The following is a 55,706-nucleotide window of genomic DNA, read 5'->3' as shown; positions in this document are numbered from 1 at the left end:
GCCGTCGCGGCTGAGCCGGGCCACCCCGCCGGACACGGTGACCGCCTGGCCACCGAGCTCGTACTCGCCGTCGGGCATGCCGGCGGCGGCCATCGCGTCGGTGATCAGCGCGGCCCGCTCCGGGCCGGCCACCGAGGTGGCGAAGCCGAGCATGCCGTCGTGCAGGTGCACGCCGTCGGCGACCAGCTCGCACACCACGTTCGGGGCCTCCAGCAGCGCCACCACCGGGCCGGGCTCGCGGTGGTGCACCGGGCGCATCCCGTTGAACAGGTGGGTGCCGACGCTCGCGCCCGCGGCCACCGCCGCCCGGGTCTGCTCCCAGGTGGCGTCGGTGTGCCCGACCGCCGCGACCACGCCGTGCGACACCAGCAGCTCGACCGCCTTGGTGGCGCCGTCGCGCTCGGGAGCGATGGTGACCATGCGGACGGCGCCGCCGCCCAGCTCGATCAGCTCGGTCAGCTCGCCGGTCGACGGGTCGCGCAGGAACTCCGGATTCTGCGCGCCGCAGCGGTCGGCGGACAGGTACGGGCCCTCGAAGTGGACGCCCGCGAGCACGCCGGACTCCACCAGTGGGCGGTAGGCGGCGGTCGCGTCGCGCATCAGCTCGAACGGGGAACTGACCAGGCTCGCCAGCAGCGTGGTGGTGCCGTGCCCGAGGTGGAACGCGGCGGCCTGCCGCGCCGACTCCGGGTCGCCGGTGGTGAACGTGTGGCCGCCGCCGCCGTGGGTGTGCATGTCCACGAAACCCGGCACGATCCAGTGCCCGTCGCGCACCGACGGATACTCGGCCACAGCGGTGATCCGCCCGTCCGCGATCTCCACGCAACCCTGCCGGATGACGCCGGTCGGGGTCACCACCTTGCCGGTCACGCGCCGGGTCATCGACTCTCCTTCGCCAGGGTGTCCAGGGCCAGCAGGGCGGCGCCCAGGCAGCCGGCCTCGTCACCGAGGCCGGCCGCGACCAGGCGCGGCTCGCGGTGGAACGTCAGCCGCTCACGTAACGCCGTCCGCAGCGGGTCGAACAGCCGGGGACCGGCCTGCGCCAGCCCGCCGCCGAGCACCACCGTCGAGACATCGTAGAGCGCCTGCCCGGTGGCGAGTCCGTCGGCGAGCGCCTCGACCGCCTCCTGCCACACCTCCACGGCGAGCGGCTCACCGGCCGCCGCGCGGTCGGCCACCTGGGCGGCGGTGGTGGGCGCACCGGACAGCTCGGCGTACCGGCGCCCGATCGCCGACGCCGACGACACCGCCTCCAGGCAGCCGGTCCGCCCGCATCCGCAGCGCGGGCCGCCGGGGCGGACCAGGATGTGGCCGATCTCCCCGGCGGCGCCGTGCGCGCCGGTGGTGGCCGACCCGTCGACCACGTGGGCGGCGGCGATGCCGGTGCCGATCGCGACGAACAGCACGTGGCCGCCGTCCCGCCCGGCGCCGAGCCGGGCCTCGGCCAGGCCGCCCGCGCGCACGTCGTGGCCGAGCGCCGCCGGCAGTCCCAGCCGCGTGCCCGCCAGTTCCCGCAGGGGTACGTCCCGGAAGCCCACGTTCGCCGACCAGACCGCGACGCCGCGCGCCTCGTCGACCACCCCGGGTACGGCGATGCCGCAGGCCACCGGCGTACGGCCGTCGGCGCGGGCCTTGCCGGCCAGCCCCTCGGCCACGTCGAGGATCGTGCCGACCACCGCCTCCGGGCCGCGCTGGGCGCCGGTGGCGTGCCGTTCGGTGTGCACAGTCGTGCCGTCCGGCCGGACCAGGGCGCACTTCATCCCGGTGCCGCCCACGTCCAGCGCGACGACGACCTCGTCGCCTGTGCTCACGCCGTGGGCTCGCTTCGCTCGCTCACGCTGTGCCGGCTGGGCATGCGCTCACGGCCCTCGCTTCGCTCGGTGCGTTCGCTCATGCTGTGCTGGCTGGGCATGCGCTCACGGCCCTCGCTTCGCTCGGTGCGTTCGCTCATGCTGTGCTGGCTGGGCATGCGCTCACGGCCCTCGCTTCGCTCGGTGCGTTCGCTCATGCCAGGACCACGGACCGAGTCAGGTGACGCGGCGCGTCCGGGTCGAGACCGCGGCTGGTGGCGAGCGCGACCGCGAAGCGCTGGGCCAGGATCAGGTCGGCCATCGGGTCGACCGGGTTGCGGCCAGCCGACCAGCTCGTCAGCACCGTGCGCCAGCCGTGCGTGCGGCTGTGCACGAACGCGGCGCCGGTCGCGGCCACGTCCTCGGACAGGCCGTCCGGGATCTCGCCGAGCGCCCAGACCAGCCGGCCGGGCGCGGCGACCGAGATCGGGCCGTGCCGGTAGTCCATCGCCGGGTACGCCTCGGCCCAGAACGTGGCCGCCTCGCGGCACTTCAGCGCGGCCTCCTGGGCCAGCCCGACGGTCCAGCCGCGACCGAGGAAGGTGACCTGCTCGATGCCGGCCGGGTCGATCGGCAGCGGGGCGCGTACGGCGACCTCGGCGTCGGCGGCCAGCCGTCCGAGGTCCTCGCCGAGGTGGGCGCGCAGCAGCGCGAGCGCGGTGGTGGCGAAGCGGGTCTGCACCACCGACCGCTCGTCGGCGAAGGGCAGCGCGACTGTGGCGTCGGCGAGCGTGACGGCGGCCGAGTCCGGGTCGCCGACCAGGACCGTGGTGGGGATCCGTCCGCGCAGCGCGGTGAGCAGGTCGAGCACCTCGGTGGTGGTGCCGGAGCGGGTGATCGCGATGAGCCGGTCGTACCGGCGGCCGGCCGGGAACTCGCTGGCCTGGAAGGCGTCGGTCTCGCCCTGGCCGACGGACTCGCGCAGCCCGGCGTACGCCATCGCCATGAACCACGACGTGCCGCAACCGACCACGGCGACCCGCTCGCCGGGGCGCGGCAGGTGCTCGGCGACGGTCGGGGCGAGCCGCGCCGCCTCCCGCCAGCAGTCGGGCTGGCTCGCGATCTCCGCGTGCACGTACGCCATGACAACTCCTCCCCAGGGGAGACCTTGCGCAATACGGCGCGATACGGCCGCCTTTCGCGCGTCATTCTGCGCGAAACCTGGTGGTCGTGGCAACCGTCTCCCCGTTCGCGCAGCGCAGGGTTTTGCGCGGACCCAGTTTCGCGCACTAGTGTGCACGCAACCGATCACCGTTCACGCACAGTCTGGGGAGGGCCCCGCGGTGGACCGCTACGCGCGCTGGAACGCGCTGCTGGAGATGCTGACCGACAGCGGCCGGGTCAGCGTCGAGGAGGCGGCCGGGCGGCTCGACGTCTCCCAGGCCACCATCCGGCGCGACTTCGACCAGCTCGCCCAGCAGCAGATGATCACCCGTACCCGGGGTGGCGCGGTCGCCAACGGTGTCTCCTACGACCTGCCGCTGCGCTACAAGACCGCGAAGCACTCGGCCGAGAAGCAGCGGATCGGCACCGCCGCCGCCGCACTCGTGTCGCCGGGCACCGTGGTCGGTCTCAACGGCGGCACCACGAGCACCGAGGTGGCGCGGGCGCTGGCGGTCCGCCCTGATCTCAACACCAGCGCCGAGGGCGCCCAGCTCACAGTGGTCACGAACGCGCTGAACATCGCCAACGAACTGCTGGTGCGCTCGCGGATGAAGGTGGTGGTGGCCGGCGGCGTGGTCCGGCCGAAGTCGTTCGAGCTGGTCGGCCCGCTCGGCGGGGCGCTGCTGCGCGAGGTCACGCTGGACGTGGCGCTGCTCGGCGTGGACGCGATCGACCCGCAGCTCGGCGCCGCCGCGCACCACGAGGGCGAGGCGGCCATGAACAGCCTCATGGTGGCCCGGGCCAAGCGGGTCGTCGTGATAGCCGACTCGTCGAAGCTGGGTGGGCACGCGTTCGCCCGGATCTGCCCGGTGGACCGGATCGAGACGCTGGTGACCGACTCCGGCGCGGCCCCCGATGTGGTGGCGGCGTTCCGCGACGCGGGCGTGCACGTCGTCTGCGCCTGACCTCTCCCGACACACCGACACTGCATACCGGGTATTGCCTTCGGGTGCATACCGCGTATGGTGTCGCTGACGCCTACTTATCGGGGGAGGTCAGCTGTGTCGGCTGTCCTGGAGATCGAAGGTCTCCGCAAGACGTACCGGAGCCGGAAACGCGGGGTTCGCCACGCGCTCGACGGCTTCGACATGCGAGTGGAAGCCGGCCAGGTGCACGGCTTCCTCGGCCCGAACGGTTCGGGCAAGACCACCACGCTGCGGACGCTGCTCGGCCTGATCAAGCCGAACGGCGGCCGGATGGCCATCCTCGGCCAGGAGCTGCCGCACGCGCTGCCGGCGGTCGCCGGGCAGGTCGGCGCCATCGTGGAGAGTCCGCAGTTCTTCCCGCACTTCACCGCGCGGGACACGCTCGGCCTGCTCGCCCAGGCCGGTGAGCTGCCCAAGCAGCGCGTGGACGAGGTGCTGGAGCTGGTCGGGCTGCGCGACCGGGCCGGCGAGCGGGTCAAGACCTACTCGCTCGGCATGAAGCAGCGCCTTGCTGTCGCCTCCGCGCTGCTCAAGAACCCCAAGCTGCTGATCCTCGACGAGCCGGCGAACGGCCTCGACCCGGGCGGCATCCGGGAGATGCGCGGGCTGATGCGGGAGCTGTCCGAGGCCGGGATGACAGTGGTGCTCTCCAGCCACATCCTGGGCGAGATCCAGCTCATCTGCGACTCGGTCACCATCATCTCGCTCGGCCGCCGGGTCGCGTTCGGGCCGGTCGACCAGGTGCTCGCGGCCCACTCCCAGGGCGCCGTGCGGGTACGCCTGGAGGCGGTCGACGACCTGCCCCAGGCCGCCGACGCGCTCACCCGGGCCGGGGTCCAGGTGGCCGCCGAGCCGGACCACCTGATGCTGTCCGGCGTGGACAAGCCGGCCACCGTCAGCCGCCTGCTCGCCGAGCAGGGCCTGTACGTCAGCGAGCTCACCCCGGTCGCTGTCGACCTGGAGAGCGTCTTCCTCGAACTGACCGCCACCGCGCCGGTCCCCGGCCAGCACCGTCAGGTCGATCAGTCCGCCAAGGTCGACCAGACCGGCACCGCAGGAGGTTGGGGCGCATGAGCCTGTTCGTCACCGAGCTGCGCCGGCTCGGCAAGCGCCGGGTGACCCGGCTGATGCTCGTGCTGCTGGTGCTCGGCCTGGCCACCGTCGCGACCGCGTTCAGCTTCTCCAGCGAGAAGCTCTCGCCCGCCGCCGTGGCCGAGGCCGAGGCCAAGGCGAACAACGACTACCAGTCCGCGATGACGGACTGGAAGCGCACCGTCGCGGAGTGCGAGGCGGCCCAGGCGCGCGGCGAGAAGACCGAGGAGCGGTACGGCCCGAACTGCGGCAAGGACTACCAGCCGCAGCCCGACATGTTCGAGGCGAAGTGGTACCTGCCGTACCAGTTCGACTTCCGGGCCGAGTTCCCCCTGTTCATCGCCGTGTTCGCCGCCTCCGTGGCGCTGTTCGGCTTCATCGTCGGTGCCTCCTTCGTGGGTGCCGAGTGGAACACCGGCGGAATGATGAACCTGCTGCTCTGGCGGCCGAAGCGGCTGACCGTGCTGGGCACGAAGCTGGCCGCCCTGCTCACCACCGTCTTCGGCCTGACCGTGGTGCTCGGCGCGCTCTGGACGGCGGCGTTCTGGCTGATCGCCGGCCAGCGCGGCAGCACCGCGAAGATGACCGCCGGAGTGTGGCAGTCGATCGGCCTGGACGGGCTGCGGGCGCTGGGGATGACGCTGCTCGTGGCGGCGGTCGGGTTCGCGCTGGCCTCGCTCGGCCGGCACACGGCGATGGCGCTCGGCGCGGCGGTGGGCATCTTCGCGGTGAGCGAGATCGGCATCCGGATCGCGGTGGCGGTGCTCGGCGTCCAGTTCGGTGACCGGTACGTGCTGTCCACGTATGCCCAGTCGTGGTTCCTGAAGCAGGCGGAACTGTTCGACTACGACACCTGCCAGTTCTCCCAGGGCGCCTGCGAGCCTGCGACGTACGTGGTCACCTGGCAGCAGTCGGCCCTGGTGTTCGGCGTGGCCCTGGTGGGTGCGCTCGTGGCCGCGTTCTGGACGATGCGACGGCGGGACATCGCCTGACCTGGTCCGCGCCGCCGGCTCCCCCCGGCGGCGCGGACCCCGCGTCCGATGCGGCCGAGGGCGGCCCTGGTTACGCTGGGGCTTCCCCGGCCGGCGCGCTCCGCGTGCCGGTCACCCGCCGTCGGAGAGGAGCGTCATGTCCGCCGACGCCTCGCAGCGGGCTGCCGTCGACCGGTCCGGCCCGGCAGCGGGTACGCGCCACGCGGGCGGGACCGTTCCGCCGCCGCGCACCGCTCCGCCCGTCGAATCCACGGCACCCTCGGAGCCGTCGGAGTCCGCTCGGCCCGCCGAGCCCGCCGCCGCCGGGCCCGCCTCGCCGCCCGTCGAGTCCGCCGCGCCGGTCGAGCAGGCCGGTCCGGATGCGGCAGATGCGACCGGTGCGGGCACGACGCCCGCCGGCCTCACCGAGCGGGAGCAGCGGATCCTTGCCTTCGAGGCGCAGTGGTGGAAGCACGCCGGCGCCAAGGAGCAGGCCATCCGGGACACCTTCGGGCTCTCCGCGACCCGCTACTACCAACTCCTCAACGCCCTGCTCGACCACCCGGCCGCGCTCGCCGCCGAGCCGCTGCTGATCGGCCGGCTGCGCCGGCTGCGGTCGTCGCGCGCCCGCAACCGGCGTCGCTGACCGGCGTCACTTCTCGTACGTGCGCAGCCCGTTGCCGATGGCGAAGAACGTCGGCGCCCACTCGCCGATGAAGATGCCCCAGCGGTCCGCTCGCGCCACCCCGGCGCGCTCCATGTGCTTCGAGAGGAACCAGCTGGTGACCGAGAGGCCGATGCTGACGAATCCGGCGAGGTAGGCGTGCTCCGCCCGGATGCCACCTTCGTGCAACCGCTCCAACATGTCGTACCCCCTGTCACCGGGACCGACCCGGTCGCGTCCGACGCTACCGAAGGTCCGGAGAAGATGACGCACGGTTACCACGATCGGGGTCGGCGGCGGATGACCGGGCGCGGTCCGGGTAGGCGGTCGGCGACGACGAACGGAGGCCGACGATGGGGGCACCAGACCGCCGGTACGCGATCGGCAGCAGCCCGGCCCGTCCGGCCGCGCAGGCGCCGGTGATGCGGGTGCGTTCCGCCTCCGACCCGGCTCTCGGCCGGCCGGAGAACGAGGACGTGGTCTTCCGGTTCGGCCCGCTCGTCGGCGTCCTCGACGGGGCCACGGTGCCCGAGGGATTCGACACCGGCTGCGCGCACGGTCCCGCCTGGTACGTCCGGCACCTGGCCGCCCGGATCGGCCTGGCGGTCGCGGCCCGTCCCGCCGCCACGCTGATGAGCAGCCTCGCGGCGGCGATCCTCGCGGTACGGGCCGACCACGGCGGGATGTGCGACCTCGACCATCCGGGCACCCCGTCGTCCACCGTCTGCCTGCTCCGGCACAGCGGCGACCGGGTCGACCACCTGGTGCTCTGCGACAGCCCGCTGGTGCTCGACACCGACCGGGGGATCGAGGTGGTCACCGACGACCGGCTCGCGGACGCGGTGGCGGACCTGCGTCGCAGCGCCGCCGAGCTGCCCGACGGCGACACCGACCCGGCCACCCGGTTCCGGCGCGCCACGACCGTGCAGCGGGCCCGGATGAACCGCACCCACGGCTACTGGGCGGCGGCGAGCGACCCGGACGCCGCGTACCACGCGCTCACCGGGACGCTTCCGCTGCGCGGTCCGGGTGCGCTGCGGCGGGCCGCGCTGCTCAGCGACGGCGCCTCCTGCGCTGTCGACCAGTTCGGCCTGTTCGACTGGGCCGGGCTGCTGGAGGTGCTGACGGTGGAGGGCCCGGACGGGCTGATCGACCGGGTCCGGGTGGCCGAGCGGGACCATCCGGACCGGCTGCGGCGACGCAAGCGCACCGACGACGCGTCGGCGGTGCTCTGCGAGTTCGACAGTCGGCCGTGACCACGCTCACGCCGGAAGAACCGGTCGGATGACAACGCAGCGTGAGGCGGGAACACCCCGGGGGTACGACCGGACGAGGCGGTCGGCCATAGCGGCAATCCCTCCCCAAAGGGGTGGACGACCCGGACCACGCGCGGCAGACTGCGCGACGTGACGGGTGCTGTACGGCTGGAGCCGGTGGACGAACGGAACCTGGAACCGTTGCTCTCCGTAGCGGCGGCTGAGGCGGAACCGGAGGACGTCATGCCTCCGGTGGACGCCCCGGCGGGCTGGTCGCTGGCCCGCCGTGACGCGTTCCGCGAGTTCCACCGCGCCAGCCTCGGCGGGCTGAACGGCCCGACCGGCACCGCCATGTACGCGATCGTCTCCGGCGGTGAGGTGGTCGGCATGGTGCGGATGACCCGCCGGGACGAGCCGGGCACCGTGGAGACCGGGATGTGGCTCGGCCGGTCCGCACGGGGCCGGGGCCTGGGTGCGGCCGCGCTGCGGCAGCTGCTGCACGCCGCCGCGGCGGCCGGGATGCACACGGTGGTCGCGGACACCACGCCGGACAACGCGGGCGCGATCTCGGTGCTGCGCAAATGCGGCGCGGAATTGCGTGAGGAAGACGGAAAACTGCACGCCCGAATGTCGCTGGATTCCGCCCTGCCGATCCGCTGACCCGCTTCTCCCCGCATTCACCCCGGCCGCGTTTCTCCTGCTCAGCTCTGCCTAGCTGGGCGATTTTGCGCTCCTGCGGAAATGTTTTGCCAATGGGATGACGGGTACTGCCCGCCTCTCCGGGAGCGCGACGTCCGCCTCCCGGGGAGCGCGAAGGAGTGCGGATGAAAAGCGGAGCACGAGTGGCGTTGGCGGTGGGATTCGGCTACCTGCTGGGTCGCCGCAAGAAGATGCGTACCGCGCTGACGCTCGCCGCGGCGGTCGCCGCCGGGCGGGCCAGCCAGCGCCCGGGGGGCCTCAAGCAGCTCGGCGCGAACCTGGTCGCCGCGAACCCGCAACTGCGTAACCTCGGCGGGCTGGGCCCGCCGCTGGTGGCCGCCGGGCGGGCTGCCGCGACCGCCGCCGCCGGCAACGGCATCGACGCCATCGGCGGACGCCTGCGCGGGGGTGCCGACGCGTTGCGCCGCAGGAGCGGCACGGGCCGGCCGGACGCCGAGCGTTCCGCGCCCGACGAGGAGCCGGAGCTGGACGACCAGCCCGACGCGCCGGTGCCCGCCCGAGCCGATCGGGGGCGGTGAGTCGTGGCGACGAGCAACCTCACCGACCGGGTACGCGACGAGATCGGCGGCGAGCTGCGCAACCTCGCCACGGCCCTCGGTGAACGCGCCGTGCAGGCGGTCACCGATCGGGTCACTGATGCCACCGGGCGGCTCAGCGAGTACGCGAAGCAGGGCGGCGATCCGGGCCTGGTCGCCGCGGCCACCGGCGCGCAGCGGCTCGCCGGTGGCGCCTCCCCGGTGACTGCCATGTTCCATGCCGGCGTGGCCGGCGGTAAGGAGAAGCTGATGGCGGCGTTCGGTCGCAAGGGTGGCCGGGACGGCGGCAAGACGCTCAAGGTCACCAACATCGTCGAGGCCGTCGAGGTCGGCGTGCCGGTCCGGGTCGCCTACAACCAGTGGACGACGTTCGGTGACTTCCCGAGCTTCATGAAGAAGGTCGAGCAGGCCGACTGCGACGCCGACGAGAAGATGACCTGGAAGGCGCAGGTGCTCTGGTCGCACCGGACCTGGGAGTCGACGATCGTCCGGCAGATCCCGGATCGGCTGATCCACTGGCGGTCCAAGGGCGAGAAGGGCTCGGTCGACGGCACGGTGAGCTTCCACGAGGTCGGCCCGGACCTGACCCGGATCCTGGTCGTGCTGGAGTACCACCCGCAGGGCTTCTTCGAGCACACCGGCAACCTGTGGCGCGCCCAGGGCCGCCGGGTCCGGCTGGAGCTGAAGCACTTCGTCCGGCACGTGATGACCCGGACCGTGCTCGACCCGGACGCGGTCGAGGGCTGGCGCGGCGAGATCGAGGACTCCCAGGTCGTCAAGGACCACGAGACCGCGCTGCGGGAGGAGCGGGGAGACAGCGGGCCGTCGGACGACGAGTACGCCGCCTACGACGAGGGCAACGACTTCGACGACGACGAGTACGCCGGCGAGCCGGTCCGGACCGAGCCGGAGCGTGCCCGCAGCCGGACGGCAGGCGGGCAGCGCGAACCCGAGCGCCGCCGCCGTGTCCCGCAGCGGCCCCGCCGCCCGGCCACCCGCCGCCGCGACGAGCGCTGACCGGAGGCGGCCGGTTCGTCAGGACCGGCCGGCGGCGTACGACTCCAGGTGCGCGAGCTGCACCGGGTCCAAGGAGGGGCGGACCCGGTTCCGGGCCGCCTCGACGTGCGCGGCGGTCACCGTGCTCGCCTCCAGCGACTCCCGCATGGCCGCCAGCGCCGCCTCCCGGACCAGCGCGGCGCAGTCGGCGGCGGAGAAGCCGTCCAGCTCGGCGCCGAGCGCGTCGAGGTCCACGTCCGGCGCGAGCGGGACGTCCCGGGCGGACGCGCGGAGGATCTCCGTACGGGCCGGACCGTCCGGCGGCGGCACGTAGACCAGCCGTTCCAGCCGGCCGGGACGCAGCAGCGCCGGGTCGACCAGCTCAGGGCGGTTCGTCGCGCCGACCACGACCACGTTGCGCAGCGCCTCCACCCCGTCCAGTTCGGTCAGCAGCGCCGCCACCACCCGGTCGGTCGTACCGCCGTCGGTGGCCTGCCCGCGTACCGGGGCCAGCGCGTCCACCTCGTCCAGGAACACCAGCGTGGGCGCGGCCTGGCGGGCACGGCGGAAAAGCTCCCGGACCGCCCGCTCGCTCTCACCCACCCACTTCGAGAGCAGCTCCGCGCCCTTCACCGACAGCACGTTCGCCCGCCCGGAGCCGGCCAGCGCGGTCACCAGGTAGGTCTTGCCGCAGCCGGGCGGACCGTAGAGCAGCACCCCGCGCGGCGGCGTCACGCCCAGCCGGGCGAACGTGTCCGGGTAGGTGAGCGGCCACAGCACCGACTCGGTGAGCGTCTGCTTGACCTCGTGCAGCCCGCCCACGTCGTCAAGCGTCACCGACGCCAGCTCCAGCGTGGACGCGGACATCGTGGTCGGCCGGACCACCTCCAGCGCGGCGGTGAAGTCGGCCATCGCCACCGTCGGCGTCTCCGCCGTCTTCTGGCGCAGCGCCGCGCGGACCCCGGCTTCGCGGACCAGCGCCGCCAGGTCCGCCGCGACGAAACCGGGGGTACGGGCGGCCACCTCGTCCAGCCGGACGTCACCGGCGAGCGGCACCTCACGGGTCAGCACAGTCAACTGTTCCCGGCGCAGCGCCACGTCGGGCAGCGGCACGGTGATCCGCAGCGCGAGCAGGTCCGGGCCGCGCAGCGCCGGATCGACCGCCTCGGGGCGTCCGCTGGTGCACACCACTGCGGCACCGGCCCGCAGCGTCTCGGCCACCACCTGCCGGAACACGGTGGCCAGCGGGCCCGGCTCGTCGGCCGGTGCGATCGACTCCACGTCGGTGACCAGCAGCACGGCCGGACCGCCGGCGCGTACCGCCGAGGCCGCCTCGCGCAGCCGGCGGGCCGCCGCGTCGTTGCTGAGCGCGGCCAGCTCGGGCGCCCAGAGCGGCCGTACGCCCGCGCCGACCTTGGCGGCGACGGCACGCACCAGCGCGGACTTGCCCGAGCCCGCCGGGCCCTCGACCAGCACGCCGAGCGAGACGGTGGTGCCGAGCCGGCCCAGCACCTCACGGTGGTGGAAGCCCAGGTCTAGCAGCTCGGTCAGCTCCTCGGCCTGGGCGCGCAGGCCGGGCAGCTCGTCCACGTCGGGCGCGTCCTCCGGGCCGAGCAGGTCGGTGTCGGGTTCCGTCCCGGGCGGCGTGGCGGGGGCGGAGACGCGCACGGTGGAGGCGGCGGACGCCGGGCCGGAACCGCGGGTGGCGGGACCGTGTTCCCAGCCCACCACCGTGTCCATGGTGACGAGCGCGCCGACCGCCGGTTCGGCCGACACGACGGTGAGCAGCGTGCTCGTCCAGGCGTACCCGACGGAACTTGCCAGACTGCGCCGCGCGGCCTCGATCAGGCCGCGCACGGCGGCGTCCGGCAGCACGTCCTGCGGCAGCAGCGAGACGTCGTCCCCGGCGGTGACCACCTTGCCCAGCAGCGCGAGCCGCAGCATCTCCGGCGGCACCGCGGCGACCACAGCGGCCGGGCCGGACAGGGTCAGCCGGCGTGCCGGGGTCGCGGGCAGTGGGCTCACCGTGACCTGGCCGCCGGCCCGCAGGCCGAGGTTGCCCAGCAGCAGGTCGTCGGCGTGCAGCAGGGCGCCGCTGGTGCTCGGCTCGGCGGCGGCCGCGATGCCGGCGGTGACCCGGCGGCCGGTCAGACGGACCGGGTCGCCGGGGCGCAGTGCCAGCGCGGTGAGCACCTCGGGATGCAGGCGCACCACGCCGCGGCGGGCGTCGAGCGCGGCCGGCCGCAGCGTCGCGGTCAGGGTCAGGTCGGGTTCGGCCACCCGCCGACAGTAGCCGCCCCGATCATCGGGTGCCGGTCAGCGCGGGCCCGGATCGTCCAGCAGCGAGGGGTCGCGGCGGATCATCTCGGCCAGCCGGGCCGCCGGGTCGGACTCCAGCGGGTCGTGGCCGGGCGCCGGCACCGTCTTCACCGACATGGGCCACGCCGGCGGTGGCGCGGGCGGCGTGGTCGGCCCCACCGTCACCGCCGTGCCGGACCAGGAGACCCGCAGCGGGTACGCCTGCTCGCCCAGTTCCACCCGCAGCGTCACGGCCAGCCCGGGGTGCTCGGCCACCACCCGGCGGACCGCCTCGGCGACCTCCTCGACCGGGTCACGCCGCGGCGGCGCCTCACCGCCGCGCAGCCGGTACGCGCCGTGCCCCGCCCGCCCGTCGCCGGGCTCGTCCGCCGCCTCCGCGGGTACGTCCCGCTCGGGCGTCCCGGCCGCCTCGCCGGGCGTCGGCGCCCGGCGGCGCAGCGCCTCCTCGCGCCGCGCCATCCGGGCCAGTGTCTCGTCCAGATCACCTCTCATGGCGTCCACCCCTTCGCCAGACAACGGATCGAAACGACTGCCGGTTCAGCCTGCCCGGGATCGGGTGGCCCGGTCCAGCGCGCGGTCCAGGACGACGAGCAGGGCGTCCCGCACCGAGAGGCGGTCCCGGGCGTCGAACTGCACCAGCGGCACGTGCTCACCGATCGCCAGCGCCCAGCGGATCGACGGCAGGTCCAGGGCCAGCCGGCCGTCGAAGGCGTTGACGCCCACCGCGAACGGCAGCCCGGACCGCTCGAAGAAGTCGATCGCCGGGTAGCAGTCGTCGAGCCGGGCGCTGTCCACCACCACGAGCGCGCCGAGTGCGCCCCGGGCCAGGTCGTCCCACATGAACCCGAAGCGCGCCTGTCCGGGCGTACCGAAGAGGTAGAGCTTCAGGCTGCGGTCGATGGTCACGCAGCCGAAGTCCATGGCCACTGTGGTGGTGGTCTTGCCGGCGACCCCGCCCGGGTCGTCGATGCCGATGCCGGCGGTGGTCATCTCCGCCTCGGTGGTCAGCGGTGCGATCTCGGAGATCGCGCCGACTGTGGTGGTCTTGCCGACCCCGAAGCCACCGGCGATGAGGATCTTGACCGGGATCGGCGGCCGGGGCGCCGGCACCCGGCTGACGATCGGGGCCGGTTCGGCCGGCGGCACACCCGGCGGCAGGTACGGCAGCGGCGGCGTGGGCGGGGGCGGCGTGGCCCGGCCGATCAGCGGCGCCGGGCCGCCGTAGCGGCTCGGGGCGCTGTTCGCGGCCGGCCCGCCCGTGGCGGCCGCCGGCCATTCAGGAGATCGCACGAAGTCCATCAATCACTCGCAGGATGATGTCGGGATCGAGGGCGTCGTCGACGTCCGCGACGTGCACGTCGAGATGGCCGGCGGCCCGGAGGTCGCCGACCAGCACCCGGGTCACCCCGAAGTGCATCCGGGTCCGGGCGGAGATCTCGGCCACTGAGACGGGCTCGGCGCAGATCGCGACGATCGCCGCCAGCTCCGGGGCCAACCGGGCGGTCACCGCCCACGAGGTGCTGCCCGGACGAGCGGTGACCTGGGTCTCCAGGCCTATCGCCGGGTCACCGTCCACCCGTCCGGAGGTCAGCACGAAGGGGCGTGGGCCGGTCGGCTCCCCGTCGCCCGCGTCCGGCTCCGGCACCGGAGCGGACGCGTTCAGGAAGGGGCGGATCCGGACGCCGGGCTCCGGCTCCGGGTCCGCGCCGGCGGCCCCTGGGATCATTGCTGTACGGCGTTCTTCAGCTCGGCGATCAGACGCGGACTCAGAGCGCCGCCGGCGCGTCCGGCGAACAGCGTCATCTCGTACGCCACGGTGCCCAGGTTGGCAGTGCGGTCGGCGACGACGCCGAGGACCGAGCCGCTGCTGATCGCGCTGATCAGCAGGTATCCCTCGGCCATGTCGACGATCACCCGGTTGAGCGCGCCGAGCGCGTACCAGCTCGCGGCGCCCCCGGCGAGGCTGGTCATGCCGGACACCACGGCGGCGAGCCGTTCCGCGTTGGACCTGTCCTTGATCGCGGACATGGCCATCAGCAGCCCGTCCGAGGAGACCGCGATCGCCTCCATCACCCCGGCGGTGCTGGAGGTGAACGAGTCGAGCAGCCAGTTGAAGGTGCGTGCCTCGGGACTGAGGTCGCCGGTGGTGCTCTGTTCGACGTTCTCGTGGAGGAAGGGGCTGGTCACCGTGATGGGTCCTCTTCGTAGCGGCGGTCGGTACTGACTTCGCGCAGAGCACGGGCGACGCCCGCCTCGAATTCGCTGATCCGGTTGCGGACCTCGACGGGATCGCCGGGGTCGGAACTGGTGGGAGGCGCGGACTGTGCCGGGGAGACGGACAGGTTCGCGCCGGGCACCCGGCGGCTGAGCCGGGGCCGTTCCGTCGCCGGGGGCGTGGGATCGACCGCGCCCTCGGCCCGCCGTACCCCGTCCTGGAACGCCTCGACCAGGGCCCGGACGCTCGACGGATCCGCCGGGACGCCGATCAGCGGACCGCCGGTGGCCGGTGCGGCCGGTCCGGCGGGCGGGGCGGCCGGCAGGTTCGCGCCGGGCACCCGCTGCCGGATCGGCGACCGGGTACCGGGGCGGCCGGCGGGCGGGCCGACCGGGTTGGGCCCGGTCGGCGCCGGCACGGCCGGGGGTGACCCGGCCGGCGCCGGCGGGCGCGCGCCACCCGGTGGCGGCGCGAGCCCCGGGCGGTGCGGTGGCGCGATCCCGGGACCGTGCGGTGGCGCGAGCGCCGGACGGTGCTGCGGCGCGAGGCCCGGACCGTGCTGCGGCGCGACGGCCGGCCCGGCGGGCGGTGGCGCGAGCGCCGGCCCGGCGGACGGCGCCAGAACCGGGTGGGTGACCGGCGGCGTCACTGTCGGGCCGGTCGCCGGCCCGGCGGCCGGGGGAGCGGCCGGGGCCGGGCCGGCGACCGGTGTCGGTGGGGAGAGATGCCCGGGACGCGCCGGTGGTACGGCCGACGGCGGCCAGACCGGCGGCGGACCGCCGGTGGGCGGGCCCTGGTCCTCGGCCGGCTCCACGCCCTCGGCCTGGTGGCCGAACGCGTTCCACGGGTCGCCGCTGGACATGCTGCGGGTGGCCCGGCTCAGCAGTTCGGCGTCGAAGCCGGCCGGCGCCTCGACGGCCGCCGGCTCCGGCTCGCGGGCGCCGGGTACGGCGGCCCGGCCGGCGCTGACGCCGACCGGTTCGGGACGGCGGATCACGAGCGAGGCGCCCGGGATCTCCAGGGCCGCGGTGACGCCGCCACCGGGGGTGTGGCTCAGCTGGACGCTCCAGCCGTGCCGGCGGGCCAGCCGGCCGACCACGAACAGGCCGAGCACCTCGGTCGGGGCGAGGTCGAGGCGTTCCCGCCGGGTGAACCGGGCGTTCTCCTCGGCCATCCGGTCCCCGGTCAGGCCGATGCCGTGGTCGACCACGACCAGCCGGGCTCCGCCGTCGGTCAGCTCGCCGGTCACCACCACGCGGGTGTGCGGCGGCGAGAACGAGGTGGCGTTCTCCATCAGCTCGGCGAGCGTCAGCACCAGGTCACCGGCGATGGCGGGGGCCGCCGCCACGCCGGGCGGGACCTCCACGTCCACGCGGGTGTAGTCCTCGATCTCACCGAGCGCGAGCCGGACCACGTCGGCCAGCGGCACCGGGGCCACGTGGCCGTCCGAGCCGGTGGCGCCGGAGAGCACCACCAGGCTGCCCGCGTTGCGGCGCAACCGGCTGGAGATGTGGTCGAGCCGGTACAGGTGCTCCAGACGGCCCGGGTCGGTCTCCTGCCGTTCCAGCCGGTCGATGAGCGCGATCTGGCGGCCGACCAGGTTCTGCGTACGGCGGCCGACGTGGCCGAACATCTGCGCCACGTTGCGCCGGCCGGCGACCTGCCGCTCGACCAGCCGGGCGGCGGTGTGCTGCACCCGGTCGAACGCGCGGGCCAGGTCGCCGATCTCGTCCCGGGCGCTTACCTCCACCGGGTCGAGGCGTACCGGGGGGACCGTCTCGGACTCGTCGTCGGCGACGCGGGTCAGTTCGGCCTCGGTGACCCGGGCGACCCGTTCGGCGGAGCGGGTGAGCCGGCTCAGCGGCCGGGCCACCGTCCGCGCCACGGTCATGCTCAGCAGCACCACGACGAGCAGGATCGCCGCCGCCGCGAGGCTGACCAGCCAGGCCGCGGTCAGCGCCTCCCGTTCCCGGGCGCGGGTCTCCGCGATGACGTCCGCGACGACCTTCTTCTCCACGAACTGGCCCAGCGTGATCATCGACCGGGCCGAGGGGAACAGCACGTCCAGCGGCACCGGCGCGATCGCGCCCTCCGGGTCGCGGAGGCTGTCCACCAGGAACGTCGGGCTGGTGCGGGCGGCCACCGCGGCGTCGTCCAGTTGGGCCACCTTGAGCTGCTCGGGCGTGATCAGCTTGCGGAACCGCCGGTTGTCGACGTTGAGCGCCGCCATGCAGGCCACGAACGCCCGGGCGACCTGCGGATCGCCTGTGGCCTTGACCAGCACGATCTGGGTGGTGCACGAGCTGAGGGCCTCGTCGACGCGCAGCAGCGCGTCGAGGGCGAGCACCTGCCGTCCGGCGGCGGTGTCGGTGTCCACCCGGAAGGGCAGCCGCAACGCGTCGATCAGGGCGGTGTCGACCTCGCCGAACACGGTCAGGATCTGCTGCGGCGTGGCCCGGCCGGCGAGCGTGGCGTTGCGGACGTCCTCCAGCCGGCGTACCCCGTCGAGGCTCTCGCGGACGGCCGCGGGGAGCGGCTCGGCGCGCAGGTCGGCGACCCGGTCGTCGACTGTGGCCGACTTCTGGATCAGCTCGGTGCGGCTCACCCGCCGCAGCAGCAGGCCGATCGAGAGCAGGCGTTCCTGCTGGAGGTCCTGGACCAGGCTGCCGACCCGGCTGGCGACGCGGACGGTCTCGGCGGTGTCGGCGGCCTGCCGGGCGGCGGTCACCCGGTCGATGACGACCGGTACGGCCAGGCCGACCATGCTGAGCAGCGGAATGATCACCAGCAGGGCGAGCTTGCCCCGGATGCGTAACCTACCGAGCAGCATCGAACGGCCTCCACCGGTCGGCGTCGCCACCGTGTCCCACGGCGACCGGCTGGCGGTCGTCCTCGGGCACGGCGGGCGGCGGGGCGGGGTGGGCCGCCGGGGCGGCCCCGGCCGGTTCCCGGCGGGACGGGGTGGCCCGGGAGCGGTCCCGGCGCAGCGCGGCCACGTGCAGCGCGACGATGCCGGCGATCAGCAGCACCGCCGCTCCGGCGGCGATCCGGCCCAGCAGCCGGTCCCGCTCCAGGGTGTCGAGCCGCTCCCGCAGCAGTGCGTCGAGCTGGTCGAGGATGACCGTACGGAGCTGCTTGGCGGCGTTCTGCGCGCTGATCCCGGCTTTTGTGAGCTGGTCGGTGCCCGGCGCGGACCGGCCGGCGCCGGGCGCCGAGTAGACGGCGAACGTCTCCAGGGACCGCTGGTAGGTGTCCAGCGGGGTGAGCACGTTGGCGCCCAGGTCGGTGCTCTCCGAGCTGTCCACCGCCGAGCGCAGGTCGGTGACCAGGTCGGTGGCCGGACCGAGCGCGGCGACCCGCAGCTCGGCCAGCTCGGCGCCCACCCGCGCGCGCTCGGCGGCGGGGCGCTTGGCGGACAGCCGGGCCAGGTCGACGAGCCGCCCGGCCAGCACCGTCGCGGTGGGCAGGTCCCCGCCGATGCCGTCCTGGAGGAAGAACGAGTCGGAGCGGGGGTCGCGGATCAGCCCGGAGCTCTCCCGCACCTTGCGGTAGAGGGCCAGCAGCAGGTCGGACGCCTCGCCGTAGGCCCGGTACGCCGCCTCGGGGTCACCGATGCCGCGGTCCGGCAGCGCCTCCAGCTTGGCCCGCAGCCCGGCCCAGCGTTCGTGGGTGCGCAGCTCGTCACCGACGGCGTTGTCCACCTCCGCGACGCCCTCGATGGCGGCGGCGAGCGAGGCCCGGGAGACCGCCCCCTCGGCGACGGCGATGGCCTGGGCCTCCACCAGCGTGTCGGTGACCGGCCCGAGGGCGCGCAGGTAGCGGACGCCGAGCCGCTCCCGGCTCACCAGGTCGTGGTCGTCGGCGAAGTCGCGCTCGGCCTGGATGAAGATCAGCCCGAGCGGGGCCAGCAGCGCCAGCACCAGAACCAGGGTGAGCGTACGGCCCGGTACGGCGGGCCGCCGACGGACCCGCGACGCGGGGACTGTCATGTGTTCTCCTCCGGCGACGGCGGGGCGCTCGGTGCCCCGGGAGGTCGCCGTACGCAGTCCCGTGCACCGGACCGGAAAAGTAGCCGAACCGGACGCGCGTGAGACCTCGGCTGATGAGTCGGCTTCACGTCAGTCCATTTTGGGTGACCCTGTGTCAGGGCGAAAGGTACGTAGCGTGTGATCGAGTTGCCGAGAAATGACATCGACGATGGTTTGCGCCTGTAGATGTGAATTCACGTGATCCGAATACGTCCCGCTGGGATGCTCTGGACCTTTGGCGGATGACGGACGCTACGCGACGATCGGCGCAACCGGACAGACGTACGGCGGATCTCAGCGAATGCTCAGCCGCCGGCCCGTACCGTGTGCCGCATGAGATCAACCGCCGCGCGGCTCCGGCGCGCCCTGGCCGGCCATCCGCGCCGCATCGTCGCCGCGGTGGCGGTGGTCGTCCTCGTCGCCGCCGCGCTGGTCTGGACGGCCCGGCCGCGGGGTGACGACTTCCGGACCGAGGCGGCGCTGGTGACCGTACGCTCCGGGCCCTCCGGTGACGAGCCCGTCGACCTGGACACCACGCTCTACCTGCCGGCCGATGCCTCGTCGTCGAAGCGGGTACCGGCGGTGCTGCTGGCGCACGGCTTCGGCGGCACCAAGGACTCGGTCCGCTCGGACGCCGAGGACCTGGTCACCCGCGGGTACGCGGTGCTCACCTGGACCGCCCGCGGCTTCGGGCGCAGCGGCGGCCAGATCCACCTGGACAACCCCGACTACGAGGTGCGGGACGCGCAGCGCCTGCTCGACCGGCTCGCCGAGCGCCCGGACATCCGCCTCGACGCGGCCGGCGACCCCCGGGTCGGTGTGGTGGGCGGCTCGTACGGCGGCGGCCTGGCCCTGCTGCTGGCCGCGCAGGACCAGCGGATCGACGCGATCGTCCCGATGATCACCTGGAACGACCTGTCCCGCGCCTTCCTGCCGGAGAGCAGCGGCCGGCAGCCCACCGACGGCGTGTTCAAGAAGGGCTGGGCGGGCATCTTCTTCGGCGGGGGCGGGAACGCCGGCTCCGGCCCGGCGGGGCTCTCCGGGGCCACCGCCGCCGCGCCGGAGGGCGCGCCCGAGTCGGCCGGCCCGCCGAGCCCGCAGCCGGGCGCCGGGCCGGGCACCGGTTCCGGTCGCGCGCCGGCCGGCGCCGCCGACCCGTCCTGCGGCCGCTTCGCCGCCGACGTCTGCGCCGCGTACCTGCGCATCGCCACCACCGGCCGGGCCGACGCGGCGGCGGTCGAGCTGTTGCGCCGGTCGTCGCCGGCCGGCGTGCTGGACCGGATCAAGTCGCCGACGCTGCTGGTGCAGGGTGAGGCGGACACGCTGTTCCCGCTGGCCGAGGCGGACGCCAACGCCCGGGGCATCGCCGCCGCGGGCACGCCGGTGCGGGTCGCCTGGTTCACCGGCGGCCACGACGGCGGCTCCGGGCCCACCTCCGACTCCGACCGGGTGAAGTTCCTGACCGCGCAGTGGCTCGACCACTACGTCAAGGGTGACGGAGCTGCCCCCGGCGGCACGTTCACGTTCTCCCGGATCGCCGGCTTCGACGCGCTCGACCGGGGCCTGGTCGCCACCGGCTTCCGTACCGCCGACTATCCGGGCCTGGCCGGGCAGGATCGCCGCGAGGTGACGCTCGCCGGTCCGCCGCAGCCGGTCGCCGTACCGCCGAACGGCAACCCGGCGGCGATCTCCTCGGTGCCGTTCGCGGGTGCGCTCGGCTCGCTGCTGGACGGCGTCGTCGCCGGTGACATCCCCGGCCAGCACGCCCGCTTCGAGTCGGCGCCGCTGGACGAGCCGGTCGACGTGGTGGGCGCGCCCACGGTGCGGATCAGGGCAGCCTCACCGACCGGCGAGGCGGTGCTGTTCGTGAAGCTCTACGACGTCGACCCGCAGGGCGCCGCCACGCTGCCGTCCGGCCTGGTCGCGCCGGTGCGCCTGACCGGCCTGCCGGCCACCGTCGACGCGGCCACGCCGGTCACCGTGACGCTGCCGGGGATCGTCCGGCGGGTCGAGGCCGGGCACCGGTTGCGGCTCGTGGTGGCGACGTCGGACCAGGCGTACGCCTCGCCGGCCGAACCGGCCGTGCACACGGTGGCGCTCGCCGACGGGCCGCTGACGCTGCCCACAGTCGACTCCACGCCGATCCCCACCACCGCGACGATCTGGCGCTGGGCGCTCGCCGGCCTGCTCGCCGCGATCGTGGCCGGGCTCGTCGTGGTCGTGCTGCTCACCCGCCGCCGGCACCGCCGCCAGGACGACTCCGTGCACCCGGAGTACGCGGGCGTCCCGCTCGCCGTGCGCAACCTGCGCAAGGAGTACGCGGACGGCTTCGTCGCGGTCTCCGACGTCGACTTCGAGGTGCACCCCGGTCAGGTGGTCGGCCTGCTCGGACCCAACGGGGCGGGCAAGACCACCACGCTGCGGGTGCTGATGGGGCTGACCCAGCCCACGGCCGGGGAGATCTACGTCTTCGGGCACCGGCTGGTGCCGGGCTCGCCGGTGCTGTCCCGGATCGGCGCGCTGGTCGAGGGGCCGGGCTTCCTGCCGCACCTGTCCGGCCTGGACAACCTCAAGGCGTACTGGCGGGCCACCGGCCGCCCGTGGGAGGACGCGCACTTCGACGAGGCGCTGGAGATCGCCGGCCTGGGCGACTCGGTGCACCGGCGGACGAAGAAGTACAGCCACGGCATGCGGCAGCGGCTGGCCATCGCCCAGGCCATGCTCGGCCTGCCCGAGCTGCTGGTGCTGGACGAGCCGACGGACGGGCTGGACCCGCCGCAGATCGCCGAGATGCGCCGGGTGCTCCAGCGCTACGCCACCGACGGCCGGGCGGTGCTGGTCTCCAGCCACCTGCTGGCCGAGGTGGAGCAGACCTGCACGCACGCGGTGGTGGTGAACAAGGGGCGGATCGTGGCGTCCGGCCCGGTGGAGGACATCGTCGGCGAGTCGCCGAGCGTGCTGTTCGAGGTGAGCGACCCGGACGCGGCCCGGACGGTGCTCGACCGGCTCGACGGCGTACGGGTGCTGCCCGACACCGAGGGCGGTCTGGTGGTCGACACCAACGGCACCGCCCGCAGCGAGGTGGTGGCCGAACTGGTCCGCGCCGGCATCGGGGTGGACCGGGTGGTGCCCCGGCGCCGCCTGGAGGACGCGTTCCTCGCCCTGGTGGGCGAGAACTCTCGGGGAAGCGGGGATCGGTGATGGCGGGTTCGTCTGTGGCATCGTCGCCTGGTGGCGGCACGTCCGGTACGGCGGCGCCGGGCGCGGGCGGGGCGGCGGCCGGTTACCGGCCCTCGGCCACGCTCCCGTTCGCCGCGGAGTTTCGGCGGCAGGCGTCGCGCCGGCGTACCCAGCTCGCGCTGGGGTTCATGGTGCTGCTGCCGCTGATCATCCTGGTGGCGTTCCAGTTCGACGCCGGGGACGACGACGGCGGCGGGCGGGGCGAGTTCTCCAGCCTGGCCGACCTGGCCACCTCGGGCGGGCTCAACTTCACCCTGTTCTCGATCCTGGTGTCCGCGTCGTTCCTGCTGGTCGTGGTGGTGGCGCTGTTCTGCGGCGACACGGTGGCGAGCGAGGCGAGCTGGGGCAGCCTGCGCTACCTGCTGGCGGTGCCGGTGCCCCGGGCCCGGCTGCTCGCGGTGAAGCTGGTGGTGGCGCTCGCGTACTCGGGGCTGGCCCTGCTGTTGCTGGCCGGCACCGCGCTGCTCGCCGGCACGCTCCGGTACGGCTGGAAGCCGCTGAGCAGCCAGGTCTCGGCCGAGCTGGCGCCTGCAGACGGGTTGCTGCGGTTGCTCGGCGTACTCGGTTATCTCGCGGTCGTGCTGCTGGTGGTCGCCGGGCTGGCGTTCCTGCTGTCGGTGACCACGGACGCCGCGCTGGGTGCGGTCGGCGGGGCGGTGCTGCTGTGGATCCTCTCCAGCATCCTGGACCAGATCACCGCGCTGGGCGGGCTGCGCAACCTGCTGCCGACCCACTACAGCAGCGCCTGGCTGGGGTTGCTGTCCACGCCGATGCAGACCGACGACGTGGTCAAGGGCGCGTTCTCGGCGGTCGTCTACGCCACGCTGTTCTGGGGTCTGGCCTTCTGGCGCTTCACCCGCAAGGACGTCACGAGCTGAGGTGACCGGACGGGGTCGCGGCGGGGCGGCCGGGCCCATATCATGGGAGCGTTCCCATGAGATTGTCCCGCCTGCAAAGATATCGATTAACATCTATCAATAGTCCCGCCATCCTGGACGGCGTCCGCCACCCGTACCAGGAGGTTTCCCATGATCCCGGCGCAGCTGAAGGCCCCCGCGCTGTCCCTGTTCCGCATCGTCACCGGCCTGCTCTTCCTCTGCCACGGCGCCGCCTCGATATTCGGCGTCTTCGGCGGCAATCCGGCCACCGGCGGCGCTGTCCCGTTCGCCACCTGGCCCGGCTGGTGGGCGGCGCTGATCCAGCTCGTGTGCGGCGCGCTGGTGCTCGTCGGCCTGTTCACCCGGCCGGCCGCGCTGCTCGCCTCCGGTTCGATGGCGTACGCGTACTTCGTGGTGCACCAGCCGCACCACCTGATGCCGATGCAGAACGGCGGCGAGCTGGCCGCGCTCTTCTGCTGGTCGTTCCTGCTGGTCGCGGTGCTCGGCCCGGGCAACTGGGCGATCGACGCGCTGCTGGCCCGCCGCAACGCCGTCCCGGCCGAGCGCGCCGCCGCGCCGGCCTCGGTCCCGGTCTGAGCGTCCGCGCCGAACCAGATCCCGGTCGGGGCGCTCCCGTGCCGGGTTCTGGTTCTACAGCGGATTGACCGGCGGCGTCGTGGGCGGCGTTGGGGCGGCCGGCGTGGGCGTGCCGGCCGGGCCGGGCTCCCGGCGCTTCCACGCGCTGACGCCCAGCCGGCCGGTGTTGCCGAGGTCGATCGGCCCGTCCAGGGCGACCGGGTACGCCGGCCGGCCGGCCACCGGCGCGACGTCGAGTTCGGTGCCGTCCGTCGCCACCACTGTCGGGTCGGTGACCAGGTTCCGCCAGATCAACGCCGCGCCGGCCCGCTCGCCGGGGGCCAGCACGATCCGGGTGGGCGGGTGGTCGAAGCCGGAGGTGATCGGCTTGGCACCCGGGATGATCCGCACCTCGATCGGGTCGCCGTCGGCGTCCCGGAGCGTGACCGCCGGATAGCCACGCAGCTCGTACGGCTGGTCGCCGCAGTTGAGCAGGTCCAGGCCCATCGCCCGCAGCCCCATCGCGGCGCTCACGCCCAGCTCGGTGATCGCGATGCCCTCGGGGGAGCAGGTGGCGGCGGGTGCCGGCCCGGCCGTGGGGGCGCCCGGTCGCGGCGGCACCGTGGTCAGCGGGTCGACACCGGTGAGGGGCGGGTCGGGCAGCCGCCCGTCGGCGGGCCCCTGCGCCGGGGCGCAGGCGGTCAGCAGCGCCATGCCGGTGAGGGCGCCGATCAGGCGCGCCGGTCTCCGCATCCGGCGATCATGCCACTCCGTCGCGCTCGGCGATGACCGCGTCGAGCAGGCCCGGGTAGACGCGGTCCAGTTCCTCGCGGCGCAGCCGAACGTAGCGGGTGGTGCCGGCGACCCGGGTGCGGGTCAGGCCGGCCTCCCGCAGCACCTTGAGGTGGTGGCTTCGGGTCGCCTTGGAGACACCGAACTCGAACGAGCCGCAGGCGTGTTCTCCGCCCGGCGCGAGCGCGCGCACGATCTGCAGCCGGACGTCGTCGGCCAGCGCCGCCAGGACGGCGGTGACGGGCACCTCGCGCAGCTCGGGTTCGTGCAGCTCCATGTGACAACGATAACCCATGTTCGACAATCGTCGAACAAGTTCCTAGAGTCGGGGCGTTGGTTCGACGGTACTCGAACATAGGAGCTGCGATGCGATCCCGTCACGCCACCCTCCCGATCTTCGCCGTGGTCAGCTGGGGCGTCATGTTCCCCGTGCTCGCCAGCGCGCTCACCCGCGTCGACGCCCTCAACCTGACCACCGTCCGGTACGTGCTCGCCACCGCCGTGCTGCTCGCCCTGCTGCTGGCCCGCGAGGGCGTGGCCGCCCTGTCCACCCAGCGGCGCGGGCTCGAGGTGGTGCTCCTCGGCGCGCTCGGCTTCGCCGGGTTCAACACGCTGACGAATCTCGCCCTCGGCCACGCCGCGCCGCAGCAGATCGCGCTGTTCGCGGCCACCGTGCCGCTGGTCACCCAGTTCGTCCGCTGGGCGCGCGACGGCGTCCGCCCACGTCCGGTACTGCTCGGCATCTCGCTCGTCGCCCTGGCCGGCGTCGGCCTGGTTATCACCCGCGGCCGGCTCGACGGGCTGGGCCAGTTCGGCTGGGGCGGTCTGCTCATGATCGGTGCCGTGTTCGGCTGGGCGTTCTACACCCACGGCGCGAGCCGGTTCCCCGAGTGGTCCGCGCTGCGCTACACCACGCTGACCGCCGTCGCCGGCATGATCGCCATGATCGGCGCCAGCGCCGTCGCCGACCTCACCGGGCTCCAGCACGCGCCGTCCACCGCCGACCTCGTCGCCGTCGCTCCGCAGCTCGCGTACGCGGTGCTGGTCGCCGCCGTCCTCGCGGTGCTGGCGTGGAACACCGGCGTGCGGCGGCTCGGCCCGGCGAATGCCGCGCTGTTCATGAACCTGGTGCCGGTGGCCACGTTCGCGGTGCAGATCGTGCGCGGATACCGGCCGGTCGCGGTGGAGCTGGTGGGCGCCGGGCTGACCATCGCCGCCCTGGTGGCCGCGAACCTCGTCACCCGTACCCCCTCGGCAGCGGCGACCGCGACGGTGCCGGCACCGGTCGCGGTGGTGGACCGGCCCGCGGTGGTGGACCCGGTCGCGGTGGTCGGACGCTGAGCCGGCCCACAGCGTGGGATCCCGAGGTGGCGCGGCCGTGAGCAGCGCATAGACTCGGCGGCACAACTGAATACCTCATCCAGAGGGGCTGAGGGATACGGCCCGACGACGCCCCGGCAACCACCCGCACGCTCGACGACGAGCGACAGCGGGCAGGTGCCAATTCCGTCCCCGCCGCACCCGGCGATGCGGGGAAAGATGAGAGGAACTCCTCGACATGACGTCGACGCTTCCCGTCGCCACCGGTATCGACACCACCCTCAGCCCGGCCCGCGCCCTGGTCTGCCGCGCCTGTTCGGCGCGCTACCCGCTGGCCGCCCAGCACGCCTGTTACGAGTGCTTCGGGCCGCTGGAGGTCGACTACGACACCGCCGCGCTCGCCACCGTCACCCGGGAGCAGATCGAGGCCGGTCCGGCGAACATCTGGCGGTACGCGGCACTGCTGCCCGCCGGTCAGGACCCGGCCACCCGGGTCACGCTCGACCCGGGGCTGACCCCGCTGGTCGCCGCCCCGAACCTCGCCGCCGAGCTGGGGCTCACCGCGCCGCTCTGGGTCAAGGACGACAGCGCGAACCCCACCCACTCGTTCAAGGACCGGGTCGTCTCGGTGGCGCTCACCGCCGCCCAGGCGCTCGGCTTCACCCGCTACGCCTGCGCCTCCACCGGCAACCTCGCCAACTCGGTCGCCGCGCACGCGGCCCGGGCCGGCGTGCCGTCGGTCGTCTTCATCCCCGGTGACCTGGAGCAGGGCAAGGTCGTCACCACCGCGGTGTACGGCGGCGACCTGGTCGCCATCGACGGCTCGTACGACGACGTGAACCGGCTCTGCGGCGAACTGGTGGAGACCGACGAGTTCGAGGACACCGCGTTCGTCAACGTCAACGTGCGGCCCTACTACGCCGAGGGCTCCAAGACGCTCGGCTACGAGGTGGCCGAGCAGCTCGGCTGGCGGATCCCGGCCCAGGTGGTCATCCCGATGGCCAGTGGCGAGCTGCTCACCAAGATCGACAAGGCGTTCACCGAGCTGGTAGAAATCGGGCTGGTCGAGGCGCCGGCCGGTGGCTGGAAGGTGTTCGGCGCGCAGTCGGCCGGCTGCAACCCGATCGCCACCGCGCTGCACGGCGACACCGACACGATCACGCCGGTCAAGCCGGTCGGCATCGCCAAGTCGCTGAACATCGGCGACCCGGCCGCCGGGCTGTACGCGCTGGAAGCGGTGCGCCGTACCGGCGGCTGGATGGACTACGCCGACGACGACGAGATCCGCGCCGGCATCCGGCTGCTCGCCCGTACCACAGGGGTGTTCGCCGAGACGGCCGGCGGCGTGACCGTCGCCGTGCTGCGCAAGCTGGTCGAGTCGGGCCGGCTCGACCCGTCCGCCGAGACTGTCGTCTTCAACACCGGCGAGGGCCTGAAGACGCTCGACGCGGTGGCCGCCCAGGTCGGCCCCACCCACCGCATCAAGCCCAGCCTGCGCGCCGCCCGCGACGCCGGCCTCCTCGCCTGACGGTCCCTTCTCCCGCCACCCCGGCCGTGCCGGGATGGCCGGGTGGGGGAGGTGGGGCTCGCCCGGGTGGGGGATCGGGTGAGACCGGTGGGTAACCGGTGATGTGCGGTGAGTGCCAGAAAACCACCCTCAAGGACTTGACGGCAGGAACCGGACGGCGCAAGATGCTTCGTGCGGGAGGGCATCCGCCGGAGACTTTTCAAGTTCTTGCGACCCAACGCCGGAGGCGTTGTGCGGACGTCCCTCCCGACCAACGTTCGAAGGGGCCGGCGGAAAACCGCTGGCCCCTTCGCTGTGTCCGGCGCACCCTCGGTGGCATGACGCTCACCGTGACGCCGCTGGATCCCACCGACCGGCAGACGCTCGACGCGGTGTACCGGATCGCCTGCGCCGCCCAGGCCGTCGACGAACCGGACCTTCCGCCGACCTGCCGCCGCCGTTTCGAGGCGCTGCTGTCGCACCCGATGCCCGGCATCGAGGGACGCTGGCTCGTCGCCCGCCTGGACGGGCTGCCGGTCGGCTGGCTCCGGCTGCACCTGCACACGATCGAGAACACCGAGAACGCCACCGTCGAACTGACCGTCGACCCGGCGTATCGGCGGCGCGGCATCGGACGCGCGCTGCACGAGCACGGCGTCCGGCTGCTCCGCGAGCGCGGCGGCAAACGCCTGGTCGGCTCGACCGCCGCCGCGCTGCCCGGCGAGGAGGACCGGGTCTTCCCCGGCGCCGCGTTCGCCGCCGCCCTGGGCGCCGAGCCGGCGCTGGCCGACGTCCGCCGCCGGCTCGACGTGACCGGGCTCGACCGTGACCGGCTCGCCGCGCTGCTGGCCGAGGCCCGCGCCGCGGCCACCGGCTACCGGCTGGTGCGGTGGCGCGAGCACGCGCCCGACGAGTACGTCGCGGACGCCGCCTACCTGGAGGGCCGGCTGCTGCTCGACGCGCCCATGGGCGAGCTGGACTGGGAGCCGGAGCGGATGGACGCGGCGCGGGTGCGGGACGCGGAACGGGCGCTTGATGCCCGGGGCGTACGCCGCTACAACACCGGTGCGGTGCACGAGGCGACCGGCCGCCTGGTCGGCTGGACCCAGCTCAGCCTTGACGCGAGCAGCACCGACCACGCCTGGCAGCAGATCACCCTGGTCGACCCCGATCACCGCGGCCACCGGCTCGGCCTGCTCTGCAAGGCGGAGAACCTGGCGTACGCGCTGGCGCACGAACCGGCGTTGCGGGCCGTCGACACCTGGAACGCGGCGGCGAACCGGCACATGATCGCGATCAACGAGCGGCTCGGGTTCCGCCCAGCCGCCGGTTCCGTCGACTGGCAGTTGACGATCTGAGTTGTGACACGCCCCTACTGATCTGGTGCCTTTCTGTTGCATGATGGCGGGCATGACGGAGACCCCGCACCCCCTGTACGACAGGCACCGCGAGACCCTCGACCGGGCGCTGACCGCCATCGCGGAGCGCGGGTACTGGTCGGCCTACCCCGAGTCGCCCAGCCCCCGGGTGTACGGCGAGACCGCCGCCGCCGACGGCAGGGCCGCCTTCGAGGCGTACCTGGGCGGCGACTTCCCGCTCGACCAGGCCGGTGACGGCACCACAGTGGCGACCGAGGCCAGCCCGTTCGGAGTGGCGCTGGACGTGCGCTACCCGCACGCGGGCGCCGACCAGCTGGTGTCCGCCGCGAGCGCGGCGCTGCCCGCCTGGCGCGACGCCGGACCGCAGGCCCGCGCCGGTGTCTGCCTGGAGATCCTGGACCGGCTGCACCGCAACGTGTTCGAGCTGGCGAACGCGGTGCAGTTCACCAGCGGCCAGGCGTTCGTGATGGCGTTCCAGGCCGGTGGCGCGCACGCGCTGGACCGGGCGCTGGAGGCGATCGCCTACGCGTACGCGGAGATGACCCGTCACCCGGGGACCGCCGGCTGGGAGAAGGCCGCAGGCAAGGGCGACCCGTTGCGGATGACCAAGACGTTCCACGTGGTGCCGCGCGGGGTCGCGCTGGTCATCGGCTGCAACACGTTCCCGACCTGGAACTCGTACCCCGGTCTGTTCGCCTCGCTGGCCACCGGCAACCCGGTGGTGGTGAAGCCGCACCCGCGCGCGGTGCTGCCGCTGGCGATCACCGTCAAGTACGCCCGCCAGGTGCTCGCCGAGGCCGGCTTCGACCCGAACCTGGTGCAGCTCGCCCCCGAGACCGACGGCGAGAAGCTCGCCACCACGCTGGCCCTGCACCCGGCCGTCAAGATCGTCGACTTCACCGGCTCCACCGAGTACGGCGACTGGCTGGAGGCGAACGCCCGGCAGGCCGCCGTCTACACCGAGAAGGCCGGCCTGAACACGGTGGTGATCGACTCCACCGACGACTTCGCCGGGCTCTGCCGCAACCTCGGCTTCACGCTGACCCTGTACAGCGGCCAGATGTGCACCACCTCGCAGAACCTGCTGATCCCGCGCGACGGCATCTCCACCGACCAGGGGCACAAGAGCTTCGACGAGGTGGCCGCCGGGATCGCCGGCGCGGTCGCGAAGCTGACCGCCGACCCGGCCCGGGGCGTCGAGCTGACCGGCGCGATCGTCAACGACGGCGTGCTGGAGCGGCTGGAGGAGGTCACCAAGGTCGGCGAGCCGGTGCTGGAGTCGCGCACCGTCGAGCACCCGTCGTTCCCCGGCGCGGTGGTGCGTACGCCGACCGTGGTGAAGCTCGACGCGTCCGACACCGCCACCTACTCGCGGGAGTGGTTCGGGCCGATCTCGTTCGCCATCGCCACCGACTCGACCGAGCACAGCCTGCGCATCCTGCGCGAGACGGTGGGGGAGAAGGGCGCGCTGACCGCGGGCGTCTACTCCACCGACGAGGCGGTGCTGGACGCGGCCGAGGCCGCGGCGGTCGACGCCGGGGTGCACCTGTCCTGCAACCTGACCGGCGGGGTTTTCGTCAACCAGTCGGCCGCGTTCTCCGACTTCCACGGCTCCGGCGCGAACGCGGCGGCCAACTCGGCGCTGACCGACGGCGCGTACGTGGCAAACCGGTTCCGCATCGTGCAGAGCCGCCGGCACGCCTGAGTCACCGCCTTCGGGTGCGTCGGTCGTCGCGGTGACGACCGACGCGCCCGGCGGCGTTCTCAGGCCGGGCGGCGCATCTGGAGTTCGTACAGGCCGGTGATCCGGGGGTGCGGCACCCGTACCCCGGTGTCCACGAAGCCCAGCTTCTGATAGGCCCGATAGGCGCGGTCGTTGCCGACCACCACCTCCATCATCAGTTCGGGCCGCCCGCAGGCGCGCGACCAGGCCGCCACCTCGTCGACGAGCGCCGCCAGCAGGCCGGTACCCCGCAGCGCCGGGGTCACGTAGACCGCGTAGACGAGCGTCAGGCCCGGTTCGTCCGGCGCCGCGACGCCGCCGGCGTGGCCGACCAGACGGCCACCCGGATCGGCCACGAACTGCGCGTTGTGGTCGCCCCGGGAGACGGCCGCGACCCGGGCCGCGAACTCCGTGTGCGGCAGGGCGGCGGCCTCGGCCACGGTCTCCAGGAACGCCAGCGGAGAGTCGGCCAGCATCTCCAACCGGAGCGCCCGCATCCGGGCGGCGTCGGTCGGCCGGACCCGGTGGACGATGGTCGTGGTGCGCACGCTGGTCATGCCGCATGCATACCGGACGACCCGACGCGCGTGTGCGACCGGGCTGTTCCACGCCCGGAATATGCCCGATTTGTGGTCGTGCGCCGTCGTCACGCCTCGTGTAGCGTGCGATTTCGGTCACCGAATTCAGCATTACCGATCGCTGGGCCCGGTGCGCCGCCGGTGCCGGTCCGCCGGTCCCCGGGTCTTGGAACGCCGCGCAGAGTGAGGAAGTGCACCGTGGCACAGGGCACCGTGAAGTGGTTCAACGCCGAAAAGGGCTACGGCTTCATCGCCGTCGACGGCGGGCAGGACGTCTTCGTCCACTTCTCCGCGATCGAGATGGACGGCTACAAGGCGCTCGACGACGGCCAGCGCGTCGAGTTCGAGATCGCGCAGGGGCAGAAGGGCCCGCAGGCCGAGCGGGTCCGCGTCATCGCCTGATCTGCGGCGGGCGGTGCTCCGTGACCGGGCCCCGGACCGGGGGGCTGCGTCGCGGCCGGCCACCATGGAAGATCATGAGCCGTTCCAGCCGTAGTCGCTGAGGAGGGCCCATGTCCGATCTGCCCCCGTCGGGTTCCACCGAGCCGGTGCCGCCAGCGTCGGCCGACCCGACCGCGCCCCCACCGCCGGCCGCCGCGCCGGGACCGCCGGGGACGCCCGCCTCCGGCCCGCCCGGCGCCGACCCGTGGGCCGGTCAGACCGGCCACGCCCCGATCGTTCCGGAGGACGGCAGCCCGCAGCCCGGCGCCCCGAACCCGGCCGGCCAACCCGGCTGGGGTACCCCGCCCGGCTGGACCGCGCCGGGCGCTACGCCGCAGAACTGGAACGCCCCGGGCACCCCGCCACACGGCTGGAACGCGCCGCCCGGCACGCCCCCCACCGGCTGGGGCCCTCCCGCGTACCCGGGCCATCCCATGCCCGGCGCGGCGTACCCGGTGCCCGGTGCCGCGTACCCGATGCAGGCCGGTCCCGGCGCGTACGTCGGCTGGTTCCCCGGCCTCGACCCGCAGGATCCGCTCGTCAACCCGCCGCACGCGGGCATCGGTCCCTGGTTCGCCCGCTGCACCGCCGCGTTGCGGCGCGGCTGGCGGCAGCTGCTGCCGATCGTCCTGCTCACCCAGGTGCTCCCGGCTTCGGTGATCAGCGTCCTCACGCTCGTCTTCAGCCCCGAGGGCGAGCTGGCGACAGCGCCGGACGGCGCGCCGGTGCTGCCGGCCGGCTTCTGGGGGCAGATGTTCGCCTTCTACGGCGTGCTCCTGTCCGCCGGGCTGGTCTTCGGCCTGCTCCAGGCGATGGGCTGGGCCGCCGGCACCTGGGTGGTCACCCGCCAGGCGGCCGGCGAGCCGGTCGAACTCGGCGCCGCCTTCCGGTACGGGCTGCGCCGCGCTCTCGGCCTGTGGGGCTGGACGCTCCTCGTCTCGCTCCTGGTCGTGCTCGGCAGTTGCTTCTGCCTGCTGCCCGGCCTGTACGCCGCGTTCGCGCTGGCCCTGTTCGGCCCGGTCTACCTGTTCGAGCGGCGGGAGCCGATCGGGCGCGCGTGGCGGATGTTCCACAGCCGGTTCGGCATGGTGCTGGGCCGGGTCGCGCTGGTGATCGCGGTGCTCTTCGCGGCGACGGTGCTCGACGCCGTGGTGGGCGGGATCAGTGGGGCGGCGTTCGGCGTCACGCCGATGAACGCCGTCGGCACCGCGATCGGGGCCGTGGTGCTCGCCGTGTTCGGTGCCCTGCTCGCCGCCCCGGCCTACCTGGCGCAGCAGGTCGGGCTGGTCGTCACGTACGCCGAACAGCGGGCTCACGAAGGCCCGGTGAACGCGGCTCGGCTGGCGGCGGAACTCGGCTGAGCGGGGCTGTCGTGCTTGCACTCGGCTAGGGAGAGTGCTAAACAAGTCATTGGCACTCGCGTACGGTGAGTGCCAGAAGGTCGGGGCGGTAGGGCCACGGTCGCACCGGTGTCCGAAGGGGTGCCGGAGCGGTACGAGGCCGGTCGTCGCGGGCTGTCCGGCCCGACCGAGGAGACGTCGTCGTCGCCAGGTGGCGACGTCCCCAAGGTGCGTACACCAGACGGCCCATCCGGGCATCCCGGGTGGCCCGTGAGTGTCCAGGAGGACAACGCCGTATGGCCAAGATGATCGCGTTCGACGAAGAGGCGCGCCGCGGCCTCGAGCGGGGCATGAACCAGCTCGCCGACGCCGTGAAGGTGACCCTCGGCCCCAAGGGCCGCAACGTCGTGCTCGAGAAGAAGTGGGGTGCCCCCACCATCACCAACGATGGTGTGAGCATCGCCAAGGAGATCGAGCTCGAGGACCCGTACGAGAAGATCGGCGCCGAGCTGGTCAAGGAGGTCGCGAAGAAGACCGACGACGTCGCCGGTGACGGCACGACGACGGCGACCGTCCTGGCCCAGGCCCTGGTCCGTGAGGGTCTGCGTAACGTGGCCGCCGGCGCCAACCCGATGGCCCTGAAGCGGGGCATCGAGGCGGCCGTGGCCAACGTCTCGGAGGAGCTGCTCAAGCTCGCCAAGGACGTGGAGACCAAGGAGCAGATCGCCTCCACCGCCTCCATCTCCGCCGCCGACCCCAGCGTCGGCGAGATCATCGCCGAGGCGATGGACAAGGTGGGCAAGGAAGGTGTCATCACCGTCGAGGAGAGCAACACCTTCGGCCTGGAGCTCGAGCTCACCGAGGGCATGCGCTTCGACAAGGGCTACATCTCCGCCTACTTCATGACCGACCCGGAGCGTATGGAGGCCGTCTTCGACGACCCGTACATCCTGATCGTCAACAGCAAGATCTCGTCGGTGAAGGACCTGCTCCCGATCCTGGAGAAGGTCATGCAGTCGGGCAAGCCGCTGCTGATCATCGCCGAGGACCTGGAGGGCGAGGCCCTGGCCACCCTGGTGGTCAACAAGGTCCGTGGCACCTTCAAGTCGGTCGCCGTCAAGGCGCCGGGCTTCGGTGACCGCCGCAAGGCCATGCTGACCGACATCGCCATCCTCACCGGTGGTCAGGTCATCAGCGAGGAGGTCGGCCTCAAGCTGGACGCGACCGGCCTCGAGATGCTGGGCCGCGCCCGCAAGGTCGTGGTGACCAAGGACGAGACCACCATCGTCGACGGTGCCGGTGACGCCGAGCAGATCCAGGGCCGGGTGAACCAGATCCGGGCCGAGATCGACAAGAGCGACTCCGACTACGACCGGGAGAAGCTGCAGGAGCGTCTGGCCAAGCTGGCCGGCGGTGTTGCGGTGATCAAGGTCGGCGCGGCCACCGAGGTCGAGCTGAAGGAGCGCAAGCACCGCATCGAGGACGCCGTCCGCAACGCGAAGGCCGCCGTCGAGGAGGGCATCGTCCCGGGTGGTGGCGTCGCGCTGGTGCAGGCCGGCAAGACCGCCTTCGACAAGCTGGACCTGGCCGGCGACGAGGCGACCGGCGCGCAGATCGTCAAGATCGCGCTGGACGCCCCGCTGCGGCAGATCGCCGTCAACGCCGGCATGGAGGGTGGCGTCGTCGTCGAGCGCGTCCGCAACCTCGACCCGGGTCACGGCCTCAACGCCGCGACCGGCGAGTACGTGGACCTGCTGGCCGCGGGCATCATCGACCCGGCCAAGGTGACGCGTTCCGCGCTGCAGAACGCCGCTTCGATCGCCGCGCTGTTCCTCACCACCGAGGCCGTCGTCGCGGACAAGCCGGAGAAGACCCCGGCCGCCCCGGCCGGCCCGGGTGGCGGGGAGATGGACTTCTGAGTCCAGCTCCATCCAGTACGCCGAAGGGGGCGGGCCGCGTCAGCGGTCCGCCCCCTTTCCGCGTACCCGGCTCAGGTGGGCAGCGGGCGCTGGTTGCGCCGCTTGTGCGCCCTGTCGTACGGCGGCGGCAACCGCCTCGGCTCGTCCACCGGCTGCCGTGTCTCCTCCACCGGTGGCCCGTCGCCGCCGGTCAGCTCGGCGAGCTGCTCGGCGTCACCGACGTCGAGCCGGTCGAACGGAAGCTGGCCGGGAAGCTCGTCGGACGGGCGCCGGCCCGCCGCCGGGTCCTCGGCCCGTTCGTCATTCGTGGTCATGCACCGCCTCCTCTGCTCCGACCGTAGAGCCCGGTCGATGGCGAAGGAGGCCGAATGGCGCTATTGACGTCTATGCCCCTTTGACGGCTTTCCGGTACAGGAAGAACACCCGCTCGATCCGGGCACCCGCCGCGTTCGAGTAGAACGGCACCGGCCCCACCCAGCCGATCTGCGCCGCCGTGATCCCGGCGGCCGCCTGGTCACGCAGGCACCGGCGCAGCAGCACGCCGCCGATCCCGGAGCCCTCCGCCGCCGGTGCGGTGCCCATCGGCCCGAACCAGCTCGGCCGCGCCGACCCGTAGGCGGCGAACCCGAGGATCTCGCCGTCCCGCTCGGCCAGGTGCACACCCGCGTCCGGCCGCCCCACCGAACCGGCCAGCTCACCGTCCCAGGTGCCGCCGAACGTGGACCTGGCGAACGCGGCGAGCGCCGGCAGGTCGTCGGGGCCGGCCCGGCGTACCGTCACGCCCCGCCCGGCCAGCCGCTGCTCGGCGGCCTCGGTGGGACGCAGCGCCGCCGACCCGTCGGCCAGCTCGGCGGTCATGTTCCAGGCGGTACGGTCCTGCCGGTAACCCAGCCGCTGCGCGGCGCAGACCGCCGGGGTGTAACGCACGTCGATGCCGGGCCAGGCGTAGTGCGGCGGGTTGCCGGCGAGCAGCACCTCGGCCGCGCCGAGCGCGCCGAGCCGGCTCTCCGCCTCGGTCAGCAGCGCCCCGCCGACGCCCTGGCGGCGTTCCGCAGGCGCGACCGCGACCAGGTCGACGTGGCCGAGGCGCGGATCGGCCGCCGACAGCGACCCGATCAGTACGCCGACCAGCGCGCCGTCGCGTACCGCGCCGAGCACCACGACCGGCCGGTGCGCCGCCGCCCGCCGGGTCAGAGTGTCCACGATGCCCGGCGCCTCGGCCGCGTCCTCGGACAGGTCGAGCGCGCGCCCGCACAGGTCGACAACCGCAGGCGACGGCTCGGGCGGCAGATCGGTGATCTCCACGTTCATGGCTGCCGACGGTAGCGCCCTCCGCCGGACGACGGGTGTCGGGCCCGGTCTCTAGGCTGCGCCCGTGAGCATGAACGGGAATTGGATCCGGGTGAGGCCCGACGAGTTGGCGCGGGCCAGAGCGGACCACGACTGGGCCTACGAGTTCGCGCAGGCGGCGGCCGATGCCGAAGACGTGCGGCACGCCGGCACGGGCAAGGCCTGGCAGGCACTGCAGTTCCTGCTGGAGCGGCGCGGCGTCACGGTGCCGCTGGTCACCGGCGGCGAGCTGCTCGTCGCGCTGCCCGACGCCCCGCCGGAGGGCATGGACTGGGCGGAGTTCCTCGAGCCGTACGACTGGGGCTACGGCCCGCCGGCCTACCTGACGCCGGAGCAGGTAGCCGAGGCGGCGACCGCGCTGGCCGGGATCACCGAGGAGGACCTGTTGTGGGGCGTCGACCCGGCCGAGCTGACCGCTGCGGACATCTATCCGCTGATCTGGGACCGCGACGGTGAGCTGGACTGGGTGGCCCACCACCTGCCGTACGCCCGGGACTACTTCGCCGCAGCGGCGAAGGCGGGCGACGCGGTCATCTGCTGGCTCGACTGACCGGCGGGGCGTCGCGGTGGCCGGTGGTACGGCTGTGACGACTGGCGTTCACCCGGCCCGGGCCGCGCGCACCGCCGCGTACGCGTCCACCAGCCCGGCGCCGGAGACGTCCTGCGGTCCGCCGCAGGTGCCGGCAGGCGACGCGACCGGCTGCGCGGTGTCGCGCAGGATGGCCCGGGTCCGTTCCAGGTTGCCGAGCAGCGCCGGGTTCGCCGACCACATCAGCGCCACCACACCGGCGATCTGCGGCGTCGCCATCGAGGTGCCGTCCAGCGTCGCGTACCCACCGCCGGGCATCGCGGAGAGCACAGCCGCACCGGGGGCGACCAGGTCCGGCTTGGCCCGGCCGTCCGGCGCCGGGCCCCGGCTGGAGAACTCGGTGACGCGGCGCTGCCGGTCCACCGCCCCGACGGTCAGCACGTCCGGGTACGGCGCGGGCGGGTCCGCGATCGAGCCGCACGACGGGCCGGTGTTACCGGCAGCGGCCACCACCAGGATGCCGGCCGCGGTCAGCGCTGCGGTCGCCGGTCGCAGTGCCCCCGGGTCGCATCCCTCGACCGGCGGGCAGCCCCACGAGTTGGTGAGCACGTCCGGGGCGCGGGAGGGACGGCCGTCGGTCAGCGGGTTCCCGCCCGGCGGGAACGGGGCCAGCATGAACTGGAGACAGTCGAGGTAGCGGGCCGGGCTGCCCATGTTGCGGTCCAGGTTGACGCAGCCGACCCAGCTCGCGCCGGGCGCGACGCCGATCCCGTCCCGGCCCACCGCGCTGCCCAGCGTGTGGGTGCCGTGGCCACCCCGGTCGGCCGGGACGCGGCGGCCCTCCCACGGGTCGTACCAGGAGTCGTCGCCGCCCCGGAAGCCGCCCGCGAGCGCCGGGTGCCGGCCGTCCACCCCGGAGTCGGAGCTGCCGACCACCACACCGGACCCGGTGACCCCCAGCTCCGACCAGACCCGGTCCGCGCCGATCAGCGAGACGTTCCAGGCCGGGCCGGCCGGTGCGGGCTGGTCGCCGCGTGCCTCCGGGGCGAGCGCGGGCAGCGGGCGTACCCGCTGGCTGACCAGCACGCGGGCCACCTCGGGGCGGCTCGACAACCAGGCCCGTACCGCCGGGCCGCCGTCCGTCTCGATCGCGTTCACCAGGTAGTACGGCGTCGGGTTCAGCCGCATCCGGGTGAGCGTGCGGCGCAGGTCGCCCTGCGTGCGGTCGGCTGTCGCCACCAGCCGCCGGTAGACCTCGGTCGCCCGGGCGTCCCGTCCGGCCCGGCCCGGCGTCCCGGCCGGCAGGCCGGTCAGGTCGGCCTGCTCGCGCAGCACCACGAGCAGCCGCTCGCCGTACAGACCGGGCTGGCCGGGGACCACGTACACCACGGCGACGGCGGCGAGCAGCGCGGCGGCGGCCAGCGCGGCCGGACCGCGCCGGGGCGCGCGGGCGCGGGATCGGGCGAGCAGCACGCCGTACCCGACTGCGAGCAGGACCGCGACGGCGAACGCCACGCCGGTGCCCACCGCGACCCAGAACGGCATGTCGCGGGTGGCGGAGAGCAGGAGGCTGATCTCCTCCGGGTCGGTGAACGCCAGCGGCCCCAGCAGGGCGAGCCCGACCAGCCGGCGCACCGGCGCGGGCCCGGCCGGACGGCCCGCGTGGCGGGCCGCCGCCTCCAGCGCGGCCAGCACGAAACCGAGCGGCGGCAGCAGGACCAGCGCCGGCAGTTGCACGCCCGTCTGCCCGGCGCCGGCCGCGAGCGGCGTCAGCGCGACACCCGCGACCAGGCCGCCGACGAGCACCAGCCGGACCGAACCGGGCCCGAACGCGGCCCAGAAACCGGCGCCGAGCAGCGCCCCCGCGAGCGCGCCCAGCGCGGCGGCGGCCAGGGCGGCCAGCAACGTCTCCAGCGCTCCGCCGAGCGCGCCGACCCAGGCCCACGGCAGCAGCAGGGCCAGCCCGGCCGCGATCGCCAGCAGCGACACCGGCCCGAACCGGCCCTCCGGAGCCGCGTCCACCACCACCGGTGGCCGGACCCGGCCGAGACGGACGGCGACGAGCGCGAGCACCGCGGCGGTCACCGCGAGCGCGGCCAGGTACGCCTCGTGGTGCACCGGCGGCACCGCCCGCAGCAGCGTGGTCGTGCCGAGCGCCACCACGGCGGCGGCCCAGGCCCGGCCGGTCGCTCGCAGCGCGGGGGAGCGGGGCGCGAGCGCCAGCGCCAGCGCCGGGGCGCCCGCCAGCAGCACCGTGGCCACCGCCACCACCGGCCAGGCCGCCACCGGCCGGTCCGCGCCGATCACCAGCGCCACCTGGTCGACCAGCCAGCCGGTGACCTGGCCCGGCACGGTGACCAGCACGATCCACACGCCGGTCGCCACCGCCGCGACGACCGGCCACGGACCGGTCCCGCGCGGTGGCGGCGGCGGTACGGGGGCGAGCGGCGGACCGGTCAGCATGGTCATCACGGTACGGCCGGGCCGTGTCGCCGCGCGCCCGGGACGGTTACCGTTGACTGGTGCGTGACCCGAGTGTGTCCCGATCCACGGCCGGCCGGCTGTCCGCCGAGCGCCGCGCCGACGACCTGCGCCGGCTCCGGGCCGAGCGGTTCGACGTGCTGGTCATCGGCGGTGGCGTGACCGGAGCGGGCGCCGCGCTCGACGCCGCGTCCCGAGGGCTGAAGGTCGCCCTGGTGGAGGCGCGTGACTACGCCGCCGGCACGTCCAGCCGGTCCAGCAAGCTGATCCACGGCGGCCTGCGCTACCTGGAGCAGCTGGAGTTCCACCTGGTCCACGAGGCGCTGACCGAGCGCGGCCTGCTCGCCACCCGGCTCGCGCCGCACCTGGTCCGGCCGGTGCCGATCCTGGTGCCGCTGCCCGCCGAGGGCGGCGCACGTGATCTGCCCGGGCGGTTCTTCCGCCGCTCCTACTACGGCCTCGGCGTGGCCGCGTACGACGCGTTCGCCGGGGTCTTCGGCGGCGGGCGCGGCATGCCGCTGCACCGGCACCTCACGCGCGAGGGCACCCGCCGGATCTTCCCCAGCCTCCGGCCGGACAAGCTGGCCGGCGCGATCCGCTACTACGACGGCCAGGTCGACGATGCCCGCCTGGTGGTGACGCTGGCGCGCACCGCGGCGAGCCTCGGCGCGACTGTGGTGACGAGCGCCCGCGCGGTCGGCCTGACCCGGCAGGCCCGGGAGGTCACCGGCGTGCGGGTCCGCGACCTGGAGGCGCCCGCCGGTTCGCCGGACGCCGAGTTCGAGGTACGCGCCCGCACCGTGATCGCCGCCACCGGCGTGTGGAGCGACGACATGTCGCGGATGCTCAACGACGTCGGGCTGCGCCCGAAGCTGCGGGTCCGCGCCTCGAAGGGGGTGCACCTCGTGGTGCCCCGCTCGGCGATCGTCGGCGAGACCGGCCTGATCCTGCGTACCGCGACGAGCGTGCTGTTCGTGATCCCCTGGGGCGGGCACTGGATCATCGGCACCACCGACACGGACTGGCAACTCGACAGGTCCCACCCGGCCGCGACCGCCAGCGACATCGACTACCTGTTGTCGCAGGTGAACGAGGTGCTGGACCGGCCGCTGACCACCGCCGACATCGAGGGCGTCTACGCCGGGCTGCGCCCGCTGCTGGCCGGCGAGGCGGACTCCACCTCCAAGCTGTCCCGCGAGCACGCCGTGGTGGAGCCGATGCTCGGCCTGCTGCTGGTCGCGGGCGGGAAATACACCACCTACCGGGTGATGGCCTCGGACGTGGTCGACCGCGCGATGCACCGGCTCGGCCGGACCCGCTCCTCGCGTACCGCCGACCTGCCGCTGCTCGGCGCCGACGGGTACGCCGCCATGTGGCGGGACCGGGCCGACCTGGCCCGCCGGCACGGGGTGGCGGTCGGCGTGGTCGAGCACCTGCTGGAGCGCTACGGCAGCCTCACCCTGGAACTGCTTGCCCTGGTCGACGCCGATCCGCTGCTCGGCTCGCCGCTGGCGGGCGCGCCGGAATACCTCGCCGCCGAGGTGACGTACGCCGCCCGCGCCGAGGGCGCACTGCACCTGGAGGACGTGCTCACCCGGCGTACCCGGATCTCGATCGAGACCAGCCACCGCGGCCTGGAGTCGGCGGAGCACGCCGCCGAGCTGATGGGTGCGGTGCTCGGCTGGGACGCGGCGACCCGGGACCGGGAGGTCGCCCACTACCGGGCGCGGGTGCTGGCCGAGCGGGAGTCGCAGCTCATGCCGGACGACATCGCGGCAGACGCGGCCCGCCTCGGCGCGCCCGATGTGCGCGGATTCGCGGCAGACCGTGGGACCGACGGCCCGGGCGTTGAACTTCCGGCCTCCCCCAGGTAGGGGATCCCCGACCCGGGCCGCTCGGCCGCTGGTGCGCGCTACCTACGGAAGTGTAGGTTTCCCCGCGTGGTTCGCCCATCCTGGTTGCGCGTCCCCGCCCTGTCCGCTGTTGTGCTGCTGGCAACCGCTCTGACCGGCTGCTCCTTCGGCCGGGCCGAGGGCGCCACCACACCCGGGGCGGTCGGCGCGGCCAGTCCGACACCGGACGGCAGGCGCGTCTCTCTGGTGCAGCGGCTCGGTGACGGCCCGGTCCGCAACCTCGACGTGGACCCGTCCGGCCGCTGGCAGTGCCGCGACTGCGCCGGTGACGGCGTGGACGCCACCGGCACGCTGAGCCCGGACCAGAAGCGGCGGCTCCAGCGGATGCTCGCGGACCCGGCGATCGCGAAGGAGACCGACCAGGCCCGCAACTACAAGCAGGGCTGCATCGGCGTGCTGACCTCGACGCTGCTCGTGCCGCCGGACCTTACCGTCACCATTCAGGACTGCCCGGGCGAGCCGAAGCCGAAGGTGGCCTACGACGTGCTGCTGCTCGTTACCCAGGCCACGCCCGCGGAGGACAAGGGCTAGAACACCTTGCCGGGGTTGAGCAGCCCGGCCGGGTCCAGTGCCGCCTTGATCGCCTGGTGCACGCGTACGCCCACCGGGCCGATCTCGCGGGCCAGCCAGTCCCGCTTCAGCAGCCCGACGCCGTGCTCCCCTGTGCAGGTGCCGCCCAGGTCCAGCCCCAGCCACATGATCTCGTCGAAGGCCTGCCGTCCCCGGGCCAGGCTCGCCGGATCGGCCCGGTCGACAACGATGTTCGGGTGCATGTTGCCGTCGCCGGCGTGGCCGACCACCCCGATCGGCACCCGGCACGCCTCGGCGATCCGGGCCACCCCGTCGAGCAGCTCCGCCAGCCGGCCGCGCGGCACCGCCACGTCGTCGATGACCAGGCCGCCGTTGCCGCCCGGGAACGTCTCGGCGGCGAACCGCTCCATCGCCGGGTGGGCCAGCCGCCGCGCCTGGAGCAGGGCCGCGGCCTCGGCCGCGTCGGTGGCCGCGTAGACCTCGTCGGCGCCCGCCGCGGTGCACACCTCGGCGAGCCGGGCCAGGTCGTCGGCGGCCCGCGCGCCGGTGTCCACCGCCGCGAGCAGCAGCGCCTCGGCATCGGTGCGCAGACCCATCGGCCGGTACGCCTCGATAGCCAGCAGATGCGTCCGGTCCAGCAGTTCCAGCAGGCTCGGCGTGAGCCCGCGCTCGGCGATCCCGGCGACTGCACCGCCTGCCGTCGCCACCGTGGGGAAGACCGCGACCAGGGTCAGTGACTCCTCCGGAGCCGGACGCAACGCCACGGTCACCTCGGTGATCACGCCGAGCGTGCCCTCCGAGCCCACGAACAGGCGGGTCAGGTCGTACCCGGCGACTCCCTTGGCGGTACGCCGCCCGGTGCGCAGCACCTCGCCGGAGGCGAGCACCACCTCCAGGCCCAGCACGTACTCGCTGGTCACGCCGTACTTCACGCAGCACATGCCACCGGCGTTCGTGGCCACGTTGCCGCCGATGGTGGACGACTCCCACGAGCCGGGGTCCGGCGGATACCAGAGGCCGTGCTCCCGTACCGCGCGGGCGAGCGCCGCGTTCACCACGCCCGGCTGCACCACCGCGATCCGGCCGACCGGGTCGATCTCCCGGACCGCGTCCATCGCCACGGTGCTCACCACCACCGCGCCGGCGACCGCGTTCGCCGCGCCGGCCAGCCCGGTCCGCGCGCCCTGCGGCACCACTGGTACGCCGTGCCGCCCGGCCGCCCGGACCACCGCCACCACCTCGTCGGTGTCGCGGGGCCGCACCACCGCGAGCGGGGTGCCCGAGTCGCACAGGTCGGCCTCGTCGCGCTCGTGCCCGGCCAGCAGATCCGGGTCGGTCAGCACGGCGGCGTCACCGAGTGCGGCCCGCAGGTCGTCGAGGAGGGGATGGGCGGCCATGCCGGGAAGGCTACCGGCGTACCGTCTGTTGCCGTGCTCTACCTGGACCCGCCCGCCGTGCCCTGGCGCGGCCGGCTCTGGTCGCACCTGATCAGCGACGTCTCCTACGCCGAGCTGCACGCGTTCGCCGAGATGCTCGGCGCGCCCCGGCGCGGTTTCGACCGCGACCACTACGACGTGCCCGCCGAGCGGTTCCGGACCGCGGTCTGGCTGGGCGCCACTGTGGTGCCGTCGCGGGAGATCGTCCGCCTGCTGCGGGACGCCGGTCTGCGCCGCCCCAAGCACCGCGTCTCAGGTGAGCGCGGCCAGCTCCCGGGACAGGTTGGCCCGGGCCCGGTCCTCCCAGCGGGCGTGCGGCTCGGGTAGGCGGTACAGCGCCGGCAGGTCGAGCAGGTGCCGCAGCACCGCGGCCCGGCCGGTGCGGAAGTCCGGTTCGGGCACGTGCGCGTACTCGGCGCGGATCGCCGCGGCATACCTGTCGTAGCGCTCCGCCGGGGCGGCGAGCACCGCCAGGTCCGCGTCGCACAGCAGCGCGCCGTCCGGGTCGTCCGGCCCGACCGCGTGCCCGGCGGTGAGCAGCACCAGGCGGCGTACCCCGGTCACCGTCGCGGCCGGGAGCCCGGCGGCGGCCAGCAGCTCCCCGGCCAGGTCGGCGCTGGCCCGCTCGTTGGCGTCGCCCGCCGCGCGCGGGTCGTAGACCGCGTCGTGGCACCACGCCGCCAGCCGGACCAGGTCCGCGTCGCGGGCCAGACCGGCGTACGCGTCGACCACGTCGAGCACCGCCCCCAGGTGCGCCTCGTCGTGGTAGCGCCGGTGCGGCTCCCGCCATCCCGCCAGCAGCCGGGCACCGGCCCGGTCGACAGCCGCCGGATCGGTCGCGCCCGCCGCCCGTGCCGTGTCCCGCCAGCGTGCCGTCAGGTCGTCCATCGGGTGCAGTCTGCCCCACTCCGGCCCGGTCGGAGGGATTCAGCCGGGGCGGTACGGGTAGTACCGGCCATGGCCCGGGACGGACGACTGCAGTTCCTGCGTCGTGGCAAGCTGCGCGAAGGGCTGGCGGACCGGGACGGGCAGCGGATCGCCTCCGCGATGGAGGAGTTGCGGCACCGGGGCAAGGCGACGTTGCACGACCGGCTGCACCGGGTCCGTACCGCGTTCGGTCTCGCCGTACAGGCCGGCCTCGCAGCCGGTCTGGCGTACCTGATCTCGCACCGGCTGCTGAAGAACCCGCAGCCGGTCTTCGCCCCGATCTCCGCCGTCGGCACGCTCGCCGCCTCGGTCGGGCAGCGGTTCCGGCGTACGGTCGAACTGATCGCCGGGGTGGCGGTCGGCGTGCTCGTCGGCGACGCGCTGATCTACTTCGTCGGCACCGGCGCGTGGCAACTCGCGCTCGTGGTGACCTCGGCGATCCTGCTGAGCATCTTCGCCGGGGCGAGCGTCGCCATCGTGATCCAGGCCGCGGCCACCGCAGTGCTGATCGTGACGCTCAGCCCGTCCACCGAGAACCTGGAGTTCCCCCGCTTCATCGACGCGTTACTCGGCGGTGGCATCGCGCTGCTGGTCACCGCCATCCTGTTGCCGCTCAACCCGCTCCGGGTGATCAACCGGGCCGCCCGGCCCGCGCTGGACCTGCTCGCCGACCAGCTCGACGCCTGCGCCGACGCGGTGCGCAGCCGGGACCGGGACGCCGCCCAGCAGGCGCTGTTCCGGCTGCGGGAGAACAAGGAGGAACTGGCCGCCCTCTCCGAGGCGATCGAGGGCGCCAAGGAGACCAGCACGCTGTCCCCGGCCCGCTGGCACCGGCGCAGCGAGCTGACCCACTACGCGGAGGCGGCCGACCCGATCGACCGGGCCATGCGCAACACCGGCACGCTGATCCGCCGCGCGGTCACCATGATCGAGGACGACGAACCGGCCCCCGAGCCGATGCCGGACGCGATCGGTCACCTGGCCGAGTCGGTGCGCCTGCTCCGCCAGGAGTTCGCCGCCGGGCAGGAGCCGCAGGAGGCCCGCGAACGGTCGCTGCGCGCGGTGAGCGAGGCCGGCCGGGCGTACGCCGAGGGGGTCGGCTTCTCCGGCAGCGTGGTGATCGCGCAGGTGCGTACCACGGCGAGCGACCTGATGGTGGCCTCCGGGGTCGAGCAGGAGGAGGCGAACCGGCTGGTCCGGCAGGCGTTCGGCGAGAACCGCCAGGGCGAACCCGCCGCCCTGAACCCCGCCGCCCACCCACCCACAGCCCCACCCGTCGGCTGACCCACCCCGGTAGGCCCCGTTGATCATGAGGTTGGCTGGCGGGGAAGCGCTTTCTGCGGCCGCCAACTTCATGATCGTCCCCGTCGGGCGGATAGGGCCGTCAGGAGGGTGTCCACCTCCGGCTCTGTGGTGCCCAGGCCCAGGCTGGCGCGCAGGGCTGTGGGGGGCAGGTCGGTGCGGCCGGTACGGGCGGCGGCCTCGGCCAGCAGGCGCCGGGTCAGCGGGTGGGCGCAGAACAGGCCGTCGCGTACCCCGATCCGGTGCCGGCTCGCCAGGTGGGCGGCCACCTCGGCGGAGTCCCGCCCGGCGACCACGAAGCTGACGATGCCCACCCGGGGCGCTTCGGAGGAGAACATGCGCAGCTCCACCACGTCCGGCAGCGCGGCCAGGCCGGTACGCAGCCGGGCCAGCAGCGCCTGTTCCCGGGCGTGCAGCGCGTCCCGGTCGGCCGCGCCGAGCGCCTCGCAGACCGCGGCGAGCGCCACCGCGCCGAGCAGGTTCGGGGTACCGGCCTCGTGCCGGGCCGGGCCGGTCGTCCAGCGCACCTCGTGCGTCGCCGCGCCGACGTGGCTGGTGGCGCCGCCGCCGGCCAGGTACGGCGGGGCCGCGTCCAGCCAGTCCGCCCGCCCGGCGAGCACGCCCGCGCCGAACGGGGCGTACAGCTTGTGCCCGGACACGGCCACGTAGTCCACATCCAGCGCGGTCAGGTCGACCGGGGCGTGCGGGGCGAGCTGCGCGGCGTCGACCAGGATGCGGGCGCCGTACCGGTGCGCCACCCGGGCCAGTTCGGCGACCGGCCAGCACTCGCCGGTGACGTTGCCGGCGCCGGTGACCGCCACCAGCACCGGCAGGCCGGGCCGGGCGTCGCGGGCCAGTTCGCCGAGCGCCGCCGCGAGGGACCGGACCGCGCCGGCCGGGCTGTCCGGCACCGGCAGCCGTACCGAGCCGCGCGGCCAGGGCAGCAGGTTGGCGTGGTGCTCGCCGCCGAACGTGATCACTGTGGTGCTGGCGGGCAGCGCCCGGGCCAGCAGGTTCAGCGCGTCGGTGGTGTTCCGGGTGAAGATCACGTGGTCGCCGGGGCGGGCGCCGAGGAAGTCGCCCACCGTCTGCCGGGCCCGCTCGTATGCCAGCGTGCAGCGCCGCGACAGCGCGCCGGCGCCCCGGTGCACACTCGCGTACCAGGGAAGAAGCCCGGCCACCGCGTCGGCCGCGGCCCGCGCGCACGGCGCGCTGGCGGCGTGGTCCAGGTTGATCTCCCCCGGTACGCCGAGCACGTCGAGCGGGTCGGGCCGGACCGGCGCGGGCAGCACGGGCAGTGAGGGTACGAGGGTGACGGTCATGCCGGAGCCTCCGGGTCACAGGGACCCCAGGCGTGCCGGGACGGGGTCCGCGCTTGCCCGGCGCGCGGAGCGGCACCGGGCCCGGTCATCACCCGGGGCACCCCACCGCGAACCTCGACGAGGGTTGCCGGCCAGCAAGCCGGGGCTTGACGCTGGCGCTCGTGACCTGTTCGGGAGCATAGCCGTGACGATGCGACCGGACCAGTGGGTCGCGGGTGACTACGCTGACCGCATGGCCGACACCCCGCCCGGCGCAGCACCGCCGCCACCGCACGCGCCCACCGCACCGCCCGCGGGGGCACCGACGCCCGGGATGCCGTCGCGCCGGTTCGACTGGCGACGGGCGTCGGTGCTGGCCGGGGTGGTGCTGCTGATCGCGGCCGGCGCGCTCTACATGGTCTACAAGCTGAGTGAGAGCCTGGGCGCGGAGGCGCTCCTGGTGGGCGCCGTCGCGGCGGTCCTGCCGGTGCCGGTGCTGGTCGCCTGCCTCCTGTGGCTCGACCGCTACGAGCCCGAGCCGCTGCCCTATCTCGTCTTCTGCTTCGCCTGGGGTGCCTTCGTCTCCACCGCCATCTCGCTGAAGGTCAACCAGACCGGCGCGCAGATCTTCGACGACCTGGGGCTGCCCGCCGCGCTCACCGCGGTGCTCGTCGCCCCGTTCATCGAGGAGCTGACCAAGGCGGCCGGCCCGCTCCTGCTGCTGATCTTCCGGCGCCGCGAGTTCTCCGGAATCACCGACGGCCTGGTCTACTGCGGGCTCTCCGCGGTCGGCTTCGCGATGGTGGAGAACATCCTCTACCTGGGCGGCTACGGCTACCGCACCGGCGTGGAGCAGTACGGCCCGGCCACCGGCACGCAGCTGGTGATCGCGCTGTTCATCGGCCGGATCCTGCTGTTCGGCTTCGCCCACCCGCTGTTCACCTCGATGACCGGCGTCGGGCTCGGTATCGCGGCGCGTACCGCCGACCGCCGGGTACGGGTGCTCGCGCCGCTCGCCGGGCTGCTCGTGGCGATGATCCTGCACGGCACCTGGAACCTGCTGCCGACGCTGGCCCAGGCCATCGGGCAGCCGGTGATCGCGCTCTACGGCTTCATCGGCCTGATGATGCCGATCTTCTTCGCGATGGTGGGGCTGGCGATCTGGCTGCGCGCCTGGGAGGGCCGGCTCACCGAGCGCACGTTGCCCGACTACGTACGCGCGGGCTGGCTCACCCCGCCCGAGGTGGCGGCGCTGGGGAGCCTGGGCCGGCGGCACGCGGCGCGTACCTGGGCCCGGCGGGTCGCCGGTGAGGGCGGGGTACGCGCGATGCGCGGCTACCAGTTCGCCGCGACCCGGCTGGCGCTGCTGCGTGACGGGATGCGCCGGGGACTCGATCACAAGCCCGCCGAGCGGGAGCGGACGGCACGGGAGGAACGGGAGTTGCTGGACGCGATCACCGCGTACCGGTCGTTCTTCGTCGGTCGTGACCCGCAGGCGCCGGTCGGGGTCTGGGACGGTCAGCGCTACCACCTGCGGTTCCCGGACGGTTCGCAGCGCCCGGTGGAGGCGCCGGACGACCCGGTGGTGCCGATCCCGGTGGTGCTGGCCCCGCCGCCCGCCTTCCCGCCGAGCGGCTACGGCCCGAGCGGTCACGGCCCGGGCGGCTGGCACCACCCGGGCGCGCCCTGGCACCCGGGGCGCTGAGAGCCGATCCGGGGCCGGTCAGCTCATCAGGCCGGTGAGGAAGTCGCCGAGCCCCTGGGCGATGGCCATCAGCGCGGCCCCGATGCCCTTGAACACCTGCGCCGCACCGTCCGGTCGGAACGCCATGAAGTAGATCAGGAACGCGAGGAATCCCCAGGCGAGGATCTTCTTGATCACTACCGGCATGGTGTCCCTCCCCAGGGCGCGCTGAGGTGCCTGGGCTTCCCGCCGGGCAGCGCCGCAAACGGCACCGCCGCGCAGCGAGCGGCGGCGGAGGGGAGGACTACAGGTACAGACCGGTGGAGCCGGCGGCGGTGCTCTCCACCCGCTCGGCCGCCACGGCGTGCACGTCCCGCTCGCGCAGCAGCACGTACGCCCGCCCGTGCAACTCGACCTCGGAGCGGTCGTCCGGGTCGAACAGCACCCGGTCGCCGGCCACTATCGCGCGGACGTTCGGCCCGACGCCGACCGCTGTGGCCCAGGCCAGCCGCTTGCCCACGGCTGCCGTCGCGGGGATCACGATGCCTGCGGTGGAGCGGCGTTCCCCCTCCGCACCCTCGGTACGCACCAGCACGCGGTCGTGCAGCAGGCGGATCGGCAGCCCGGCGTCGAGACTCTGGTCGGCGGTCACGCGAAGACGCTACCGCGTGGCCGTCTGTCGATTCCGGCGCGGTTGGTGAGAGCGCCGGGAGGGCAATGTGTGGCCGAGTCGCCCTAGGGTGGGGCGTACGGACGTATCCTGTGCCCCCTGTGACCCGGTGGGGCCGATTTGCCGGAGGTGCGCTTGAGCCGCATGGAGCGGATGCGCGGACGGCTCCGCCGTGCGTACGAGTCGGGCCGCGAAGCCGCCCGGACCCGGCGGGCAGCCGCCGCGGAGGCGGCGGACGGGGGCGTGGCCTCGCCCGCCTCCCCGGGCCCGGCCGCCTCGCCGGAGGCGACAGTGGTGGGCGTCGAGCCGCCGGCGGCGTTGCACTCCTCGACTGTGAGCCGGGACGACACCGAGGTGCCGCACGCGCTGCGGATCGCCGCCGCGTGGTGCTGGCGGCTGATCGTGATCGGCATCGTCACCTGGGCCCTGCTCAAGATCGTCGGCACGATCAGCATCGTGATCATCCCGCTGACCGTGGCGCTGCTGCTCTCCGCGCTGCTCGCCCCGGCGGTCGGCTGGCTGCTCCGGGCCCGCCTGCCGCGCTCCCTGGCCACCGGTGTGGTGCTCGTCGGCGGCCTGGCCGCCGTGGTGGGGACGCTGACGCTGGTGGTCAACGAGTTCATCAAGGGCGTACCGGAGCTGAGCGAGAAGTCCTCGCAGGGCGTTCGGCAGATCCAGGACTGGTTCAAGACCGGCCCGCTGCACCTGTCCGACAGCCAGCTCGACCGCTACATCAACGAGGCGCAGAACTGGATCAACGGCAACACCGAGCGGTTCACCAGCGGTGCGCTCAGCACCGCCGCCACGCTCGCCGAGGTGCTCACCGGCACCGTGCTCGTGCTGTTCGCCACGTTCTTCTTCCTGCGTGACGGTAATTCGATCTGGCGGTTCCTGGTCCGGCTGCTGCCGGTCGCGGCCCGCTGGAAGGTCGACGACGCCGGTCGCGCTTCGTGGGCGACGCTCGGCGCGTACGTGCGGGCCACGGTGCTCGTCGCCTTCATCGACGCGGTCGGCATCGGCATCTTCCTGGTGCTGTTCGACATCCCGTTCGCGTTCCCGCTGGCCGCGCTGGTCTTCCTGGGCGCGTTCATCCCGATCGTCGGCGCGTTCCTGTCCGGAGTGGTGGCCGTGCTGGTCGCGCTCGTCGACAGCGGCCCGGTGACCGCCCTGATCATCCTCGGCGTGGTGGTCGGCGTGCAGCAGGTCGAGGGCCACGTGCTCCAGCCGCTGATCATGGGGCGCGCGGTGGCCATCCACCCGCTCGCCGTGATCATCGGCATCGCCGCCGGCGTGGTGCTCGCCGGCATCGCCGGCGCGCTGGTCGCGGTACCGCTGATCGCCGTCCTCAACACCGCGGTGCGCCGGCTCGCCGCGCGTACCGTGCCGGACACCCCGCCGGACGCGGTGGTGGTCGCCTCCCAGGCGCCCTGACCGGGAAACACTCGCCGACGCCCGCGTCACCCCGCCCGGGGAGGCGCGGGCGTCAGCTCTTGGCGAGCCGTTCCAGCGCGCCCCGGGCCACCTCGGGCCGGGTGGTGTACCAGAACGGCGGCAGCGAGCGGCGCAGGAACGGGCCGTATCCGCGGGCCGTCTCCAGCCGCGAGTCGAGCACCGCCACCACGCCCCGGTCACCGGTGGCCCGGATCAGCCGGCCGACACCCTGGGCCAGCCGGACCGCGGCGATCGGAACGCTCACCGCCGCGAAACCCGAGCCGCCACCGGCGTCCACCGCCGCCGCGCGCGCCGCCGCGAGCGGCTCGTCCGGGCGGGGGAACGGCAACCTGTCGATCACCACGAGCTGACAGGCGTCGCCCGGCACGTCCACCCCCTGCCAGAGCGACATCACCCCGAACAGGCAGCTCTCCCGCACCTCACGGAACCGGCGCACAAGCAGCGGCAGCGCCTCCTCGCCCTGGAGCAGCACGGGCAGGTCGGTCCGCGCGCGGACCAGCTCCGCCGCCTGCTGCGCGGCCCGTCGCGACGAGAAGAGCCCGAGGGTACGACCACCGAGCGCCTCGACCAGCGCCAGCAACTCCTCACCGGCCGGTCCGGGCAACCCGGAGACGCTGGGGCGGGGAAGGTGCGCGGCGACGTACAGGATGCCCTGCCGGGCGTAGTCGAACGGCGAGCCGACGTCGAGCGAACTCCAGCCCGGCCCTTCGGTCGCCGGTACGGTGCCGACCGACGCGCGGCTGCCCTCGGCGGCGGCCACCGGCGTGACCGGGGAACGGCCCGCGGCGGCAGCGGTGGCGATCGCGGCGGCGGCCGGTGACGGCGGGGCGGGCGGCGGCGCGTCCAGCCCCAGCGCCCGGGCCACTGTGTCGAAGCGGCCGCCCAGCGCCAGCGTGGCCGAGGTGGCGACCACCGTGCGCTCGTCGTACAGGTGGGTGGCGAGCGTGCCCGCCACCGACAGCGGCGCCACGACGAGCGCGCGGCGGCTGCCGTTGTCCGGCTTCTCGACCCAGGCGACGTCGTGGTCGGCCTCCTCCAGCAGCCGCTGGGCGGTGGTGGACAGCTCGTCCAGCACGGCCTTGGCCTGCTGTTTGCGTACCGGATCGGGGTCGTCGGCCTTCACGTCGCCGATCCCCTCCAGCGCGGCCCGGGTCGCCGAGTCCAGCAGCGTGCACGCCTCGCGCAGCGCGGGCGGCAGACCGGCGGTGAGCCGCCCGGCCGGCGCCTCGGCCAGCCCCACGGCGAGCGCGTCACCCGCCTCGGTGAGCCGTTCGGCCACGTCGGGGCGCAGCAGCGGCCGGGCCCGCCGGGTGGACCTGTCGATCAGCTCCGGCACCAGCTCCGCCTGGGCGGCCGACGAGACCCGGTCGGCCAGCTCGTGCGCCTCGTCCACCACGAGCAGCTTGTGCGGTGGCACGATGTGCCGTCCGGCGAGCATGTCGACGGCGAGCAGGCTGTGGTTGGTGACCACGATGTCGGCCTCGCGGGCCCGCGCCCGGGACGCCTCCGCGAAGCACTCCTGCCCGAACGGGCAGCGGCTCGCGCCAACGCACTCCCGGGCCGGCATGGAGACGCTGCGCCAGACCTGGTCGTCCACGCCCGGGTCCAGCTCGTCGCGGTCGCCGGTGGCGGTCTCCTCGGCCCAGTCGCGCAGCCGCTGCACCTGCTTGCCCAGGCGGCCCGCCTCGCCGAGCCACTTGGTGCCGCCGCTGTTGCCGGCACGCGGCGCGTCGAACAGCGCGTCGTCCGGCTCGTCCTCGACCGAGCTGTCCAGCCGGGCCAGGCAGAGATAGTGGTGACGCCCCTTCAGCACGGCGAAGGTGGGACGGCGGCCCAGCACCGGCTCGACCGCGTCGGCCAGCCTCGGCAGGTCGTGCTCGACGAGCTGGGACTGCAACGCCAGCGTGGCGGTGGAGACCACCACCGGCCCGTCCACTGTCAGCGCCGGAGCGAGGTACGCCAGGGACTTGCCGGTGCCGGTGCCGGCCTGCACCAGCAGATGCTCGCCGGAGGCGATGCTGCGCTCGATCGCCTCGGCCATCTGCTGCTGACCCGGCCGGGCCGCGCCGCCCGGAACCGCGCCCACCGCGGCGGTCAGCAACTCCCCGGCACCGGCGCGGCCCTTGCGGCGCTTCTTCGGGACGGCCGGGCCGGTGGCGGTGCGGGACGGGGTCACCGTGCGACCGTACCCGCCGGCACCGACGGGGGTCCGGCCGCTCCGACGGCGTGGCGGGACGGCGGGTCGCGTCCGGTTACCTCCCGATCGCGTGGCGTGGCCGGAATCGGTTAGGGTGCCAGGCATGCCGAGCGATGTGGTCCGCGTGATCTACCGCAAGTACGACGGCAGCGCACACCGCGACTACCCGGCCCGCCGGCTCGCCGAGGACGATCTCGGTGTCTGGCTCGGCGTGCCCGCCGGCACCGAGTCCGTCTACCACGGTCGCCCGTCGGTCGAGCGGATCCCGTTCGTCCTGCTGGTGCCGCACCACGGCTGGTGGACCGGCATGTTCAACCCGCCGCCGCGCACCAGTGAGGTCTACTGCGACATCGCCACCCCGGCCCGCTGGGAGGGCGAGGAGACGGTCCACCTGATCGACCTCGACCTGGACGTGGTGCGCCGCCGCGAGACCGGCCTGGTCGAGCTGCGCGACGAGGACGAGTTCGCCGTGCACCGGGCCCGCTGGGGCTACCCGGAGGACGTGGTCACCGAGGCCGAGGCCGCGTCCCGCTGGCTGCTCGGCGCGCTCGGCGACGGCACCGAGCCGTTCGCCACGTCGTACCGGAAGTGGCTCGCACTGGTGGTCTGAGCCGCCTCACCAGCGCGGCGGCCAGACGGCGTCCGGCCCCAGCGGCGGCAGGTCGCTCACCTTGGCCGGGTTGAGCTGGTTGAACACGCCGGTGACCCGCCCCTCGTGGACCGCGAACGAGGTGACCATCCGGATGGTTCGCCCGTCCCGGTGGAAGAACTCCGTCTGCCATCCCAGCGTGCCGTCCACCAGCACCGGGCGTCCGCGCAGGCCACCCCGCTGCCGGGCCTGGCCGTAGAGGCCGAGGAGCAGGCGGGCGACCGAGTCGACGCCGACCACCGGCCGGCGTCCGGCCGGGAAGTGACCGCCGGCGTCGCCGATCGACACGACGTCCGGGGCGAGTACGCGGACCAGCTGCTCCAGCTCACCGGACTCCACCGCAGCGGCGAACGCGGCGAGCACCCGCCGCTGTTCGGCGAGGTCGGCGCTGTGCCGGGGCGCGTCCGGCCCGTGCACCGCGCGCCGGGCGCGCGACGCCAGCTGACGTGCGGCCTCCGGCGTCACCGCGAGCACGTCCGCCACGCCGGAGAACGGCACCGCGAACACGTCGTGCAGCACGAACGCCACCCGCTGCTCCGGCGTGAGCCGTTCCAGCACCACCAGCAGCGCGGTGCCGAGCTGGTCGGCGCGTATCGCCCGCTCGGCCGGGTCGGGCGCGAATCCGTCCGCCGCCGGCACCGCTGTCACCATCGGCTCGGGGAGCCACTGACCGGGGTACGCCTCCCGGCGCACCCGGGCGGAGCGGAGCACGTCCAGGCAGATCCGGGAGCAGGTGGTGATGAGCCAGCCGCGCAGATCGCGTACGCGGGCGCGCTCCTCCGGGTCGCTCAGCGCGCCGGAGAAGCGCAGCCAGGTCTCCTGCACCGCGTCCTCGGCCTCGCTGCGGCTGCCAAGCATCCGCTGCGCCACAGCCAGGAGACGCCCTCGTTCCGCCTCGAACTCCCCCGCAAGCTCGTCCACCCAGACATTCTCCCGCCCCACCCCTCGCCACGGCACCCCACCCACCCTCGTTGATCTTGCACTTGCCGCCCCGGCAAAAGGTGCTTTCCGGGCGTACCGGGGGCCGCAACCGCAAGATCGGCGGGACGAGGCGGGCGGGGAGCGGCTCCGGGGGTGAGGATCGGGGGATGAGTGAGGTGGTGCGGCCCGTCGGTGGGCCCATGCGGGAACTGCTCCGGGTTCCGCCGGGGACTGTGGATCTGGCGGCTGTCGATCCCCGGTCGACGCCGGGGCTGCCGGTGGCGGCCGGACGCGGACCGGCGCGCAAGGAGTGGGCGCGGGCCCAGGTCGAGCTGATCGGCGCGGAACTCGGGCGGCAGCAGGAGATGCTGTACGCCTCGGCGCAGGGCGCCGCCGGACCGGGCAGCGCCACCAGCGCTCCGGCGCAGGCGGACGCCGGGCTGGACGGCGACCGGCCGCGCCGGGTGCTGCTGGTTCTCCAGGCGATGGACTGCGGCGGCAAGGACGGCACTGTGAAGCGGGTGGCGGGCGCGATGAACCCGCTCGGGCTGCACATCCGCTCGTTCGGGCCGCCGACCGAGGAGGAGTTGCGGCACGACTTCCTGTGGCGGGTACGCCGGGCGCTGCCGCCACCCGGGTACGTGGGCGTGTTCAACCGCTCCCACTACGAGGACGTGCTCATCGCCCGGGTCGAAGGGCTGGTCGACGAGGCGACCTGGCGGTCCCGGTACGCGATCATCAACGACTTCGAGCGGGAGCTGACCGAGCAGGCGGTCACAGTGGTGAAGGTCATGCTGCACATCTCGTACGCCGAGCAGGGCGAGCGGCTGATGGAGCGGCTCACCGACCCGGCGAAGTTCTGGAAGTTCAATCCCAGCGACCTGGACACCCGGGCACGCTGGGGCGACTACCAGGACGCGTACGCCGAGGCTCTCCAGCGTTGTGGCACGGACGCCGCGCCCTGGTTCGTGGTGCCGGCGGACCGCAAGTGGTACCGCGACTGGGCGGTCGCCCACCTGCTGCGGGAGACGTTCGACGGGTTGGATCTGGGGTATCCGCCTGCCGATTTCGACGTCGAACGGGAGCGTGACCGGTTACGGAACCAACTCGGCGGGTGACCAGATGAACGGAAGGTGAACGAGCGGTGAATCGGGCCTGACCAGGGGTGGGCCGATCGAAAGTGGGTTCGGCGCGGTCCCTAGCATGCGCAGAGCAGACGCCCGGGGGGCGACGGCCACCCTTCCACCGACACGACGAGGTCCGTGCTGTGAAGTTTTCCTTCCGTCCCACCGAGGGCGCCTTCTACGAGCTCTTCACCAGGGCCGCGCAGAACCTGGTGAAGGGGACCGAACTGCTCAACGAGCTGGGTCTGCCCGGTGCCGACGTGCAGTCGATCAGCGAGCGGCTGACCGACATCGAGCACGACAGCGACCAGATCACGCACGAGCTGTACAAGAAGATCAACTCCACGTTCATCACGCCGTTCGACCGGGAGGACATCTACCGGCTGGGCTCGCTGCTCGACGACGTGATGGACCACCTGGAGGCGGTCGGCAACCTGCTCTACCTGTACGGCCTGACCAAGCTCCCGTCGCTTCCGCGCGAGCTGCACGAGCTGGTCAACGTGCTCGACCTGCAGGCCAAGCTCACCGCCGAGGCGATGCCCCGGCTGAAGTCGATGAAGGATCTCGAGGACTACTGGATCGAGTGCAACCGGCTCGAGAACGACGGCGACCAGGCGTACCGGATGCTGCTGGTACGCCTCTTCTCCGGTGAGTACGACGCGCTCACGGTGCTGAAGATGAAGGAGGTGGCCGACGAGCTGGAGGCCGCCTGCGACGCCTTCGAGCACGTCGCCAACACCGTCGAGACCATCGCGGTCAAGGAGTCCTGATCCAGTGAGTCCCGAACTCATCGCCGTGCTGGCGGTGAT

The 55,706-nt window shown here is 74.0% G+C and carries 54 protein-coding genes and 2 riboswitches (2 of these 56 only partly in view); of the genes, 29 read left to right on the top strand and 25 right to left on the bottom strand.

The window, feature by feature from the left end; genetic code table 11:
* The 4 genes in view from nagA to IRY44_RS20410 are tightly spaced (each overlapping or abutting the next) and all read right to left on the bottom strand, a layout consistent with a single transcriptional unit that may run on beyond the window.
* Positions 1-882: the 5' portion of an N-acetylglucosamine-6-phosphate deacetylase gene (gene nagA, locus IRY44_RS20425; protein ID WP_194801882.1), read on the bottom strand. It extends 228 nt beyond the left edge of the window; 882 of the gene's 1,110 nt are visible here — the first part of the coding sequence; its start codon is at positions 880-882; its stop codon lies off the left edge, out of view.
* Positions 879-1,811 (bottom strand): ROK family protein, encoded by a 933-nt coding sequence (locus IRY44_RS20420; protein ID WP_194801881.1) that lies wholly within the window; start codon positions 1,809-1,811, stop codon positions 879-881. The genes nagA and IRY44_RS20420 overlap by 4 nt, the downstream gene beginning before the upstream one ends.
* Entirely contained in the window at positions 1,808-2,008 is a 201-nt protein-coding gene (locus tag IRY44_RS20415) for a hypothetical protein (RefSeq protein ID WP_194801880.1), read from the bottom strand. Before IRY44_RS20415 ends, IRY44_RS20420 begins: the two co-directional genes overlap by 4 nt.
* Positions 2,005-2,934 (bottom strand): SIS domain-containing protein, encoded by a 930-nt coding sequence (locus tag IRY44_RS20410; RefSeq protein ID WP_194801879.1) that lies wholly within the window; start codon positions 2,932-2,934, stop codon positions 2,005-2,007. Before IRY44_RS20410 ends, IRY44_RS20415 begins: the two co-directional genes overlap by 4 nt.
* Positions 2,935-3,133: 199 nt before the next feature.
* Between IRY44_RS20410 and IRY44_RS20405 the strand changes: the two genes are divergently transcribed.
* The 4 genes from IRY44_RS20405 (at position 3,134) to IRY44_RS20390 (ending at position 6,649) form a co-directional block, all read left to right on the top strand.
* Entirely contained in the window at positions 3,134-3,919 is a 786-nt protein-coding gene (locus tag IRY44_RS20405; protein WP_194801878.1) for a DeoR/GlpR family DNA-binding transcription regulator, read from the top strand.
* Between the two features lie 96 nt (positions 3,920-4,015).
* On the top strand, positions 4,016-5,014 hold the full coding sequence (locus IRY44_RS20400; RefSeq protein ID WP_262013303.1) for an ATP-binding cassette domain-containing protein: 999 nt from the start codon (positions 4,016-4,018) through the stop codon (positions 5,012-5,014).
* Entirely contained in the window at positions 5,011-6,024 is a 1,014-nt protein-coding gene (locus IRY44_RS20395; RefSeq protein WP_194801877.1) for an ABC transporter permease subunit, read from the top strand. The genes IRY44_RS20400 and IRY44_RS20395 overlap by 4 nt, the downstream gene beginning before the upstream one ends.
* A gap of 136 nt (positions 6,025-6,160) precedes the next feature.
* Positions 6,161-6,649: a DUF3263 domain-containing protein gene (locus tag IRY44_RS20390; protein ID WP_194801876.1), complete on the top strand. Its 489-nt coding sequence runs from the start codon at positions 6,161-6,163 to the stop codon at positions 6,647-6,649.
* Positions 6,650-6,655: 6 nt separating this feature from the next.
* Here the strand turns inward: IRY44_RS20390 and IRY44_RS20385 are convergent, their stop codons facing one another.
* Positions 6,656-6,868, bottom strand: a complete 213-nt coding sequence (locus tag IRY44_RS20385; protein WP_013288875.1) for a hypothetical protein — start codon at positions 6,866-6,868, stop codon at positions 6,656-6,658.
* 152 nt (positions 6,869-7,020) lie between these two features.
* Between IRY44_RS20385 and IRY44_RS20380 the strand changes: the two genes are divergently transcribed.
* The 4 genes from IRY44_RS20380 to IRY44_RS20365 all read left to right on the top strand — a co-directional run bounded on the left by IRY44_RS20380 (position 7,021) and on the right by IRY44_RS20365 (position 10,196).
* Complete coding sequence (locus IRY44_RS20380; protein ID WP_194801875.1) at positions 7,021-7,923, top strand: hypothetical protein; 903 nt, start codon at positions 7,021-7,023, stop codon at positions 7,921-7,923.
* A gap of 150 nt (positions 7,924-8,073) precedes the next feature.
* Positions 8,074-8,583: a GNAT family N-acetyltransferase gene (locus IRY44_RS20375; RefSeq protein WP_194801874.1), complete on the top strand. Its 510-nt coding sequence runs from the start codon at positions 8,074-8,076 to the stop codon at positions 8,581-8,583.
* 164 nt (positions 8,584-8,747) lie between these two features.
* Complete coding sequence (locus IRY44_RS20370; protein WP_194801873.1) at positions 8,748-9,161, top strand: hypothetical protein; 414 nt, start codon at positions 8,748-8,750, stop codon at positions 9,159-9,161.
* Positions 9,162-9,164: 3 nt separating this feature from the next.
* Entirely contained in the window at positions 9,165-10,196 is a 1,032-nt protein-coding gene (locus IRY44_RS20365) for an SRPBCC family protein (RefSeq protein WP_194801872.1), read from the top strand.
* A gap of 18 nt (positions 10,197-10,214) precedes the next feature.
* Here IRY44_RS20365 and IRY44_RS20360 read toward each other — a convergent pair whose 3' ends face one another.
* Genes IRY44_RS20360 through IRY44_RS20330 form a run of 7 tightly spaced genes read right to left on the bottom strand, consistent with a single transcriptional unit; the run spans position 10,215 to position 18,698 of the window.
* Positions 10,215-12,455 carry an AAA family ATPase gene (locus IRY44_RS20360; RefSeq protein ID WP_194801871.1) on the bottom strand — a complete coding sequence of 747 codons (2,241 nt, stop codon included), beginning with the start codon at positions 12,453-12,455 and terminating at the stop codon, positions 10,215-10,217.
* A gap of 36 nt (positions 12,456-12,491) precedes the next feature.
* Entirely contained in the window at positions 12,492-12,986 is a 495-nt protein-coding gene (locus tag IRY44_RS20355; protein ID WP_194801870.1) for a hypothetical protein, read from the bottom strand.
* Between the two features lie 45 nt (positions 12,987-13,031).
* Positions 13,032-13,793 carry an ATP/GTP-binding protein gene (locus IRY44_RS20350; RefSeq protein WP_013288868.1) on the bottom strand — a complete coding sequence of 254 codons (762 nt, stop codon included), beginning with the start codon at positions 13,791-13,793 and terminating at the stop codon, positions 13,032-13,034.
* Entirely contained in the window at positions 13,771-14,220 is a 450-nt protein-coding gene (locus IRY44_RS20345) for a DUF742 domain-containing protein (RefSeq protein ID WP_018787957.1), read from the bottom strand. The genes IRY44_RS20350 and IRY44_RS20345 overlap by 23 nt, the downstream gene beginning before the upstream one ends.
* The gene (locus tag IRY44_RS20340; protein WP_013288866.1) at positions 14,217-14,681 is read right to left on the bottom strand and encodes a roadblock/LC7 domain-containing protein; all 465 of its coding nucleotides are present in this window, start codon (positions 14,679-14,681) and stop codon (positions 14,217-14,219) included. Before IRY44_RS20340 ends, IRY44_RS20345 begins: the two co-directional genes overlap by 4 nt.
* Positions 14,678-17,539: a nitrate- and nitrite sensing domain-containing protein gene (locus IRY44_RS31180; RefSeq protein WP_194801869.1), complete on the bottom strand. Its 2,862-nt coding sequence runs from the start codon at positions 17,537-17,539 to the stop codon at positions 14,678-14,680. Before IRY44_RS31180 ends, IRY44_RS20340 begins: the two co-directional genes overlap by 4 nt.
* A complete protein-coding gene (locus IRY44_RS20330) occupies positions 17,526-18,698 on the bottom strand; it encodes a hypothetical protein (RefSeq protein WP_194801868.1) in 1,173 nt (390 codons plus the stop codon). Before IRY44_RS20330 ends, IRY44_RS31180 begins: the two co-directional genes overlap by 14 nt.
* 372 nt (positions 18,699-19,070) lie before the next feature.
* Here IRY44_RS20330 and IRY44_RS20325 point away from each other — a divergent pair, with 372 nt between their 5' ends.
* The 3 genes from IRY44_RS20325 to IRY44_RS20315 all read left to right on the top strand — a co-directional run bounded on the left by IRY44_RS20325 (position 19,071) and on the right by IRY44_RS20315 (position 23,452).
* The gene (locus tag IRY44_RS20325) at positions 19,071-21,938 is read left to right on the top strand and encodes an alpha/beta fold hydrolase (RefSeq protein WP_194801867.1); all 2,868 of its coding nucleotides are present in this window, start codon (positions 19,071-19,073) and stop codon (positions 21,936-21,938) included.
* Positions 21,938-22,855: an ABC transporter permease subunit gene (locus IRY44_RS20320; protein ID WP_194801866.1), complete on the top strand. Its 918-nt coding sequence runs from the start codon at positions 21,938-21,940 to the stop codon at positions 22,853-22,855. The genes IRY44_RS20325 and IRY44_RS20320 overlap by 1 nt, the downstream gene beginning before the upstream one ends.
* Positions 22,856-23,005: 150 nt before the next feature.
* Positions 23,006-23,452 (top strand): DoxX family protein, encoded by a 447-nt coding sequence (locus IRY44_RS20315; protein WP_194801865.1) that lies wholly within the window; start codon positions 23,006-23,008, stop codon positions 23,450-23,452.
* Between the two features lie 54 nt (positions 23,453-23,506).
* Here the strand turns inward: IRY44_RS20315 and IRY44_RS20310 are convergent, their stop codons facing one another.
* The gene (locus IRY44_RS20310; RefSeq protein WP_194801864.1) at positions 23,507-24,184 is read right to left on the bottom strand and encodes a DUF4232 domain-containing protein; all 678 of its coding nucleotides are present in this window, start codon (positions 24,182-24,184) and stop codon (positions 23,507-23,509) included.
* A 7-nt stretch (positions 24,185-24,191) separates the two neighbouring features.
* Positions 24,192-24,500, bottom strand: coding sequence for a helix-turn-helix transcriptional regulator (locus IRY44_RS20305; protein WP_135242255.1), 309 nt, complete (start codon positions 24,498-24,500; stop codon positions 24,192-24,194).
* 89 nt (positions 24,501-24,589) lie between these two features.
* On the opposite strand from IRY44_RS20305, the gene IRY44_RS20300 reads away from it, so the two are divergent.
* The 4 genes from IRY44_RS20300 (at position 24,590) to paaN (ending at position 30,134) form a co-directional block, all read left to right on the top strand.
* Positions 24,590-25,564 (top strand): DMT family transporter, encoded by a 975-nt coding sequence (locus IRY44_RS20300; RefSeq protein ID WP_194801863.1) that lies wholly within the window; start codon positions 24,590-24,592, stop codon positions 25,562-25,564.
* A gap of 72 nt (positions 25,565-25,636) precedes the next feature.
* Positions 25,637-25,769: riboswitch (SAM riboswitch) on the top strand.
* 12 nt (positions 25,770-25,781) lie between these two features.
* Entirely contained in the window at positions 25,782-27,071 is a 1,290-nt protein-coding gene (gene thrC, locus IRY44_RS20295) for a threonine synthase (RefSeq protein ID WP_194801862.1), read from the top strand.
* Between the two features lie 317 nt (positions 27,072-27,388).
* Positions 27,389-28,408, top strand: a complete 1,020-nt coding sequence (locus IRY44_RS20290) for a GNAT family N-acetyltransferase (protein WP_194801861.1) — start codon at positions 27,389-27,391, stop codon at positions 28,406-28,408.
* Between the two features lie 52 nt (positions 28,409-28,460).
* Positions 28,461-30,134 (top strand): phenylacetic acid degradation protein PaaN, encoded by a 1,674-nt coding sequence (paaN, locus tag IRY44_RS20285; protein WP_194801860.1) that lies wholly within the window; start codon positions 28,461-28,463, stop codon positions 30,132-30,134.
* 59 nt (positions 30,135-30,193) lie between these two features.
* Here the strand turns inward: paaN and IRY44_RS20280 are convergent, their stop codons facing one another.
* Positions 30,194-30,709: a GNAT family N-acetyltransferase gene (locus tag IRY44_RS20280; protein WP_194801859.1), complete on the bottom strand. Its 516-nt coding sequence runs from the start codon at positions 30,707-30,709 to the stop codon at positions 30,194-30,196.
* 219 nt (positions 30,710-30,928) lie between these two features.
* On the opposite strand from IRY44_RS20280, the gene IRY44_RS20275 reads away from it, so the two are divergent.
* The 3 genes from IRY44_RS20275 to groL all read left to right on the top strand — a co-directional run bounded on the left by IRY44_RS20275 (position 30,929) and on the right by groL (position 34,430).
* Positions 30,929-31,132, top strand: coding sequence for a cold-shock protein (locus IRY44_RS20275; RefSeq protein WP_013288855.1), 204 nt, complete (start codon positions 30,929-30,931; stop codon positions 31,130-31,132).
* 110 nt (positions 31,133-31,242) lie between these two features.
* On the top strand, positions 31,243-32,532 hold the full coding sequence (locus IRY44_RS20270; RefSeq protein ID WP_194801858.1) for a hypothetical protein: 1,290 nt from the start codon (positions 31,243-31,245) through the stop codon (positions 32,530-32,532).
* Between the two features lie 275 nt (positions 32,533-32,807).
* Positions 32,808-34,430 (top strand): chaperonin GroEL, encoded by a 1,623-nt coding sequence (groL, locus tag IRY44_RS20265; RefSeq protein ID WP_018787968.1) that lies wholly within the window; start codon positions 32,808-32,810, stop codon positions 34,428-34,430.
* A gap of 71 nt (positions 34,431-34,501) precedes the next feature.
* Here groL and IRY44_RS20260 read toward each other — a convergent pair whose 3' ends face one another.
* Together IRY44_RS20260 and IRY44_RS20255 are read right to left on the bottom strand one after the other, a co-directional pair.
* A complete protein-coding gene (locus tag IRY44_RS20260) occupies positions 34,502-34,744 on the bottom strand; it encodes a hypothetical protein (protein ID WP_194801857.1) in 243 nt (80 codons plus the stop codon).
* A gap of 70 nt (positions 34,745-34,814) precedes the next feature.
* Complete coding sequence (locus IRY44_RS20255) at positions 34,815-35,741, bottom strand: GNAT family N-acetyltransferase (RefSeq protein ID WP_194801856.1); 927 nt, start codon at positions 35,739-35,741, stop codon at positions 34,815-34,817.
* A 70-nt stretch (positions 35,742-35,811) separates the two neighbouring features.
* Between IRY44_RS20255 and IRY44_RS20250 the strand changes: the two genes are divergently transcribed.
* Positions 35,812-36,330: a YfbM family protein gene (locus IRY44_RS20250; protein ID WP_194802003.1), complete on the top strand. Its 519-nt coding sequence runs from the start codon at positions 35,812-35,814 to the stop codon at positions 36,328-36,330.
* A 48-nt stretch (positions 36,331-36,378) separates the two neighbouring features.
* Here IRY44_RS20250 and IRY44_RS20245 read toward each other — a convergent pair whose 3' ends face one another.
* Complete coding sequence (locus tag IRY44_RS20245) at positions 36,379-38,778, bottom strand: S8 family serine peptidase (protein WP_194801855.1); 2,400 nt, start codon at positions 38,776-38,778, stop codon at positions 36,379-36,381.
* A 68-nt stretch (positions 38,779-38,846) separates the two neighbouring features.
* Between IRY44_RS20245 and IRY44_RS20240 the strand changes: the two genes are divergently transcribed.
* Positions 38,847-40,664 (top strand): glycerol-3-phosphate dehydrogenase/oxidase, encoded by a 1,818-nt coding sequence (locus IRY44_RS20240; RefSeq protein WP_194802002.1) that lies wholly within the window; start codon positions 38,847-38,849, stop codon positions 40,662-40,664.
* A gap of 66 nt (positions 40,665-40,730) precedes the next feature.
* Positions 40,731-41,234, top strand: a complete 504-nt coding sequence (locus tag IRY44_RS20235) for a hypothetical protein (RefSeq protein ID WP_194801854.1) — start codon at positions 40,731-40,733, stop codon at positions 41,232-41,234.
* Here the strand turns inward: IRY44_RS20235 and IRY44_RS20230 are convergent.
* Positions 41,231-42,631, bottom strand: coding sequence for an FAD-binding oxidoreductase (locus IRY44_RS20230; protein ID WP_194801853.1), 1,401 nt, complete (start codon positions 42,629-42,631; stop codon positions 41,231-41,233). The genes IRY44_RS20235 and IRY44_RS20230 overlap by 4 nt on opposite strands.
* Before the next feature lie 33 nt (positions 42,632-42,664).
* On the opposite strand from IRY44_RS20230, the gene IRY44_RS20225 reads away from it, so the two are divergent.
* A complete protein-coding gene (locus IRY44_RS20225; RefSeq protein ID WP_194801852.1) occupies positions 42,665-42,997 on the top strand; it encodes a DUF4031 domain-containing protein in 333 nt (110 codons plus the stop codon).
* Here the strand turns inward: IRY44_RS20225 and IRY44_RS20220 are convergent.
* A complete protein-coding gene (locus tag IRY44_RS20220; protein ID WP_194801851.1) occupies positions 42,923-43,558 on the bottom strand; it encodes a metal-dependent phosphohydrolase in 636 nt (211 codons plus the stop codon). The genes IRY44_RS20225 and IRY44_RS20220 overlap by 75 nt on opposite strands.
* Positions 43,559-43,627: 69 nt before the next feature.
* Here IRY44_RS20220 and IRY44_RS20215 point away from each other — a divergent pair, with 69 nt between their 5' ends.
* Complete coding sequence (locus IRY44_RS20215; protein ID WP_194801850.1) at positions 43,628-44,881, top strand: aromatic acid exporter family protein; 1,254 nt, start codon at positions 43,628-43,630, stop codon at positions 44,879-44,881.
* 68 nt (positions 44,882-44,949) lie between these two features.
* Here the strand turns inward: IRY44_RS20215 and IRY44_RS20210 are convergent, their stop codons facing one another.
* Entirely contained in the window at positions 44,950-46,221 is a 1,272-nt protein-coding gene (locus IRY44_RS20210) for an aminotransferase class V-fold PLP-dependent enzyme (RefSeq protein WP_194801849.1), read from the bottom strand.
* Positions 46,222-46,265: 44 nt separating this feature from the next.
* A riboswitch (SAM riboswitch) is annotated at positions 46,266-46,388 on the bottom strand.
* A 23-nt stretch (positions 46,389-46,411) separates the two neighbouring features.
* On the opposite strand from IRY44_RS20210, the gene IRY44_RS20205 reads away from it, so the two are divergent.
* Positions 46,412-47,905: a PrsW family intramembrane metalloprotease gene (locus tag IRY44_RS20205; RefSeq protein WP_194802001.1), complete on the top strand. Its 1,494-nt coding sequence runs from the start codon at positions 46,412-46,414 to the stop codon at positions 47,903-47,905.
* An 18-nt stretch (positions 47,906-47,923) separates the two neighbouring features.
* Here IRY44_RS20205 and IRY44_RS20200 read toward each other — a convergent pair whose 3' ends face one another.
* Positions 47,924-48,091: a hypothetical protein gene (locus IRY44_RS20200; protein ID WP_167796936.1), complete on the bottom strand. Its 168-nt coding sequence runs from the start codon at positions 48,089-48,091 to the stop codon at positions 47,924-47,926.
* A gap of 97 nt (positions 48,092-48,188) precedes the next feature.
* Positions 48,189-48,536 carry a co-chaperone GroES gene (locus tag IRY44_RS20195; protein WP_013288840.1) on the bottom strand — a complete coding sequence of 116 codons (348 nt, stop codon included), beginning with the start codon at positions 48,534-48,536 and terminating at the stop codon, positions 48,189-48,191.
* Positions 48,537-48,698: 162 nt separating this feature from the next.
* On the opposite strand from IRY44_RS20195, the gene IRY44_RS20190 reads away from it, so the two are divergent.
* Positions 48,699-49,985, top strand: a complete 1,287-nt coding sequence (locus tag IRY44_RS20190; protein ID WP_194802000.1) for an AI-2E family transporter — start codon at positions 48,699-48,701, stop codon at positions 49,983-49,985.
* A 52-nt stretch (positions 49,986-50,037) separates the two neighbouring features.
* Here IRY44_RS20190 and IRY44_RS20185 read toward each other — a convergent pair whose 3' ends face one another.
* Positions 50,038-52,182, bottom strand: a complete 2,145-nt coding sequence (locus IRY44_RS20185) for an ATP-dependent DNA helicase (protein ID WP_194801848.1) — start codon at positions 52,180-52,182, stop codon at positions 50,038-50,040.
* A 124-nt stretch (positions 52,183-52,306) separates the two neighbouring features.
* Between IRY44_RS20185 and IRY44_RS20180 the strand changes: the two genes are divergently transcribed.
* On the top strand, positions 52,307-52,813 hold the full coding sequence (locus IRY44_RS20180) for a DUF402 domain-containing protein (RefSeq protein WP_123110811.1): 507 nt from the start codon (positions 52,307-52,309) through the stop codon (positions 52,811-52,813).
* 6 nt (positions 52,814-52,819) lie between these two features.
* Here the strand turns inward: IRY44_RS20180 and sigJ are convergent, their stop codons facing one another.
* Positions 52,820-53,773: an RNA polymerase sigma factor SigJ gene (gene sigJ / locus IRY44_RS20175; protein WP_194801847.1), complete on the bottom strand. Its 954-nt coding sequence runs from the start codon at positions 53,771-53,773 to the stop codon at positions 52,820-52,822.
* A gap of 167 nt (positions 53,774-53,940) precedes the next feature.
* Between sigJ and IRY44_RS20170 the strand changes: the two genes are divergently transcribed.
* From IRY44_RS20170 to IRY44_RS20160, 3 genes are all read left to right on the top strand, one after another.
* Positions 53,941-54,891 carry a PPK2 family polyphosphate kinase gene (locus IRY44_RS20170; RefSeq protein ID WP_194801846.1) on the top strand — a complete coding sequence of 317 codons (951 nt, stop codon included), beginning with the start codon at positions 53,941-53,943 and terminating at the stop codon, positions 54,889-54,891.
* A gap of 149 nt (positions 54,892-55,040) precedes the next feature.
* Positions 55,041-55,667, top strand: a complete 627-nt coding sequence (locus tag IRY44_RS20165; RefSeq protein ID WP_013288834.1) for a DUF47 domain-containing protein — start codon at positions 55,041-55,043, stop codon at positions 55,665-55,667.
* 4 nt (positions 55,668-55,671) lie between these two features.
* On the top strand, positions 55,672-55,706 hold the 5' portion of the coding sequence (locus IRY44_RS20160) for an inorganic phosphate transporter (protein ID WP_194801845.1). Its footprint extends 970 nt past the window's final position; the window shows 35 of its 1,005 coding nt (coding positions 1-35); the start codon lies at positions 55,672-55,674; its stop codon lies beyond the right edge, outside the window.

The sequence above is a fragment of the Micromonospora sp. ANENR4 genome, assembly GCF_015354395.1.
Lineage (GTDB): Bacteria > Actinomycetota > Actinomycetes > Mycobacteriales > Micromonosporaceae > Micromonospora > Micromonospora aurantiaca.
The sequence above is the reverse complement of the archived record's forward strand: the minus strand, read 5'-3'. Positions and strand labels throughout refer to the sequence as shown.

Coding starts and splice junctions, on each gene's coding strand:
- IRY44_RS20280 (WP_194801859.1), bottom strand. CDS start 30,709: ATGACCAGCGTGCGCACCACGACCATCGTCCACCGGGTCCGGCCGACC.
- IRY44_RS20385 (WP_013288875.1), bottom strand. CDS start 6,868: ATGTTGGAGCGGTTGCACGAAGGTGGCATCCGGGCGGAGCACGCCTAC.
- IRY44_RS20320 (WP_194801866.1), top strand. CDS start 21,938: ATGGCGGGTTCGTCTGTGGCATCGTCGCCTGGTGGCGGCACGTCCGGT.
- IRY44_RS20260 (WP_194801857.1), bottom strand. CDS start 34,744: ATGACCACGAATGACGAACGGGCCGAGGACCCGGCGGCGGGCCGGCGC.
- IRY44_RS20200 (WP_167796936.1), bottom strand. CDS start 48,091: ATGCCGGTAGTGATCAAGAAGATCCTCGCCTGGGGATTCCTCGCGTTC.
- IRY44_RS20330 (WP_194801868.1), bottom strand. CDS start 18,698: ATGACAGTCCCCGCGTCGCGGGTCCGTCGGCGGCCCGCCGTACCGGGC.
- IRY44_RS20290 (WP_194801861.1), top strand. CDS start 27,389: ATGACGCTCACCGTGACGCCGCTGGATCCCACCGACCGGCAGACGCTC.
- IRY44_RS20410 (WP_194801879.1), bottom strand. CDS start 2,934: ATGGCGTACGTGCACGCGGAGATCGCGAGCCAGCCCGACTGCTGGCGG.
- IRY44_RS20210 (WP_194801849.1), bottom strand. CDS start 46,221: ATGACCGTCACCCTCGTACCCTCACTGCCCGTGCTGCCCGCGCCGGTC.
- IRY44_RS20305 (WP_135242255.1), bottom strand. CDS start 24,500: ATGGAGCTGCACGAACCCGAGCTGCGCGAGGTGCCCGTCACCGCCGTC.
- IRY44_RS20390 (WP_194801876.1), top strand. CDS start 6,161: ATGTCCGCCGACGCCTCGCAGCGGGCTGCCGTCGACCGGTCCGGCCCG.
- IRY44_RS20310 (WP_194801864.1), bottom strand. CDS start 24,184: ATGCGGAGACCGGCGCGCCTGATCGGCGCCCTCACCGGCATGGCGCTG.
- IRY44_RS20315 (WP_194801865.1), top strand. CDS start 23,006: ATGATCCCGGCGCAGCTGAAGGCCCCCGCGCTGTCCCTGTTCCGCATC.
- IRY44_RS20345 (WP_018787957.1), bottom strand. CDS start 14,220: ATGATCCCAGGGGCCGCCGGCGCGGACCCGGAGCCGGAGCCCGGCGTC.
- IRY44_RS20180 (WP_123110811.1), top strand. CDS start 52,307: ATGCCGAGCGATGTGGTCCGCGTGATCTACCGCAAGTACGACGGCAGC.
- thrC (WP_194801862.1), top strand. CDS start 25,782: ATGACGTCGACGCTTCCCGTCGCCACCGGTATCGACACCACCCTCAGC.
- IRY44_RS20395 (WP_194801877.1), top strand. CDS start 5,011: ATGAGCCTGTTCGTCACCGAGCTGCGCCGGCTCGGCAAGCGCCGGGTG.
- IRY44_RS20255 (WP_194801856.1), bottom strand. CDS start 35,741: ATGAACGTGGAGATCACCGATCTGCCGCCCGAGCCGTCGCCTGCGGTT.
- IRY44_RS20270 (WP_194801858.1), top strand. CDS start 31,243: ATGTCCGATCTGCCCCCGTCGGGTTCCACCGAGCCGGTGCCGCCAGCG.
- IRY44_RS20215 (WP_194801850.1), top strand. CDS start 43,628: ATGGCCCGGGACGGACGACTGCAGTTCCTGCGTCGTGGCAAGCTGCGC.
- paaN (WP_194801860.1), top strand. CDS start 28,461: ATGACGGAGACCCCGCACCCCCTGTACGACAGGCACCGCGAGACCCTC.
- IRY44_RS20250 (WP_194802003.1), top strand. CDS start 35,812: ATGAACGGGAATTGGATCCGGGTGAGGCCCGACGAGTTGGCGCGGGCC.
- IRY44_RS20190 (WP_194802000.1), top strand. CDS start 48,699: ATGGAGCGGATGCGCGGACGGCTCCGCCGTGCGTACGAGTCGGGCCGC.
- IRY44_RS20220 (WP_194801851.1), bottom strand. CDS start 43,558: ATGGACGACCTGACGGCACGCTGGCGGGACACGGCACGGGCGGCGGGC.
- IRY44_RS20205 (WP_194802001.1), top strand. CDS start 46,412: ATGCGACCGGACCAGTGGGTCGCGGGTGACTACGCTGACCGCATGGCC.
- IRY44_RS20245 (WP_194801855.1), bottom strand. CDS start 38,778: ATGACCATGCTGACCGGTCCGCCGCTCGCCCCCGTACCGCCGCCGCCA.
- IRY44_RS20350 (WP_013288868.1), bottom strand. CDS start 13,793: ATGGACTTCGTGCGATCTCCTGAATGGCCGGCGGCCGCCACGGGCGGG.
- IRY44_RS20325 (WP_194801867.1), top strand. CDS start 19,071: ATGAGATCAACCGCCGCGCGGCTCCGGCGCGCCCTGGCCGGCCATCCG.
- IRY44_RS20380 (WP_194801875.1), top strand. CDS start 7,021: ATGGGGGCACCAGACCGCCGGTACGCGATCGGCAGCAGCCCGGCCCGT.
- IRY44_RS20370 (WP_194801873.1), top strand. CDS start 8,748: ATGAAAAGCGGAGCACGAGTGGCGTTGGCGGTGGGATTCGGCTACCTG.
- IRY44_RS20415 (WP_194801880.1), bottom strand. CDS start 2,008: ATGAGCGAACGCACCGAGCGAAGCGAGGGCCGTGAGCGCATGCCCAGC.
- groL (WP_018787968.1), top strand. CDS start 32,808: ATGGCCAAGATGATCGCGTTCGACGAAGAGGCGCGCCGCGGCCTCGAG.
- IRY44_RS20300 (WP_194801863.1), top strand. CDS start 24,590: ATGCGATCCCGTCACGCCACCCTCCCGATCTTCGCCGTGGTCAGCTGG.
- IRY44_RS20170 (WP_194801846.1), top strand. CDS start 53,941: ATGAGTGAGGTGGTGCGGCCCGTCGGTGGGCCCATGCGGGAACTGCTC.
- IRY44_RS31180 (WP_194801869.1), bottom strand. CDS start 17,539: ATGCTGCTCGGTAGGTTACGCATCCGGGGCAAGCTCGCCCTGCTGGTG.
- IRY44_RS20230 (WP_194801853.1), bottom strand. CDS start 42,631: ATGGCCGCCCATCCCCTCCTCGACGACCTGCGGGCCGCACTCGGTGAC.
- IRY44_RS20355 (WP_194801870.1), bottom strand. CDS start 12,986: ATGAGAGGTGATCTGGACGAGACACTGGCCCGGATGGCGCGGCGCGAG.